We start from the raw sequence: 55,797 nt of genomic DNA on the forward strand, positions 1-55,797 counted from the left end.
GCGGCAGTGCGGCCCGATTTCGACGTCACCGCTCAGTACGGCGTTGGGTGCGACGTAGGCTGTCGGGTGCACGCGGGGGCGCACACCGCGGTGTTCGATCTCCATCTGGTCACCGTAACCCGGCGCGTGCCACCGTGCGCCGGTCATCCCTTTCGTCTCAGCGGCTGAGGATCAATGCGTCGCCCTGTCCGCCGCCCCCGCAGAGTGCAACGGCGGCACGGCCTGATCCACGCCGGTTGAGCTCGTGGGCCGCGTGCACGACGAGCCGGGCGCCCGAAGCGCCGATCGGGTGCCCGAGAGCGATGGCGCCGCCGTGGATGTTGACCCGATCGTGGTCGAGCCCGAGGTCGGCCATCGACTGGAGCGCGACTGCTGCGAATGCTTCGTTGATCTCGATGAAGTCGAGGTCGGATGCGGAGAACTCGGTCTTCGACAGCGCTGCGGCGATCGCGTGCGAGGGCTGCGAGTGCAGGGAGTTGTCCGGACCGGCCACCGAAGCGTTCGCACCGAGGACAGCGAGCCAGGAGAGTCCGCGGCGCTCGGCGTTCTCCCTGCTCGTCAGGACGACCGCCGCTGCTCCGTCGCTGAGCGGCGACGAGTTACCCGCAGTGAGCGTGCCGTCGTCCGCGAAACTGGGCCGCAGTCTGCCGAGTGTGTCCGCCGACGAGTCCGGCCGGACGCCCTCGTCGATGTCGATCACGATCGGATCACCCTTGCGCTGGGGGATGACCACCGGCGCCAGCTCCGCGTCGAACACGCCTGTGGCGGCAGCGGCGCCCGCCCGGCGGTGCGATGCGGCCGCGAACTCGTCCTGCGCCTCGCGCGTCAGCCCGAGTTTGGCGGTGTAACGCTCGGTGGATGCGCCCATCGAGTCGCCGTCGAACGCGTCGGTGAGCCCGTCGTGCGCGGCAGAGTCCAATGCCGTGATCGACCCGTACGACCAGCCGAGACGTGATCCGGGAAGGACGTGCGGGGCGTTGGTCATCGACTCCTGGCCCCCGGCGACGACGACTTCGGCTTCACCGGATCGGATGAGCCGGGCCGCGTCGACGATCGCGGCGAGCCCCGAGAGGCAGACCTTGTTGATGGTCACGGTCGGCACCTGCCAGCCGAGCCCGGCCGCGATCGACGTCTGGCGGGCGGGGTTCTGACCGGCGCCGGCCTGCAGCACCTGGCCGAAGATGAGTGCGTCGATGTCGCCGGCCCCGAGCGCTCCGGGACCCCCCGAGCCGAGACGCTCCAGCGCGGCACGCACCGCGACAGCGCCCAGGTCGACAGCTCGCAGCGATGCGAGGTTGCCTTTGATCTTGCCCTGCGGGGTACGCGCAGCGGACAGGATGACGACGTCGGTATTGGCGGTCATGGCGACTCCTTCGTGCCTGAATACGGCGGCTCGTGGCCGCTCGCTTCCACGATCTCACACCGCGGGACGCCTCGCACGCCAACCTCCTCCACAGGTCAGGTTGTCCACAGATTCCCGGAAGCGGGACCACAGAGATGGCGGCCCTTCTAGCGTGGGGGAATGTTCGACGAGGAGGAAGAAGAGCCGCTTGCAGCCGTCCCACCGCATGACCGACCCCGCGAAAGACTTCGCCGGCTGGGCCCGAGCGTCCTCACCGATGAGGAGATCCTCGCACTGGTGCTCGGCACCGGCCAGCCCGGCCGCAATGTGCTCGCCACGGCACGATCGATCCTGCGCCAGACCGGAGGGTTCAGTGGGCTCGCGGCGATGGATGTCACCCGTCTCGAACGGCTGCCCGGCATCGGCCCGGCCATGGCGGGTCGGCTCACGGCGACTCTGGAGATCTGGCGGCGCGCCGGCACGACCTCGGCGTGGTCTCCGCTCGTCGACGATGAAGCGACGTCGCGGATCGTCCTGCCGGAGCTCGCCCATCGCTCGACGGAACGGTTCGTCGTGGTGGTCGCCGACCGGGCTGTTCGACCGCTCGAGGTCGTCTTCGTGCGCGACGGCGGGGACATTCCCGTGCAGGTCGAGCCGAGCGAGGTACTTCAGGCCGTTCTCACCAGGGGCGGCCGGTCCTTCGCCGTCGCCCACAACCATCCGAGCGGCTCGCTCGAACCGAGTGTTGCAGACATGGCCGTCACGCGCCGCCTCGGTGCCGGTGCAGCCACGATCGGTCTCCGCTTCCTCGGCCACATCCTCGTCGCGGGCTCCGAATGGATGCGCCTCTGACGAGGTGAAGGCCGATGCGGCCGACAGGCGACTAGGGAAGCAGGCGCGTCGGTCCGCGGAAGAGGTAGGTGGTCTCGCGCAGGTTCGACAGGTGGAGCATCAGCATGAGCACGCGGGCGAGGCCCATGCCGAAACCGCCGTGCGGCGGCACTCCGTAGCGGAAGAAGTCGAGGTAGAACTCGAGCTCTTCGGGGTCGAGCCCCTTCTCGCGGGCCTGGGCTTCGAGGATCTCGATGCGGTGCTCGCGCTGAGCACCGGTCGAGATCTCCACACCGTTGAAGATGAGGTCGTAGCTGTTCGTCAGGGTCACATCGTCGGCGTGCCGCATGTGGTAGAACGGCCGGATGCTCGAGGCGTAGTCGGTCAGGAACACGAATTCGTGGTCGAAGACCTCCTTCACGTACGCGGAGATCTGACGTTCGCCCTCCGGGTCCATGTCGTCGTCGTGACGGGGAACCTCGTAGCCGCGCTCGGCGACGATGCGCTTCGCCTCAGCCAGGGGAATGCGAGGGAACGGCGTCGACGGAACAACGACGTCGACATCGAAGAGCTCCTTGATCTGCTCGCCGTGCTTGGCCTTCACAGCGGTGAACCCGGCGACGATGAGATCTTCGTGCAGCTTCATGACGTCTTCGTGGCTGTCGATCCAGCTGATCTCGCTGTCGACGCTCGTGAACTCCGTCGCGTGCCGGCTGGTGAAACTGGGGTCGGCACGGAAGGCGGGGCCGACCTCGAAGATCTTGCCGAAACCGGCCGACTGCGCCATCTGCTTGAAGAACTGCGGGCTCTGCGCGAGGTATGCCTTGGTCTCGAAGTACCCCACTTCGAAGAGCTCTGCGCGCGACTCGCTCGCGCTCGCCATCAGCTTCGGCGTGTGGAGTTCGATGAAGTCGTTGTCGACCCAGTACTCGCGCAGCGCGTGCTCGAAGGTGGTCTGGATGCGGAAGATCAGGTTGTGCTTCGGCTCGCGCAGGTCGAGGAACCGCCAGTCCATGCGCTTGTCGATGCCGCTGTCGGCGGCGATCGGCGTCTCGGGGATCGATGCGGTCTCGACGACGAGCGACGCGAGCTTGATCTCGATCCCGCCCAGCTTGACGCGCTCGTCGTGCTTCAGCTCGCCAGTGGCGACGACGAAGGTGCCCTGCGAGAGGCCGGAGATCGTCGTGGCCGGTTCATCGGCGACGACCGCACCGTCGGCATCGGTCGTTCGTGGATTGACGAGCTGGACGGCGCCGGACTCGTCGCGAAGCACGACGAACTGCACCTTCTTCTGGTCGCGGACCGTATCGACCCAGCCTGCAACGGTGACAGGGCCGTCGGGCAGGGCGGACAAGTTCTTGATCAAAACGCGTGCGGTCACAGCCATCAAGCCTACCGCCCGGCCGTTCCCGGCGAATTCAAGGCAAAGCCCTCCGTAGACTGGGGGCGTGGTAGCAAGCCAGGTTCATCTCGTCCGACACGGAGAGGTGTTCAATCCCGATGGCATCCTGTACGGCAGGATGTCGGGCTTCGGCCTCTCCAAACTCGGTCACCGGATGGCCCAGGCGGCCGCCGATGACCTCGTCGAACGCGACCGGAAGATCTCGGCGATCATGGCATCCCCTCTGCAGCGCACGCGGGAATCGGCGAAACCGATCTCGCTCGCCTTCGGGCTGCCCGTCGACCTCGAAGACCGCGTCATCGAGCCCACGAACCATTTCGAGGGCACCGTGATGAAGCGCGCCCTTCGCAAGCCGCGCAACTGGCCCTACGTCGTGAACCCCCTCAGGCCCAGTTGGGGCGAGCCCTACGTGAGCATCGTGCAGCGCATGCGTGCCGCACTCGACGATGCGTTCCTCTCCGTCGACTCGGGCGATGTCGTGCTGGTCAGCCACCAGCTCCCCATCTGGGTCACCCACCTCGCGCTCGCCGGCGAGCGGTTCCCGCACGACCCGCGTAAGCGACGCTGCTCCCTGTCGAGCATCACCACGATCGAACAGCGCCTCGGTGACGACGGCGAGACGACGCTCATCGAAGCCGGTTACGTCGAACCCGCACGGGTGCTGCAGGCCTCTGCGACGGATGTCGGGGCCGTATGATGCCGACGCCCAAGAACCGCAGGCTCCGAATCCTCGCTCCCGCGGCAGCCCTGGCCGCTGTCGCCCTCCTTCTCACGGGCTGCACCACCGACTCTTTGGCCGCCCAGTACCGTGCCGGCACCGGACAGAACTACATCGCAGGCGACGGCTCGATCACCGAGATCGCCCTCGACCATCGCGGCCCGTCGATCAGCTTCGCGGGTACGACCGAGCACGGTGACGCTGTGTCATCGAAGGATTACGCCGGCAAGGTGCTCGTCGTGAACTTCTGGTACGCCGGCTGCCCGCCGTGCCGGGTCGAAGCCCCCGACCTCGAAGCCCTCTACAAGAAGTACCAGCCTCAAGACGTGGGCTTCCTCGGTGTCAACCTCTACGACTCGGCCGGCACAGCCCTCGGTTTCGCAACAGACCACGGCGTCACCTACCCGTCGGTCCTCGACCGCGACACCGGCTCGGTACTGCTGGCTTTCAGCGGCACCGTTCCCCCCAAAGCCACGCCCACCACGCTGGTGATCGACAAGAAGGGCCGCGTTGCGGCCCGCATCCTCGGCGCGATCCCTGACCGCAGCATCCTCGACAGCCTGATCAGCTCCACGCTCGCCGAGACCGACTGAACGTGAGCGGAATCGGACAGATCGTCTTCAGCGGGCAGCTTCTGCTTGCGCTGCCGATCGCGCTGCTCGCCGGGCTGGTGTCGTTCGCATCCCCGTGCATCCTGCCGCTCGTCCCCGGCTACCTCGCCTACGTCGGCGGCTTCAGCGAGCCCGGGGAGAAGCGCGATCGATCGCGGCTCCTCACCGGCGTCGCACTCTTCGTGCTCGGGTTCGCGATCGTCTTCATCGCCTACGGGGCCGCCTTCGGCGCGCTCGGGGCATGGCTGATCCGCTGGCAGGACATCGTCGTGCGTGTCCTCGGTGTGGTGGTCATCCTGATGGGGCTGGTTTTCGTCGGGCAGTTCTCGTTCCTGCAGAAGACCATCAAGCCCAATTGGCGCCCCGCGACCGGCCTCATCGGAGCGCCCGTGCTGGGGATCGTCTTCGGAATCGGATGGACACCGTGCTTCGGTCCCACCCTCATCGCCATCAACGCGCTCAGCGTCGGCAGCGGGTCGCCCTGGCGCGGCGCGCTCCTCGGTCTCTTCTACTGCATCGGGCTCGGGGTCCCCTTCCTGCTCGTCGCGCTCGGCTACGAGTGGGTCGCGTCCTCGGTCGCATTCCTCAAACGGCACATCCGTGCCATCAACATCATCGGCGGTGCACTTCTCATTGTCATCGGCGTCCTTATGGTCACTGGGCTGTGGAGCCTGATCATGTCCCAATTCTTGGCGGTGATCACAGGTTTTGAGCCGGCCCTCTGACCACATCGACTCGGCGGCGCCACCGCAGGAGACCGACATCAACCAGCCGAAGCTGGGCTTCGTCGGCTGGCTCCGCTGGTTCTGGCGGCAGCTCACGAGCATGCGCACAGCGCTGTTCCTGCTTCTTCTCCTGGCCATCGCGGCCGTCCCCGGCTCTCTGGTGCCCCAGCGCAGTTCCGACCCCAACGGTGTGACCCAGTACTTCCAGGCTCACCCCGACATCGCGCCCTTCCTCGACAAGCTCCAGGCATTCGACGTCTACACGTCGGTGTGGTTCTCCGCCATCTACCTGCTGCTGTTCGCTTCGCTCGTCGGCTGCGTCATCCCGCGAACGAAGCACCACTTCGACGCGCTGCGGGCGAAGCCGCCGCGCACACCCGTGCGACTGGCGCGGATGGCCGGATTCCAGACCCGCACCCTCTCCAGCGAAGAAGCACGGAACGCCGGAGAGCCGATCGCCGCAGCGCGAGAACTCCTCCGCAAAGGCGGTTATCGCGTCGCCCTGTTCGAGGACGCGCGGTCGACCTCCGTCTCGGCCGAGCGCGGATATCTGCGCGAAACCGGCAACCTCGTGTTCCACTCGGCGCTCGTGGGAATCCTGCTCGCGGTCGGCCTCGGCGGCGGCTTCGGCTACAACGGGCAGAAGGTCGTCGTCGAAGGACAGAGTTTCGTCAACAGTCTCCCGTCGTACAACTCGTTCAACCCGGGCCGGTTCTTCAATGACTCATCGCTGCAGCCGTTCTCCATCCGGGTCGACAGCCTCGATGTCGCGTATGAGACGAAGAACGTGAATGCGATGGGCCAGCCGCTCGACTACACGGCGCACGTCACGACCGATGGGCCGGGCTCGGCATCCGCGACCACGACCATCAAGGTCAACGACCCGCTCGAGATCGGTGGGACCCAGGTCTATCTGCTCGGCAACGGGTATGCGCCGACCGTGACGGTGCGGGACCCCGACGGCACGATCGTGTTCCAGGACTCGGTGCCCTTCCTGCCCCAGGACCCGAATCTCACGTCGCTCGGCGTCATCAAGGTCCCGGACGGACTGGCGAAACAGCTCGGGATGATCGGCTTCTTCTATCCGACCAAGGGAGACAGCCAGACCGCTTCGGGTGCGTTCGCATCCACCTTCCCCGGTTTGAAGAACCCGCTACTGACGCTGAATGTGTACCAGGGCGACCTCGGGGTCAACTCGGGCGTCCCTCAGTCCGTGTACAACCTCGACACCGACAAGCTGACTCAGCTGACCGGACCGGGCGCGAAACTCAAGGCGCTCGAACTCGCGCCGGGCCAGACAGTGCAGTTGCCGAACGGACTCGGCAGCGTCAGCTTCGACAACGTCAAGCGTTTCGCATCCCTCGATGTGCACCACGACCCGACCCAGGGATGGGTGCTGCTCTTCGCGATCCTTGTGCTTGCGGGACTGCTGACATCGCTCTTCGTGCCGCGCCGTCGGATCTGGGTAAAAGCCATTCGGGGTGACGACGGAGCGCTCACCCTCGAGTACGCGGCTCTCGCACGCGGCGACGACCCGAACCTCGCTGCGGCCGTGAGCTCACTCGCGACCGGCATATTGCTGCACTCACCAGAACCGAAAACACTTAGGCTTACACCGTGACTGACACCCTGGCTCAGCTCTCCACGCTCTGCATCTACTCCGCGATGGGCATCTACGCGTTGGCCTTCGTGGCGTTCGCTCTCGACCTGGCGCGTCGAGGCGCCCGAGCGACCATTCCAGCCGAGGTTCCGAGCGCCGTCGAGCGACGGGCCGAGGCCGCCGAGGCTGCGCAAGCGGGCGGATCGACCACGACCCTCACCCGCATCAGCACCCGCGTCGAAGACGAAGTCCACCGCGGTGGCGCGACGTCGAAGAGCCTGCGCGTCGCCTTCGCGCTCACGATCCTCGGATTCGCGTTCCACCTCACCGCGGACATCCTTCGGGGTGTGGCGGCCGGTCGCGTGCCGTGGGCGAACATGTGGGAATTCTCGATGACCGGCACCCTCGTCATCGTCGGCGTCTTCCTCCTCGTGAACCTGCGCTTCGACCTGAAATACCTCGGCACCTTCGTGCTCGGCCTCGTGTGCATCCTGCTGATGATCGCGACGGTTCAGTACTACGTTCCGGTGGTCCCGCTCCCGCCGGCACTCCAGTCCTACTGGCTGGTCATCCACATCATGGTGGCCATCCTCGGCACGGCGTTCTTCGCGCTCGGTTTCGCTCTCTCCGGGCTTCAACTGCTTCAGGCACGACGCGAGCGCCAGATCGAAGAGTCGCGCCCGCAGCAGTTCCGTTTCCTCGCGACTATCCCCGGATCCAAGACACTCGAGAACCTCGCGTACCGGGTCAACATCGTCGGCTTCATATTCTGGACGTTCACGCTGATCGCCGGAGCCATCTGGGCCGAGAAGGCCTGGGGTCGCTACTGGGGCTGGGACACCAAAGAGGTGTGGACCTTCATCATCTGGGTGATCTACGCGGGGTACATCCACGCGCGTGCCACCAGGGGATGGCGCGGCTCCCGGTCGGCCTGGCTGGCGATCATCGGCTTCTCGGCCGTGATGTTCAACTTCGGCGTCGTCAATGTCTTCTTCCACGGACTGCACGCCTACTCCGGCCTCTGATGGGTGCGGCGTCGCCGCCGGATGCAGGCCTTCGCCGCACTAGCTGTGTCCCGGCGCACTAAGTACACCTAGTGCGGTGAGGCACACCTAGTGCGACGAGAGTTCGCGAGCGCCGCGGCTACGCGTCTGCGTGCCGGATGACCGTGTCGGTGCCCGGGTAGACCAGCGTCTCGTGTCCGTCATCGAACCGCACGAGGTACGGCGGTGCGCCGTCCGTGCCGTGGACCTCCAGCACCTCGCCTGAGCGATCCGGACTCTCGACGGTCTTGCCGTGGATGACGAGCCTGTCTCCAACCGATGCCTGCATAGTCCATCATCCCCTTCGACGACACCTCTCAGGCTACGCCCGCCGGTCGCCCTGCGACAGGGTGCGGGGCAGGCGCCGCGCCTAGGGGCGCACGCCGCCGCCCGGCTCGGCGACCGCGTCGCGAGGCTGGACCGCCGCATCCGACGGCTTCTCCAGTGAGGGCCGCCCGAAGAAGATCGCTGCCCCGGCTGCCGCGAGCGCGAGCAGGATGAGCACCGGTCCGACGATGGACAGCGCCGGTGCCAGGCCGAGCGCCGTCGCGAGGAATCCGAGCCCGATCGCGACCGTTCCCTGTCCGAGGTAGGCGACGAGGTAGACGACCGAGAGCGTCCCGGCGCGGTGATCGGGCTGTGCGTAGCGGTTGATGAGTCCGAGGCTGCCGAGGAAGAGCATCCCGTAGGCAGCACCGAAGATCACCGACGTCACGACGAAAAGGAGCAGTGAGGAGAGGTTCGCGCTGACCACGAGGAGTCCGATCGCGAACGCGCCGAGGAGTGCTCCTGACGCGACGGCGACGCGCGGCGCCAGATGCCGTGCCGCGATCGACACCCAGCCGCCGACGAAGGCGCTGATGCCGAGCACGAGCCCGGCGATGAGCGCGTTGTCCGTGTGCAGCACATCCTTGATCAACTGTGCGCCGAGTGAGATGAGCACCGCGCCGACGGCGAAGCTGGTGGCCGCTCCGAGAGATGCAGCGGTCACGACGCCCCGCAGTTCTCGGGGCACACGGATCGGCCGCGGTCGCCAGCGGGCGCCCGGAGCCGCGCTCCGATCGTGGCGCGGAAGGAAGTAGACCGCGACGGTCAGAGCCAGCGTCACAAGCAGGAGCACCCAGAAAGTCAGTTCGCGCGGCCACGGCGCGTATTGCACGAGCCCGCCGCCGAGCACCGTGGCGATGGTCAGGCCTACCGCGGTCGCGAGCGTGTTGATCGAGCTTGCCCACGACACACTTCTGCCGTACTCGACGAGCGCCGCGCCCGCCGGGCTGAGAGCGAGGCCGACGCCGATGCCCTGGAAGATCCGTCCGACGAACAGCCAGGCGACATCGGGGGCGATCGCGAAGATCAGCACTCCGAGCGCAATGGACCCCAGCCCGGCGAGCATCGTCGTCCGCCGCCCGACGTAGTCGGAGATGCCACCGAACACCACGAGCACGACGACCAGCACGACCGGGTAGACCGCGAAGATCCCGGTGATCACAGCGGGAGTGAGTCCCCAGACCTGCTCGTAGACCGGGTACACGAGCGCCGGAGCACCGCTCGACCACAGTGCGACGACGACCACGGCGGCGGCCGTCCAGAAACGTGCACGAACCGGGAGCAGTGCTGCCATGTTCCGGCCTTTCTGCGAAGGTGTGGTTCGGATGCGGTGCCAGGGATGCGGTGCGGATGCGCGGGCTACGATGCGGCGCGTGTAACGATGGCCAACGCACGGACAGCAGGCGCCATTCCCACGTCGTTCTCAGAGCGCAGGGTCAGAGCGCTTCGGCCCGCTCGACCAGGTGGAAGCAGCGCGTGAGTCGATCGAGCCACCACTGCGTGCGTTCGGCTCCGGCCGCGAGCGCGACGAGACGCTGTTCGCTGACCACTGGGCGGCCGACAGCGATCATCCCGTCAACAGGAACGAGTGGCTCATCGGTCACGTCGTCGATGAACATCGCAGCCGTTCCGAGTCCGCAGTCGTAGTCGAGCGCCGGAATGGCCGCAGCGAGATAGGCGCCCATCGCGATTCCTACAGAGGTGTCGATCGCGCTCGACACGACGACCGGCAGTTCGACGTCTGCAACGATGCGCAGGGCGGAATGGATTCCTCCGAGCGGCTGCGCCTTCAGGATCAGTACGTCGGCGGCGCGCGCCTTCGCAACCGCCAGAGGGTCAGTGGCCTTGCGCACACTCTCGTCGGCAGCGATCGGCACACCCATGTATTTGGTTCGCCGGCGGATCTCCGCGAGCTCGTCGATGGTGGCGCACGGCTGCTCGACGTATTCGAGGTCGAATTCGGCCAGTGCGTGGATGGCGTGCTCGGCCTCGTCGACGTTCCAGAGCGTGTTGGCGTCCACGCGAATCCTGCCCTCGGGCCCGAGGGTCGCACGAACCGCACGCACGCGTGCGACGTCGTCGGCGAGCGACTGCCCGGGTTCGGCGACTTTGACTTTCGCCGTGCGGCAGCCGGGGTACCGGGCGAGCACGTCGGCGACCTCAGCCGCGGTCACAGCCGGCACAGTTGCGTTGACCGGGATCGCCAGACGCTGCAGCGGCGGGGTGGGCCGCCACCCGAAGTCGATCGCGGCGTGCAGCCAGGCCGCGGACTCGCGATCGTCGTATTCGACGAACGGCGAGAACTCCGTCCACCCTTCCGGGCCCTCGATCAGGACGGCCTCGCGAACGGTGATTCCACGAAAACGCGTTCGCATCGGCAGGGCGACGACGCGAGCGTTCGCCAACAGTTCGGCCAGCTCAGGCAGCATCCTCCCAGTCTTGCACGCAGACCACGTGGCGACGCCAGCGCCAGACCCTAGGCTTGTGGCATGGCACCGGCGGTTTCTGAGATCTTCGACCCGAGCGCATGGAAGCCCGTTCCCGGCTTCGACCGGCTCACGGACATCACCTATCACCACGACCTCTCCGGTCGGGTGGCGCGTATCGCCTTCAACAGGCCGGAGGTGAGGAACGCGTTCCGTCCGCACACAGTCGACGAGCTCTACACGACGCTCGACGACGCGCGCACGAACCCGCGGATCGGCGTGGTCCTCCTCACTGGGAACGGCCCCAGCCCGAAGGACGGCGGCTGGGCGTTCTGCTCGGGTGGTGACCAGCGCATCCGGGGCCGGGATGGCTACAAGTATGCCGACGGAGAGACGGCGTCGGGCATCGATGCCGCCCGCAGCGGCCGGCTCCACATCCTCGAGGTGCAGCGGCTCATCCGGTTCATGCCGAAGGTCGTCATCGCGGTCGTCCCCGGCTGGGCTGCCGGCGGCGGCCACTCGCTCCACGTGGTCTGCGATCTCACCATCGCGAGCGCCGAGCACGGCCGGTTCAAGCAGACGGATGCGGATGTCGGGTCGTTCGACGCCGGCTACGGCAGCGCGTATTTCGCTCGCCAGGTAGGCCAGAAGTCAGCGCGGGAGGTCTTCTTCCTCGCTCGTGAGTACTCGGCCCAGCGCGCCTACGAGATGGGCGCGGTGAACGCGGTGGTCCCTCACGAGCGACTCGAGTCGACTGCGCTCGAGTGGGCGAACGAGATCCTGACCAAGTCGCCGACGGCGATCCGGATGCTGAAGTTCGCCTTCAATGCCGTGGACGATGGGCTGGTCGGCCAGCAGGTGTTCGCCGGGGAGGCGACGCGCCTGGCGTACGGCACCGACGAAGCGGTCGAGGGCCGCGACTCCTTCCTCGAGAAACGGGATCCGGACTGGTCGCCCTTCCCGTGGCAGTACTGAGGTGACCCGGCCTCTCCGCGTCGTCGACTCTGCCCAGGCCGAGGCGGTGCTCGAGGCCGTTCGGGATGTGCTCTCCGGCACCGGACCGGCGGTGCTGCCGCGCGACACCGGAAGCAGCGCGGGCGCCGATGCCGCCAGGAGCCCCGCGATCGTGCCCCAGAACGTCGCACTGGTCGTCGAGACCTCGGGCTCGACCGGAGTTCCGAAGCGGGTCGCGCTGTCGGCGGACGCCCTGCTCGCGAGCGCCGCGGCGTCAGCGAGTGCGCTGGGCGGCCAGGGACAGTGGCTTCTGGCGCTCCCCGCGCATTATGTCGCCGGCGTGCAGGTCCTCGTGCGGTCGGTGGCAGCGGGAACCGACCCGCTGATGCTCCCTCCTGGTCATTTCGATCCGGTCGCTTTCGCCGACCTGGCTGCATCGATGACGGCGGATGCCCGGTTCGTGTCGCTGGTGCCCGTCCAGCTCGCGCGACTTCTGGATGCCGCTGAGGAGAATCCGCACGTGCTCGACGCGCTTCGCGCCTTCGACGGGATCCTCGTCGGCGGCCAGGCGCTCGCGCCGACGCTTCGCCAGCGGGCGGATGCACGTGGCGTCGCGCTCACCGCGACCTACGGTTCGAGCGAGACGGCGGGCGGATGCGTCTACAACGGCATCCCGATCGGCAGCACCGTCGTGCGCAGCGTGCGGGGCCTGCTCGAGATCGCGGGGCCGACGCTCGCCGAAGGCTATCTCGATGACCCGGCCAGAACGGACGACGCCTTCCACGTCGATGCGGGCCACCGCTGGTACCGAACGGGAGACCTCGGCCACCTCGACGAGGGCACAGTCGTCGTGACGGGCCGCGCGGACAACGTGATCATCTCCGGGGGCGAGAAGGTGCTCCTCGACGCAGTCGAGCGCATAGTTCGTGCACAGCCGGGTTTCGAGCACGCGGTCGTGCTCGCCCGGAGCAGTTCCGAGTGGGGGCAGGTGCCGGTCGTCGTCGTCGACTCGCCTTCGACCGTCGACCTGGCCGCCCTCCGCTCTGTCGTGGGGGATGCCCTCGGTCGCGCGGCCGCGCCCGCCGGGATCGTCCGCCTCGTCCGGCTGCCGATGCTCGCAAGCGGAAAGCCCGATCGGGTTGCGATAACACGGCTGCTGGACGTGCCTCCGGTGACATAGCGCGCGTGGATAGAATGCGCTCTGTGATGAGTCAGAACCGCACCAGGAACCAGAAGTCGAAGCCCGCGAAGCGCACCGGAAACCCGGCCTCAGCGGGGCGGAGCCGGCGCCCAGGGGCGGTCAAGCCGGCCACCTCATCCGACTGGATCGCCGGTGCGCGGCTGCGCACCCTTCCTCTCGGGATCTCGGCCGTCATCATCGGCACGGGGGCGGCGACGATCGCTGACGGCGCCGGCATCTATCACCCGGTCCGTGCGGTGCTCTGCCTTCTGGTGGCGGTGTTCCTGCAGATCGGGGTCAACTACGCGAACGATTACTCGGACGGGGTCCGGGGGACGGACCAGTACCGGGTCGGGCCGAGCCGGCTGACCGGCTCCGGGCGGGCGAAGCCGCGCACGGTGCTGCTGGTCGCGTTGTCGTTCTTCGCTCTCGGAGCGTTGGCGGGGCTCGCCCTCGTCTTCCTGACCCAGCACTGGTGGATGCTCGTGGTGGGTGCGGCGGCGATCGCGGCAGCGTGGTTCTACACCGGCGGCAAGCGGCCGTACGGCTACTACGGGCTCGGCGAAGTGTTCGTCTTCGTGTTCTTCGGCCTGGTCGCCACTGCCGGCACCACCTACATGCTCGCCGGGATGGTGAACCAGGAGTCCTGGTACGGCGCGCTCATCGCCGGGCTGATCGCCTGCGCGGTGCTGATGGTCAACAACATCCGCGACATCGGTCCCGACAAGCAGGCGCGCAAGCGCACGCTCGCCGTGCTCATCGGCAACGTGGCGTCCCGCATCGTGTTCTGCGTGTTGCTGCTGGTCCCGTTCGGAATCCTCGCAGTGATGGCGGTCTTCTACCCGATCGCGTGGCTCGGGTTCTTCGCCCTGCTGCTCGCGATCCCCGCCTGCATCATCGTGCTGACCGCCAAGACGGCGCGCGAACTCATCCTCGCCCTGCAGCTGACGAGCTTCACCGGGCTGGCGGTCGCGATCGCGCTCGGCGCGGCCTACGCCTTCTGATCGGAGCCGGGTTCGGCGCGGTCGGCGGTGTCGGCCACCGAGTCGATCGCGGAATCCTCCGCCTCGTCGTCGACTGAGACCGGCGCCTTCTCACGGTGCCGCACCTCGTAGAGGTCGCGCGAGACCGCGTCACGCGGGCGCCGCAGAAGGATGTAGGAGAGGCACAGCCCGATCAGCGCCGCGGCGACCACGGAGATCCAGGCCTCCACGCCGAGGAGGAGCAGGATCGCGAGGGGGACGATGAATACGAGGAGCCGGAGCACCGTATACGTGACCCAGGAGGGAATGCCTTTCACGCTCCCAGCTTAGAGACACACTCTGAGAGTTACGATTGATCCATGGTTCGCCTCTGGATCGTCCTCGGCGTCGTTGCCGCGGTCTTTTACATCTACTCCGTGGTGGACTGCGCGCTGTTCGACCGAGCGCGAGTGCGTGGCCTTCCCAAGCCGATCTGGCTTCTCATCATCATCCTGTTCCCGATCATCGGGGGCGTCCTCTGGTTCCTGATCGGCCGCGGCCGTCGCAAGAGCCCGGCGGGCCTGCGCACCGTGGCTCCCGACGACGATCCGGAGTTCCTGAAACGACTGGCCGCCGACCGCGACCAGGAGGAGCGCATCCGTCGCCTCGAGCAGGAGCTCTCCGAACTCGACGGGGATGGCGGAGAGAACGACCAAACCGGCCGTCGGGATGCATGATGCCCCGACCGGCAATCCTGCCACCGACTACTCGCTCGCCCTTCTGACAGAATTCGTGCGCCTCGGCGTGCGCGACATCGTTCTGAGCCCCGGCTCGCGGTCGCAGGCGCTCGCCCTCGTGGCCGCGGAGCTCGAGCAGGCCGCATCCGCCCGCCTGCACGTGCGCATCGACGAGCGCGTTTCCGGGTTCCTCGCGCTGGGCCTCGCGGTGGAGAGCGGTCGGCCCGCCGTGGTCATCACAACGAGTGGCACCGCCACCGCCAACCTCCACCCCGCCGTGCTCGAAGCCCACCATTCGACTGTTCCGATGATCGTCATCACCGCCGACCGACCGGCCGAACTGCGAGGCATCCGGTCGAACCAGACCACGATGCAACCGGGTCTGTTCGGTTCGGCCGCGCGGTTCAGCACCGACGTCGATGCGCCGCAGGGCGGTCGTGCAGATGGGGGGAGCGCCCGCGATCTCGCACGGGCGGCGGTGGATGCGGCACTCGGGACCGCGAGCGGCGACCCGGGCCCCGTTCACCTGAACATCGCGTTCCGCGAGCCCCTTTCGGTGGCTGTGCCGCCGAAGGCGGTGGCGGATGCGGTGCCCGGCGAGCCGGGACAGTCGATGACCATCGGACGTTCTCGTCTCGAAGTCTCCGCAGGACCGCGAACCATCGTGATCGCAGGCGCGGGCTCAGGACCTGACGCCGAAGAGCTCGCGCGCGCCGGCGGCTGGCCCCTCCTGGCCGAGGTGTCGAGCGGCGCCCGGTTCGGACCGAACCTGGTCGTCGCCTACCGAGAACTTCTCGCAGACGACGACTTCGGTGGTGTCGTCGAACGGGCGATCGTCTTCGGCCACCCGACGCTCAGTCGCGAAGTCCCCGCGCTGCTCGTACGCGACGGCGTCGAGACGATCGTCGTCGCTCCACGCGGGGCGGAGGCCTACAACCCCGGCCGCCGGGCGACCATCGTGGGCGCGGTCGCCGCTCCACCGGGCGTCGATCCGCGCTCGCCGGAAGCGCGCGCGTGGGTCGGACGCTGGGTCTTCGCGAGCCGTGCGATCCGGGAAGACGCGGAGCGCGCATCCGACCCCGGCATCGCCGCCCCCGACCTCGACAGGGCGATGTCGTCCGATCCGGTCGAACGCGGCGCGTTCGCCCGCGCAGAACTGGCCGCGGTGAGGGCTCCGATCACGCGCCCGATGCTGGCCGAGGCGCTGTGGCGGTTCACCTGGCCGCACGACCGGCTCGTCCTCGGCGCGTCCCGCCTGATCCGTGACGCCGACCGGATCGTGCCGGGCAAGCGCATCCGGGTACATGCGAACCGCGGACTCGCCGGAATCGACGGCACCATCTCGACCGCGATCGGGATCGCGCTGGCGAGCCGGGCATGCGCCGAGACCACGGGAGAGGCATCCGGTGTCACGCGGGTGCTGCTCGGCGATCTCGCTCTGCTCCACGACGCCGGCTCGCTCCTGCTCGGTGACGGCGAACCGCGCCCGCAGGTGCAGCTGATCGTCGGCAACGACGGCGGCGGCACGATCTTCGACGGCCTCGAGGTCGCCGCGACCGCCCCGGCAGCCTCGCTCGACCGGGTCATGTACACGCCGCAGCGGGTCGACATCGCCGCACTCGCCCGCGCCTACGGCTGGCACCACCAATTCGCAAGAACACGAGGCGAGCTCGATCAGGCGCTGTCCGCGCCCCCGGTCGGGCCGAGCATCCTCGAGATCCCGCTCGACCGCTGAGACTCCCAGCCGCGATATCGCCGCACGCGACATCGCCGTACGGACGCCGCGCCGCAGGGGGCGGGCCGGGCCACGGCGTGCGAGCATGGAGTCCTTCGACGACGAGGAGATCCGGCTCATGCGTGAAACCTTCTGGACCGATGACCCGCGCGACCTCCTGAGGGTCCGTGACGGTTTCGTGCTCGCCACGAGTCCGACGAATGCCCGGCCCGGGTTCGATCGCGGAAAGAAGCACGGCGCATATGCGCTGAGCGAAGGGTCCGCCGTGCTCCGCGAACTCCAGGAGAGGCTGTTCGCCGCCGGTACCGTCGGCACGAGGCGGCAGGTGCTCCTGGTGCTTCAGGCGATGGACACGGCGGGAAAAGGCGGGATCGTGACGCACGTCATCCGTGCGGTCGACCCGAACGGCGTTCACTACGTGGCTTTCAAGAAGCCGAACGAGGTCGAACTGGCGCACGACTTCCTCTGGCGCGTCGCCAAGCAGGTGCCCGCGGCAGGCGAGTTGGGGGTCTTCGACCGTTCCCACTACGAGGATGTGCTCATCGCACGGGTCCGAGAGCTGGTGCCGCCGAAGGAGATCGAGCGCAGATATGACGCGATCAACCGCTTCGAGCTCGGTCTCGTCGATTCAGGGACGGTCATCGTGAAGGTGATGCTGCACATCAGCAAAGACGAGCAGAAGAAGCGGCTCACGCGGCGGCTCGACCGCGAGGACAAGCACTGGAAGTACAACCCGGCGGATGTGGACGAACGGCTCCACTGGGACGAATACCAGGATGCGTTCCAGCGCGTGTTCGAGAAGACCTCGACCGACTGGGCGCCGTGGTACGTGATCCCCGCCGACCACAAATGGTATGCGCGCCTCGCCGTGCAGCACCTGCTGATCGAGGCCCTCGACGGTCTCGACCTCGGCTGGCCCGAGGTCGGCTACGACATCGAGGCGGAGAAGGCGCGGCTCGCGGCCTCTTAGCCGAACGCCTCCACGATGGGGCGGAACTTCATCGTCGTCTCCGCCAGCTCGCGTTCGGGGTCGGACTCGGCCACGATGCCGCATCCGGCATACGCGGTGAGGTCGCCGGTCTCGGCCAGTTGAGCGCACCGGAGGGCGATGGCCCACTCGCCGTCGCCATCCGCACCGACCCAGCCGACGGGGCCCGCGTAGCGGCCACGGTCGAACGGTTCGAGACGGCGGATGATCTCCAGGGCGTCGACGGTCGGGGTCCCGGCCACCGCGGCAGTCGGGTGGAGCGCGTCGATGAGGTCGAGCGAGGTCGAGCCGTCGCTGAGCGTTCCGGCGACATCGGTGGCGAGATGCCAGAGGTTCGGAAGCTTGAGGGTGAACGGCAGTGCGCTCGTCTCAAGCGAGCTGCTGTGCGGTTCGAGCGCCGCGAGCACGCTCGTGACGGCGAACTGATGCTCGTCGAGGTCTTTGAGGCTGGCCGCCAGTTCGACGGCGGCCTGGTGATCGGAGGCGCCATCCGGCCCGCGGGAGATAGTCCCGGCGAGGACCCGGGCGCTCACCGTCCCGTGGTCGACGCGAACGAGTGTCTCCGGACTCGACCCGACCAGGCCGTCGACCGCGAACGTCCAGCAGTCCGGATAGCCGAGCGCGAGCTCTACGAGGGCGCGGCGCACATCGGACTCGAGAGGGAGGTGGCCGACGAGATCGCGAGCGAGCACGACTTTGCCCAGATCGTGGGCGCGGATGTGCGTCACGGCATCCGCCACAGCCTCGCGGTACGCGGCGGGCTTGAGCGAGCCCGGCAGGAGTGAGAGACGGTATTCGGCGCCGAACGCGGTCGGGCGCGGCGTCGTGGTCTCGGCATCGGAGCCCGTCGGACGGATACGGGTGATCCAGGAGCGGCCGCCGCGGCGGCCGATGACGACCTCCGGCACGATGAGAACGCTGGTGAGGGCGCTGTCGTCGGCGAAGGCGAAGGTGCCGAATGCGACGAGTCCCGTTCCCGGCTTGCCGATCGGATCGGCGACGGTCGCAGCCGCGACCACCTCGCGCCAGGCGATTGCCGCTTTGCGCATACGATCGGGCCCGGTGAACTCGAGACGGAGTGCCGTGCCGATTCCGGCGAGGCCCTCGCCCTTTCTCATCCACAGCAGTGGACGGCGGGCGTCGAGGAACGGCAGCAACTGGAGGACGTCGTCGAGGGGGGTGGTCTCGACCGTGAGTTCGACGACGCGTGGTTCGTGCGCCGTAGTCGAAAGGGGAGTCACTGCTCAAGCCTACGCCCGCGGAACTGAGCGTCCGATGCGCGCGGGATGGGGGTTCGAAGTGAAAGGTAAGCTAGCACAGTGAGTAAGGCCGACCTGAGCAAGAAGCCCGAGCAGGTCGCTGCGATGTTCGACGAGGTGTCGACGCACTACGACAGGACGAACACGATCCTGTCCGCCGGCAACGCGGCGCTGTGGAGATATGCGACCACGCGTGCGGTCGATCCGAGACCCGGTGAGCTCATCCTCGATGTCGCCGCCGGCACGGGCACGTCCAGCGCATCGTTGTCCCGCACCGGCGCGCGGGTCATCGCGGCCGATTTCTCCGCGGGCATGATCGAGGTAGGCCGTGAGCGCCAGGCCGGAAACCCTTTCATCGAATTCGTGCAGGCGGATGCGACGGCCCTTCCGTTCGCAGACGACGAATTCGACGCGGTCACCATCTCCTTCGGCCTCCGCAACATCGTCAACCCCAAGGCGGCGCTCGCCGAGTTCCGGCGCGTGACGAAGCCCGGCGGTCGCGTCGTCATCTGCGAGTTCTCGCGTCCTCCAGCGGCTCTCGTGCGCAAAGGCTATTTCGCGTACCTGCGGTACGGTATGCCTGTGCTCGTACGTGTGGCGAGCTCGAACCCCGTGGCATACGAATACCTGATGGACTCGATTGCGGAATGGCCCAGCCAGCCGGTGCTGAGCGAATGGATGCGCGAGGCCGGCCTCGAACGCGTCGCCTATCGCAATCTCACGGCGGGGATCGTCGCATTGCATCGCGGTTTCGTGCCGCTCACCGAGGGGGAGTAGTGGCTTCAAGCGTTCCGGTCGTCAGGCGGGGCACCTCGCTCTCGGGTCAGGTCGGCCTGAGCGACCGCATCTTCGCGTCCAGCGAAGACAAGCATTTCGCCGCCGCGGTCGACGCAGGCCTCGCCCGCGTCGAAGAAGGACTGCACGCCGAGATGCGTTTTGCGGACAACCTCGCGGATGTGACGGCCCGCTACCTGCTCGAGGCGGGGGGCAAGCGCGTGCGGCCGATGCTCACCCTGCTCACGGCTCAGCTCGGCAACGGCAACACCCCCGAAGTGCTGACCGCCGCCGAGGCGATCGAGATCACGCACCTTGCCTCGCTGTACCACGACGACGTGATGGACGAGGCGCAGATGCGCCGTGGCGTTCCGAGCGCCCAGACCGTCTGGGGCAATTCGGTGGCCGTGCTCACCGGTGACCTGCTCTTCGCGCGGGCCAGCAAGATGGTCGCATCCCTCGGCGAACGGGCGATCAACCTGCAGGCCGACACCTTCGAACGGCTCTGCCTCGGCCAGCTGCACGAGACCATCGGCCCACGCGACGGCGAAGACCCGGTCGAGCACTACCTCCAGGTACTCTCCGACAAGACCGGCTCGCTGATCGCCGCCGCCGCTCAGATGGGCGTGGCGTTCTCCGGTGCGCCGTCCGAATACGAACAGCCTGTCGTGGTCTTCGGGGAGAAGGTCGGTGTGGCGTTCCAGCTCATCGACGACGTCATCGACCTGGCGGGAGCGGAAGCGGAGACGGGCAAGACCCCCGGCACTGATCTGCGTGCGGGTGTCGCCACCCTGCCGCTGCTGCGCCTCCGCGAGCGGGCCTTGACCGACGAGGATGCGCGCGAACTGCTCGGGCGACTGGAGCGCGACGTCATCGGCACCGCCGACGACGGCCCGGCGACAGCGGCCGCCATCGCCGCGATCGCCGCCCTCCGTGAGCACGACGTCACCCGTCAGACCCTCGACGAAGCACACCGGTGGGCGCGGGAGGCCGTCGAAGCGATCGACCCTCTGCCCGACGGCCCGGTCAAGAAGGCGCTCACGCGTTTCGCTGACACCATCGTCGAACGATCCAGCTAGAAAGAGCGATCAGGCATGACCAAATTGAGACTGGCCATCGTCGGGGCGGGGCCCGCCGGCATCTACGCCGCGGACATCCTGCTGAAAGCCGAGCGCGGCTTCGACGTCTCCATCGACCTCTTCGAGCAGCTTCCGGCGCCCTACGGACTGGTCCGATACGGCGTCGCGCCCGACCATCCGCGCATCAAGGGCATCATCACCGCGCTGCGCGAGGTCGTGGATCGTGGTGACATCCGCCTCTTCGGCAATGTGCATTTCGGCACAGACATCACCCTCGACGACCTGAAGAAGCACTACAACGCGGTGATCTTCGCGACGGGCGCCATCCGTGATTCCGACCTGGACATCCCGGGCGTCGATCTCGAGGGCTCGTACGGCGCCGCCGAGTTCGTGAGCTGGTTCGACGGTCACCCGGATGTGCCGCGCACGTGGCCGCTCGAGGCCGAGTCTGTCGCCGTGATCGGCAACGGCAACGTGGCCCTCGACGTCTCCCGCATGCTCGCCAAGCACGCCGACGACCTGCTGCCGACGGAGATCCCGGCGAACGTCTACGAGATCCTGAAGTCGTCGCCGGTGACGGACGTGCACGTGTTCGGTCGCCGCGGTCCGGCGCAGGTGAAGTTCACTCCGCTCGAACTGCGGGAGCTGGGTGAGCTGAACGACGTCGACATGATCGTCTACGAAGAGGACTTCGACTACGACGACGCGTCGAAGGCGGCGATCGCCAGCAACAAGCAGGTCATGGTCATCGACCGCGTGCTGCAGCAGTGGCGCCAGCGAGAGGTCGGCTCGGCGTCGCGCAGGCTGCACCTGCACTTCTACGCGAAGCCACTGGAGATCGTCGACGACGGCACCGGCCACGTGTCCGCGATCCGTTACGAGCGGACGGCTCCGGATGGGGAGGGCGGCGTCCGCGGGACCGGCGAGATCCGCGAGGTCCCGATCCGCGCCCTCTATCGGGCCGTCGGCTACTTCGGGTCCCCACTCGACGGCATCCCGTATGACGAGAAGCACGGCGTGATCCCGAACCGCGAGGGACAGGTGCTCCACAAGACCGACAACACGCGCATGTACGGCGTCTACGCGACCGGCTGGATCAAGCGTGGGCCGGTCGGCCTCATCGGGCACACCAAGTCGGATGCGATGGAGACGATCAAGCACGTCATCAACGACCAGGGCAACTGGTGGACGCCGGTCGACCCGTCGGAGGAGTCGATCGTGCGGCTGCTGCACGAACGCGGCGTGGAGTACACGAACCTCGAGGGCTGGCACAATCTGGATTCGCATGAACTCGCGCTCGGCGAGGCCGAGGGGCGCGTGCGGATCAAGGTGGTCCCGCGTGACGAGATGATCCAGATCTCCAACCGTTCGTAGACTCCTCCACAGAGGGCCGGTTTCTGGTTTTGTCCACAGATTCAGTCGCGAAAGCCTGCCATTCCTAATACATGCCTAGCGTTATAACAACGCATCCGGCACGCTAGAGGAGTGACTTTGACTGAACCACAGACCTGGACCATGATCGGGGTCGTCCTTGCGACCCTCGTTTCCGCCCTCGTTGCCATCATGCATCTGCTGACCCGAACGATGACCACTCAATTCGAGAGCTTCCGGCGCGAGATCGCAACCGAGCTCGGCGGCCTCCGCACGGAATTCGTTGCAGAACTCAAGAGTCTCCGAACGGAGGCGAAGATAAGGTTCGAGACGATCGAACTCCGTTTCGATGAAGTGGGCCGCCGTTTCGATCGGGTGGAGACCCGGCTCGATCGGGTTGAGACCAGGCTGGACGGAGTTGAAGCAGGAGTGGCGACGATAGACAAGCGGGTCGGCGACCTCGATCGCGACGTTCAGGCGCTCACGAGCAGGCAGTTCGGCAGCACTCTGCCGGAGGCCTGATCAGCCGATCGCTCTGGACCCTTTCGTCGCTAGGGTGTGAACGTGGCCAAGGTGAGCGGGTGGCAGCCGGATGTGCTCGGCGAGCACTTCGAGCAGCTCACGATCCCGCTCGAACCAGACGGCGAAGGTGAGGTCGTCGCCACGCTCGTCCGGTACCGCCCGGGTCCGCGCCTGCACCTGGCGAAGCCGCCCGCAGACGGCGCCGATGTGCTCTACGTCCACGGCTGGTCGGACTACTTCTTCCAGACCCAGCTCGCCGAGTTCTGGCATCGGTCGGGGGCGCGGTTCTTTGCGCTCGATCTGCGCAAATACGGCCGGAGCCTTCGCCCGCACCAGACGCCGGGCGACGTGGACGATCTCGCGACCTATGACGAAGAGATCGGGGCGGCTCTCGACATCATGAACGATGGCGAAGGCGCCCGGCGGCGACCGCTCATCCTCATGGGGCATTCCACGGGCGGGCTCACGCTCAGCCTCTGGGCAGACCGCCACCCGGGACGCGCGGCAGCGCTCGTGCTGAACAGTCCCTGGCTCGAATTCCAGGCGCGTGGCGCCGGGCGTGCAGCACTCGCACCGCTCGTCGGCATGCAGGCGCGGTTCGAGCCGCACGTTCCATTGCCGAACGTGGACTTCGGGTTCTACACCCGATCGGTGTCGTCGACGATGGACGGTGAGTGGACGTACAACCTGGACTGGCGACCACTTCGCGGGTTCGCCGTGCATCCGCGCTGGCTGAACGCCGTACTCGCGGGGCACGCCCGCGTCGCCGCGGGGCTCTCGATCGATGCGCCCGCCCTGACGCTCCTGTCGGCGCGCTCGACGATCCTTCCACGGTGGACTCCCGACATGATGCGGAGCGACATCGTGCTCGTCGTCGAAGACATCGCCGTGCGGGCGGTCCGGCTCGGCTCGACCGTCACGGTCGCACGGATCGACGGTGCGCTGCACGACGTGATCCTGTCGGCGCCGGATGCGCGTGCCGACGCTTACGTGCAGATCACTCGCTGGCTGCGCGGCTACCTTCACACGCGCTGACGCGGCGTAACGGCTAGCGGAAGTTGACGAACTGCAGCGCGACGTCGAGGTCGGCGCCCTTCAGCAGCGCCATCGTCGCCTGGAGGTCGTCGCGGCTCTTCGACGACACCCGAAGTTCGTCGCCCTGGATCTGCGACTTGACGCTCTTGGGCGCCTCGTCGCGGATGAGCTTCGAGATCTTCTTCGCCGCATCCTGCTCGATGCCGTTCTTGAGGTCGGCTTCGATCCGGAATTCCTTGCCGGAAGCGAACGGCTCACCGGTGTCGAGGCTGCGAAGCGAGATGCCGCGCTTGATGAGCTTGGACTCGAAGACCTCGAGAACCGCCTTCACCCGCTCTTCGGTGTTGGCCTTCATCAGGACCTTCTCGCCGCTCCACTCGATGGAGGCGCCGACATTCTTGAAGTCGTAACGCTGCTCGACCTCCTTCCGCGCCTGGTTGAGCGCGTTGTCGGCCTCCATCTTGTCGACCTTGCTGACCACGTCAAAGGATGAATCTGCCATGCGACCAGTTTATGGGCGCGACTCAGGAAGCGGGGTCGGGTCGCGACGAACTCGACCGGACGACCAGTTCGAACGGCAGCGCCATGTTCACCGGCTCCGGCTGTGCCTCCTCCGGCTGCAGCACGCCCATGAGCATCTCGACAGCCATCTCGCCCTGCCCGGTCGGGAACTGCGCCACCGTGGTCAGGCCGAAGAACTCTGCGAGCTCGTGATCGTCGATTCCCACTACCGAGACATCATGCGGAACGCTCAACCCCAGGTCGCGGGCAGCGAGGATCGCGCCGATCGCCATCTCGTCCGACGCCGCGAAGATCGCGGTAGGCCGATCGCGGGGAGCCCCGAGGAGCTGCTTGGCGGCCTGGTAGCCGCCGCCGATCGTGAAGTCCGCCGGCTGGTACAACTCGGGGCGCAACGGCACGCCTGCGCCCGTGAGTGCCTGTTCGTATCCGATCCGCCGGTTGGTGGGAATGTGGAAGTCGAGATCGAACTCCTTGTGGCCGCCGACGTGCGCGATCCGGGTGTGCCCGAGCGCGAGCAGATGCTCCGTCGCCAGGCGGGCGACGGCGACATCGTCGATCGTGAGAGTGCGGACGCCCGCGAGGGGTCCGCCGACGCCGACGATCGGTTTGCCGAGCGCGAGAAGCCGGCTGACCTCGTCTTCGGTGAGTTCGAGCGAGATCGCGATCACCGCATCCACCCGCTTGCGCAGCAGGAAATGCTCGAACACGCTGCGGCGCTCATCGCCTCCGCCGCTCAGGTTGTACAGCGTGAGGTCGTAGCCGTGCCGCAGGAGCGCACGCTCTGCGCCCTCGATGACCGACGAGAAGAACCAGCGGTTGAGGTACGGCACGACCGCGCCGACGTTCTTGGTGCGTCCGGAGGCGAGGCTCGATGCATTCGACGAGACCACGTAGCCGAGGTCGAGCGCGGCCTGCGACACCTTCAGCCGGGTGCCGGGCGACACATGACCGTTGCCGCTGAGGGCGCGCGAGACCGTCGCCGTCGACACGCCCGCCAGACGGGCGACTTCATCGATTCCGACCACGGACACCTCGCAATCGTTCGCTCCGCCTCGGTAAATCCTAGCGATCGTCCGCGTAGACGGATCGCACTGTCGGACACCGACCCTTTCCGTTCTCGGGCCGAGCGGGTAGGCTCCCCAGACGATCGAATCGGAGGCGGGATGGACGCAGTGAGCGGAGCTCCGGCGAGGTGGGAACGGAGATGACCGGCTGGGCGTACGCGGCCGGACTGGTCATCCTGCTCGGCGGGCTCGTCGTCGCGATCATGCAGTTGGTCAGGATGAGGAGGGTCCCGCCAGGACCCGGCGAACACGAGGCGCAACCGCCCGCCGAGGCGCCCGAGGAGCCGATTTCACCAGACGAGCCTCGATGAGTATCCTTATGTAGCGCCTTCGGTCAGATGAATACATGTGGTCGGGTGCGCCCTGGCGAGTTACCCAAGCGGCCAAAGGGATCTGACTGTAAATCAGCCGTCTTAGACTTCGGGGGTTCGAATCCCTCACTCGCCACTCTGTGACACAAGGGCTCCGTGCTGAAGGCGGGGCCCTTGTTCCGTTTCCGGTGCGCGCCGTGTGTCAGGCTGGCTCTATGGCCGCTGAATCGCACCTCCTCGATGTCGCCCTCCCGATCGCCCTTCGCGCCGCCGAGCTCGTGAAGCTCCGGCGCAGCGAAGGGGTCGAGATCGCCGCCTCCAAGTCGTCGGCGGAAGACATCGTGACACTCGCCGACCGGGAGTCCGAGACGCTCATCCGGGATGCACTGGCCGAGGCGCGTCCCGACGACGGCTTCTTCGGTGAGGAGTCGGGTGCCGAGAAGGGCACGAGCGGGATCACCTGGGTCGTCGATCCGATCGACGGCACTGTCAACTACGCCTACGACATTCCGGCCTACGCCGTGAGTATCGCCGCGGTCGAGGGCGACCCGGATCCTGCGACCTGGCGTGCCCTCGCCGGGGTCGTCGCGAATCCTGCGATCGGCGAGGTCTTCACCGGTGCGGCCGGTGGTGGGTCCTTCCTCAACGGCACGGCGCTGCGGGTGCGAACCGGGGTCGAGCTGCCGCTGGCCCTCATCGGAACCGGATTCTCGTACTCGGCCGAGCTGCGCGTGAAACAGGCCGGCGTGGTTCAGGGACTCATCGACCAGGTGCGCGACATCCGACGCATCGGTTCGGCCGCACTCGACCTGTGCTCGCTCGCCGCAGGGCGGCTCGACGGCTACTACGAGCGGATGCTCAACCCGTGGGACCACGCGGCCGGCGCCCTGATCGCAAGGGAAGCCGGCGCGCGGGTCGGCGGACTCGATGGTGCGCTGGAGAGCAAGGATCTGCTGATCGCTGCTGAGCCCGCGCTCTACGTGCGACTGGAGGCGGCGCTCGCCGCCCTCGGCGTCGCGGACTGACTGCTCAGCCCGTCGGAGGGGCTACGGATACCGACAGCGCGGCCCGCGAGAACTCAGGCCAGCCAGACCGTCGTGTCGGTCGGCAGTGTGCGCCCGGCGAGAGGTTCGCTGGCGAGCACGATCTCGCCCGCAGGCAGCTCCACCGGGGACGCCCCGAGGTTTGCGATCACAGTCAGGCCGCCGTTGCGGAACGCGACGACGTCCGGTCCGAACCCGTCGAGCCACTCGATCGCACCGAAGCCGAGGTTGCGCTCACGCCGCACGGCGAGTGCTCTCGTGTACAGCGAGAGGGTCGACGTCGGGTCGCCCAATTGAACATCCCGGGCGAACCCGGCCCACGAGGCCGGCTGCGGCAGCCAGCTGGCAGCCGTCGGGCCGAAGCCGTATGACGGCGCGGACGCTTCCCACGGGATGGGAACGCGGCAGCCGTCGCGGCCGTAGCGCTCGCCGTTGGTACGGAACCACGTCGGGTCCTGACGGGCGGCGTCAGGGAGGTCGATGACCTCGGGAAGTCCGAGCTCCTCGCCCTGGAACAGGTAGCTCGAGCCGGGAAGCGGAAGCATCAGCGCGGTCGCAGCGCGGGCGCGGCGCAGACCGAGAGCCGCGTCGGGCTTACCGGGAGTCTTCGGCCCGATTCCGTGTCCCTGCAGGTTCTCGCCAGTCAGCGCGAGCCGGGTCGCGTGACGGACGACGTCGTGGTTCGAGAGCACCCAGGTGCTCGGAGCGCCGACACCGGCGAAGGCCGAGATCGAGTGGTCGATGACGCTGCGCAGTGCGGCGGCCGACCACGGGGTCTCCAGGTATTCGAAGTTGAACGCCTGCTGCATCTCGTCGGAGCGGACCCAGCGGGCCAGCTTCTCGAGCGGTTCGACCCACGCCTCGGCGCAGAGCACGCGGTCGTCGGAGTACTCCTCGAGGACTTCGTGCCATTCGCGGTAGATGTCGTGCACGCCGTCCTGCGCCCAGTACGGCGCTGTCGGCGGCTCGGAGCTGATGTCGGGTTCGAGGGTGGCCCCGCCGCCGCCCATGCTTCCGCCCTCGGCGGGAGGCGTGTAGTCGGGGAGACCTGCGGCCTTGATCATGCCGTGCGCGACGTCGACGCGGAAGCCGTCGACTCCGCGGTCCAGCCAGAACCGCAGGATGCCGCGGAACTGTTCGCGAACCCACGGGTTCTGCCAGTTCAGGTCGGGCTGCGACGTGTCGAACAGGTGCAGGTACCACTGGCCGGGCGTGCCGTCGGGTTCGGTGATGCGGGTCCAGGCGGAACCGCCGAACACCGACTCCCAGTTGTTGGGCGGAAGCTCGCCGTTCTCGCCACGGCCGTCGCGGAACATGTAGACCTCGCGCTCCGCGCTGCCGGGCGCGGCAGCGAGGGCCGCCTGGAACCAGGCGTGGTCGCTGGAGGAGTGGTTGGGAACGATGTCGACGATCACGCGCAGCCCGAGGGCGTGGGATGCGGCGAGCATCGCATCGAAGTCGGCGAGCGTTCCGAAGATCGGGTCGACGTCGCAGTAGTCGGAGACGTCGTAGCCGGCGTCGCGCTGCGGGGAGGTCTGGAACGGGGACAGCCAGACGGCGTCGACGCCGAGGTCGCGCAGCGCGGGCAGTCGACGGGTGATGCCGGCGAGGTCGCCGAGGCCGTCGCCGTCGGAGTCCGCGAACGAGCGCGGGTACACCTGGTAGATGACGGCGGTGCGCCACCATTCGCGGCCCAGCGTGGGCTTGGCGGGCATCGCGGCCTCGAGATGCGTCGTAGTGGGCTCAGTGGCGGGCTCGGAGATTGTGGGCTCGGAAATAACGATGGTCGAGTTCAAAGGGGTCCTCAGTCGTTCGGTGGGCGCAACGCTGGGCTCGAGTCGGATCGTTGACGTCGATGCTATCGCCGTGAGCTGCCCGGAAGCTGGGTACCGAATGTAACAATCGTGCAAACGCTTCCACGGATGACCATACACGACGACGCCCAACCGCCGCCAAATCCGCGGAAACAGGCCGCAATCCCAGACAAATACCGGGTATTTCGCCTAATTGCATTCCTGCATCCATCTTGCTATAACTGGAAGCGCTTGCATCAAAGCGTCTGGGAGAAGGGTCTCTCGCCACTGTGTCGGGGCGACTCTCTCCGGAACATCACAGAAGAAAGGCACACCAATGAAGGTGACCAAACGGTCCTGGGTAGGGATCGCCGCCCTGGCCGCCACCGCGGTCGCGGCTACCGCACTCGCCGGATGCTCGTCGAACACCTCCGGAGAAGACCTCTCCAAGGGCTCGCAGACGCTGACCCTCTGGGTCGACACGCAGCGCGCGCCCGCACTCAAGGAGGTCGCGGCGCAGTTCAAGAAGGACACCGGCGTGACGGTGAAGCTCGTCGTCAAGGACTTCGCGAACGTCGACAAGGACTTCATCAGCCAGGTCCCGACCGGCAAGGGCCCGGACATGATCGTCTCGCCCCACGACAAGCTCGGCGCCTACGTGCAGAACGGCGTCGTCGCACCGCTCCAGCTCGGCGACAAGGAGAAGGACTTCGCCAAGGTCGCGGTCCAGGCCGTCACCTACGACGGAAACGTCTACGGCCTCCCGTACTCGATCGAGAACGTGGCGCTCATCCGCAACACCGAGCTCGCCCCGACCGCAGCGAAGACCTTCGACGACGTGCTCGCCGAGGGCAAGGCCGCCGTCACCGCAGGCAAGGCGAAGTACCCGTTCCTGCTCGGGCTCGACCCCAAGCAGGGCGACCCGTACCACATGTACCCGCTCCAGACCTCGTTCGGCTCCTCGGTCTTCGCTCAGAAGGCCGACGGCAGCTACGACGCGAGCAAGCTCACCCTCGGCGACGAGTCGGGCGTGAAGTTCGCGACCGCTGTGAAGCAGTGGGGCAAGGACGGCGTTCTGAACCCGAACATCACCGGTGACATCGCGCTCGACGCGTTCACCAAGGGTCAGTCGGCGTACTACCTCACGGGTCCGTGGAACGTGCCCGCCATCAAGAAGGCGGGCATCAAGTACTCGATTGACGCTCTGCCGTCCGCAGGCGGCCAGGACGCGAAGCCGTTCCTCGGCGTGAACGCGTTCTTCATCAGCTCGAAGAGCAAGAACAAGGTCGCTGCGACCAAGTTCCTCGTCGACTACCTCGGCACCGACGCGGTCCAGGAGCAGCTGTACAAGGTCGGCGGCCGTCCGCCGGCGCTCACCAGCGCCTACGACGCCGTCGCGAAGACCGACGCCGACATCAAGTCGTTCGGTGACATCGGTCTGAACGGCGTTCCGATGCCGGCCATCCCCGAGATGGCATCCGTCTGGGCCGACTGGGGCTCCGCAGAGCTCCAGCTCATCAAGGGCGACGGCGACCCCGCCACCGTGTGGAACACGGCCGTCACCAACATCCAGTCGAAGATCAAGGGCTAAGCGCCCACGCTGGGCCGGGGTCGCGCACAGCGCGGCCCCGGCCTCCGCACGCAACACAGGAGCAGCTGCAGCATGACGAACGACGACGATCGCGTCGACACTCTCGACCCAACCGATGAGGTCGCAGTCGACCCGGGGACTCCCACCGAGGGCGCGAGCGCGGCCCCGCGCATCCGCCCACAGAAGCCGGCGCGTCCGGAACGGACGAGCCGCTCCAGCGGCATCGGCGGCCTGATCGCGAAGATCGCCCTGCTCGGGCTCCTCGACGCCTTCGCCGTCTGGACCGTCTTCGTGATGGTCGGACTCCACATGTGGATCCCGGTCGGCGTGACCGTGCTCGTCACGGGCGTCATCAACTGGATCTACCTCGGTCGCGGCAAGCGGCTCCCCGCGAAGTATCTCGCCCCCGGCGTGTCCTTCCTCCTTCTCTTCCAGGTGTTCGTGGTCGTCTTCAGCGGCTACATCGCCTTCACCAACTACAGCGACGGGCACAACAGCACCAAAGAGGATGCTGTCGCCTCGATCTCGAGCGCGGGAGCCAAGCGCGTCCCCGACTCGCCCGCGTACCAGCTCAGCGTGCTGCAGCGCGGCGCACCCCTCTACCTCCTGGTGACCGCACCCGACGGCACGGCCTCGATCGGAACCACCAACCAGCCGCTCAAGGCGGTGAACAACGCCGAGAAGGATTCGACCGGCCGCGCCACCGGCCTTCCCGGCTACCGCAGCCTCAACCTCTCCGAAGTCCTCGACCAGCAGGATGCGATCACCTCGCTCAAGGTGCCGGTCTCCAGCAACCCGAACGACGGGTTCCTGCGCACCGACGACGCCAGCACGGCCTACGTCTTCAAATCGGACCTCACCTACGACGCCACAGCGGACACCTTCACAGACTCCAACGGAGTGGTGTACTCCGACAACGGCAAGGGCGAATTCCAGCAGGTCGACGGCACGAAGACCCTGAGCCCCGGCTGGAAGGTGGACGTCGGCCTCCAGAACTTCGTGAAGGCGTTCACCAACCCGCAGCTGGCCGGACCGCTGTGGAAGGTCATCATCTGGACGTTCGTCTTCGCTTTCCTCTCGGTGGCGACCACGTTCGCGCTCGGCCTGTTTCTCGCGATCGTGCTCAACCATCCGCGGCTCCGTGGCAAGAAGATCTACCGCGTGCTCGTCATCCTGCCGTACGCGTTCCCGGCCTTCCTCTCGGGTCTCGTCTGGGCGGGGCTCCTCAACCCGGAATTCGGGTTCATCAACCAGGTGCTGCTGGGTGGCGCGCAGATCCCGTGGCTCACCGACCCGTGGCTGGCGCGGCTCAGCGTGATCGGGGTCAACCTCTGGCTCGGCTACCCGTACATGTTCCTGGTCTGCACGGGTGCGCTCCAGTCGCTGCCCGAAGAAGTGGATGAGGCGGCCCGCGTCGACGGCGCCAGCCCGTGGCGGATCTTCCGGTCGATCAAGCTGCCCCTGCTGCTGGTCTCGGTCGCTCCGCTGCTGATCGCGTCCTTCGCGTTCAACTTCAACAACTTCAACGTGATCTACATGCTCACGCGAGGCTGGCCGCGGTTCACCGACACCACCCTCGACATCGGGTCCACCGACCTGCTGATCACGATGGTCTACAAGGTGGCCTTCGGACAGGGCGGGGTGCGCGACTACGGACTCGCCAGTGCACTGTCGATCCTCATCTTCATCCTGATCGCGATCATCTCGATCATCGCGTTCCGCAAGACCAAGGTGCTCGAGGAGATCAACTCATGAAAAAGAGGCCGTTCAATCTTCTCCGCTGGTTCGGCGACACCGGCTGGCGCCACCTCGTCGGAATCGCCCTCGTGGTCGTGGCGGTCTTCCCGCTGCTGTACGTGCTGAGCGCCTCCCTCAACCCTGGCGGTTCGCTGGTCGGCTCGAACGCGCTGTTCTCGACGATCGACGCGCAGAACTACGTCGCCCTGTTCACGAACCCCGACCAGCCCTTCGCGCTCTGGTTCCTCAACTCGATGGTCATCGGCCTGGTGACCGGGGTGTGCACGGTGTTCCTCGGCGCCATGGCCGCATACGCGTTCTCGCGGATGCGCTTCCGCGGTCGCCGCATCGGCCTGCTTTCGCTCATGCTCATCCAGATGTTCCCGCAGTTCCTCGCGGTCGTCGCGATCTTCCTGCTGCTGTCGGCGATCTCGGATGTGTTCCCGGCGCTCGGTCTCGGAAGCCAGCTCGGCCTCATCCTCGTCTACCTGGGCGGCGCACTCGGCGTGAACACCTACCTGATGTACGGGTTCTTCAACACGGTGCCGGTCTCGATCGACGAAGCCGCGAAACTCGACGGCGCCAGCCACGCGCAGATCTTCTTCAGCATCATCCTGCGGCTGGTCGCGCCGATCCTCGCCGTCGTGGGGCTGCTCTCGTTCATCGGGTCGACCGGTGAATACGTGATCGCGAGCGTCGTGCTGACCGACCCGTCGAGCCAGACCCTGGCGGTCGGTCTCTACACCTTCGTGTCGCAGCAGTTCTCGAACAACTGGAGCATCTTCGCCGCCGGCGCCGTGCTCGCGGCACTCCCTGTGGTCGCGCTGTTCCTCGCGTTGCAGAAATACATTGTTGGCGGTTTGACGGCAGGTTCGGTTAAGTAGGCACATGCTGCCTCATCACGACGGTTCGCCACTGTACGTTTCCAGCCAGGAGCCTGCGCTGGGCGACGCCGTCGCGGTGCGCCTGCGTGTGCCGCACGCGTGGGGAGCGGTCGACGCCGTCCGCACGCGGTCGAACCCCGATCACGAACCGCGGTTCACGGATGCCGTGGTCGTCGCGAGCGCGGACGGCTGGGACTGGTGGGAGGCGCCCATCCACGTCGAGAACCCGGTGCACGGTTACCGCTTCCTGATCTCACGGTCCGACGGCCGCAAGGTCTGGGTGAACGCGACCGGGCTGCACGAGATCGAGACCCTCGACTCGGAGGACTTCAAACTGGTGACGTTCCCCGCGCCTCCGGCGTGGGTGAAGGACACCGTGCTCTACCAGGTGTTCCCCGACCGGTTCGCGCGGTCTGCGGCGGCGGACGAGCGTCCGGCACCGGACTGGGCGATCCCCGCGGACTGGTCCGACCCGGTCGACGATGTGCCGCCCGGGCGGTCGCAGCAGTTCTACGGAGGCGACCTCGACGGGGTGCGTGAGCACCTCGACCATCTCGAACGTCTCGGCGCGACGATGGTCTACCTGACCCCCGTGTTCCCCGGCCGCTCGAACCACCGCTACGACGCATCCAGCTTCTCGCAGGTCGATCAGCTGCTCGGGGGAGACGAGGCGCTCATCCGGCTGGTGGAGGCGGCGCACGAACGGGGGATGCGCGTCATCGGCGACCTCACCTCCAACCATTGCGGCGACGGTCACGAATGGTTCACGGCCGCACACGGCAATCCGGATGCGCCGGAGAGCGAGTTCTTCTACTGGCTGAACGACGAGCACACGGAGTACGTCTCCTGGCTCGGGGTGCCCAGCCTGCCCAAGTTCAACTGGAGTTCGGCGGAGCTGCGCCGGCGGTTCATCGAGGGGCCGGACTCGGTGGTCGGCCACTGGCTGGCCGCGCCGTACGGCCTCGACGGGTGGCGCATCGACGTCGCCAACATGACCGGCCGCTACCTCGACCACGACCTCAACGAGGAGGTCCGGCGCACGATCCGTCAGACCATGCTCGAGGTCAACCCCGACACGATTCTGCTCGGCGAGTCGACGAACGACGCCTCGAGCGACTTTCAGGGCGACGCGTGGCACGGCGCCATGACCTACACGAACTTCACGCGGCCGATCTGGGGCTGGCTTTCGGAGCCTGCCAGCGAGTCCTCGTACTTCGGCCTCCCGTTCGGGACCATTCCCCTCTATGACGGCGAACAGTTCTTCGCCGCGCACCGGCAGTTCGCGGCCGGATTCCCCTGGCGCACGCGTCTCGGGACCATGAACGCGCTCGACACGCACGACACCCCGCGGTTCCTGACGAATGCGAAGGCCGGGGTGGTCCCTGTGGCGTTCGGGATGTCGGTGACGCTTCCGGGCATCCCTGTCGTGTTCGCCGGGGACGAGTTCGGCCTCACCGGCGTGGACGGCGAAGCGTCGCGCACGCCGTTGCCGTGGGGGGAGGAGCACGGGGCTTCCGCTGATTCGATCGCGTTGTACTCATCGCTCATCGGGTTGCGTCGCACGCATTCCGCGCTGAACGGCGGGGGGATGCGCTGGCTTCACGTCAGCCCGGACGTGCTCGTGTACGTGCGGGAGGATGCGGACGAGTCGATCCTCGTCGTCGCCGCGAGAGAAGCGTTCGACCTGACGCTTCCGGCCGGGCTGGTCAGCCGGCCGGGCGAGGACCCGACGCCGCTGGTCGGCGAGGGGAGCCTGCAGGACGCGGAGTCGGGCATCCGCCTCACCGGTGCCGGGCCCTCGTTCACCGCGTGGCGCCTGGCCGGAATCTCCCTGCCTGCCTTCGCCTGAGCCGGGCGCGGAATACGTCACAGCGGAGCGCGTTAGCGTGAGGGTCGGCCCATTCACGAAGGAGACCCATGACCGCATCGCGTAGAACCCTCGGCACCTCTGACCTCGAGGTCTCCCCCTTGTCCCTCGGCGGAAACGTGTTCGGCTGGACGGCCGACCGCGACGCGTCGTTCTCCGTCCTCGACGGGTACGCTGCGGCAGGCGGCAACTTCGTCGACACGGCCGACGGCTACTCCGCGTGGGTGCCCGGGAACACCGGCGGCGACTCCGAACGGATCATCGGCGAGTGGTTCGAAGCGCGGGGGAAGCGGGATGACGTGGTCATCGCGACCAAGGTGAGCCAGCATCCGGAATTCACGGGCCTGGCAGCCGACAACATCGTCAAGGCGGCGGATGCGTCGCTCGAGCGCCTGAAGACGGACCGCATCGATCTCTACTACGCGCACTTCGACGACGAGAGCGTTCCGCTCGACGAGACGGTGGGCGCCCTCTCCGGCCTCGTCGACGCCGGCAAGGCGCGATACATCGGCATCTCGAACTACACCCCCGAGCGCATCGCCGAATGGTTCCGCATCACCAACGAGAACGGCTTGCACCGCGCGGTCGCGCTGCAGCCGCACTACAACCTCGTCGAGCGCGGCTTCGAGGATACGTATCGCGACCTCGCTGCGCGCGAAGGTCTGGGCGTGGTGCCGTACTTCGCACTCGCCAAGGGCTTCCTGACCGGCAAGTACCGTGACGGCGTGACGATCGACAGCCCGCGCGCCGGGGGAGCGGCACAGTACCTCCACGACCGCGGGCGGTCTGTGCTCGCCGTCCTCGACGAGATCGCGAACGCGCGTGGCGCATCCGTCGCATCCGTCGCGCTCGCGTGGCTCGCTGCGCAGCCGACGGTGGTCGCTCCCATCGCGAGCGCCCGCAACACGCAGCAGCTGGCCGATCTTGTCGCCAGCGTCGAGCTGCACCTGAACGAAGACGAGCTGCGCCTGCTCTCCGACGCGTCGTCTGTCGCCGCGGAGGTCTGAGCCTGGGGCGCCGGGCGTCGACTTGCGGCAGATCGGCCCTTCACAGGGTCTGAGACGGCGGTTTGCCGCAAGTCGACGTGGGGCGTCATGTGTTTAGAGCACTGTCCGCGGGATGGTATTCTCGTACGGTTGCCAAAACGGCCGACGGTTCGCTGTCGTGCTCAGGCTTCGCCCCCTTAGCTCATTGGTAGAGCACTTCCTTGGTAAGGAAGAGGTAGTGGGTCCGATTCCCACAGGGGGCTCCGTCCTCCAGCGTCAACGCGGAGGTCGCGGCGGGGTAGCTCAGGTGGTTAGAGCACACGGCTCATAATCGTGGTGTCGCGGGTTCAAGTCCCGCCCCCGCTACAAGCCCCGGAATCTCGCCATTCCGGGGCTTTCTTCATTCCTTCGATTCGGCCCCGTTTTGCCGATTTGCCCACATTTTGCCCACACTTTAAATGGTGGCGGTGTCAATTCAGCGACGTCTGTGCGGCCCTCTACTCCTTGGCCAGCTTGCCGCGGAGATACGAGCACCGGATCGAGCAGCTGAACGAGTTCCCGTACGGTCCCTGGGACGGTCGACGACAACTAGATGTCAGAATCGCAACATGAGTGAAACTGCCACTGGCGCACCGCATCCCCGCGTTTTGGTTTTCGGCCTCACGGCGGAGGAAATCGAGGTTGTTCGGCCTCTCGCTGGCAGCCTTCGAGTCACGTCGGATATCCGCGATGTTCACGCTGAGGAACACGACGTTCTGATCCTCGCTGGCGCAGAGTTTCACAATTACCAGTGGGGGTTCCCGCGCCGAATCGTCTTCGCGCCGAAGCCACAGTCGATGTCCGAACGGCCTTCGAATGCGGCATCCTTCGGCGCATGGGGCGCTCCAAGTTCCCCTTCGAACACGGCGGCCAGAACCCAATTCACGCCTGCGCGCGATTTTGACGTAACGGAGTTCGCTCGTCAGGCGGGTCTTGAGTCGCTGGCCCGCAGGAGCTGCATTCCAGGTGAAGGCGAAACCTACAGGGGAGTGAATCTTCCGGTTGTTCCGAACCGAGTGTCCCATTCGCTAGTTCAGGAGCGCCTCGACCGTCCCCTCATCCTCGCGTCGGTATTTGAGGCTGAGGCTGGGGATGACCCTGATTCTGCAATCTGGTTGCCGTACTCTGCGCTCAGTTATCTCCAGGACTGGGCCATTTTTGCGTTCGCCTATTGGCGGCGCGATGCTCCCGAGACGTTCCCAACCACAGCCGACTGGCATCGGTCGGGTGAGTGGGCGTCGCCGATGGAGCTCGAAGCGCGGCACGTGCTCAATGCTTTCGATCAGGCGGAAGCTGAGCGCAGACGAGCTGCTGACGATGCACGCCACCAGCTGCTGGAAGAACTTGAAAGTGCCGAGGCTGACGGCGGTTCGTGGCGCGGCATTCTCTCTCAAACTGGCGATCCGCTTGTGGCCTCGGTGAAGGAGACGTTGGAACTCTTGGGCTTTTCCGTCATCGATTCCGACGGCCTACCCGAACACAAGGGGAAGAAGCGCGAAGACTTGCGCGTTTCCGACGGCGAATGGATCGCACTCGTCGAGGTCAAGGGGTACGCCGCGGCTGCGAAATCCAACGACCTGCTGCAACTGGCGAGCGCCAGCGTTGCTTACGCCTCGTCAGCGGGCCGCGCTCCCGACGCCTTGTGGTATGTGACAAATGTCTATCGCGAGCGTGATCCGGCCCAGCGTGAGATTCCGCTGGTTGGCCGTGAGGACGACCTTGACTCCTTTGGCGACGATCATCACGGTTGCCTCGTCGACACGCGGGAACTATTCGCCTTGCGCCAGCGCGTTGCAACGCAGCGTACGTCTCCGGAAGATGCACGCAATGAGCTGAGAAGTGCGCTTGGACGCTTTATCGCTAGTCGGGGCAAAGGCTAGTTCTTAGCGCTCGAACCGGTCCACGCTCGGTCGATGATCGCTGAAGCCGCGTGGTCGAGGCTATCCGCCACGGCGTCGAGATCGTCATCGAAAAGGTCGCTGTAGGTGTCGAGCGTCATCGCCGCCGAGGCGTGCCCGAGCATCCGCTGGACAGCCTTCACGTTTGCCCCCGCGCTGACGGCGAGCGACGCTGCGGTGTGGCGAAGATCGTGGATTGTCATCGGTGACAGGTTCGCTTGATGAAGTGCTCTGTCCCACCAGGAGTTGACTGTCATGGTCGGAGTCTTCTGATAGTTGCCGTGTCCGTCATCGAAGACGATGTCGTCGCGACCCTTTCCCTCGCAGGAAGTCGCGAGCCGCTCTGACAGGAATTCGGGGAAGGGAACGCTACGGCGTTCGTGGGTCTTGGGCGTGCCGACCACGATCGCGCCGTTCACGTAGACGGCGTTCTCCGAGATGGAAAGCCGGCGCCGGCTCCTATCGATGTCTCGGACCCGAAGTGCAGTTGCTTCGCCCCAGCGCAGGCCCGTGTATGCCAGCGTCGCGACGACGACCGCGTGGTCGCCGCAGGCAGCCACGAGCGCAGCTACCTGTTCGTTCGTCAAGTAGACGTGCTTTCGAGGGACTCGTCGGGGGAGCTTGACGCCGCGCGCAGGATTCGAGGGGATGAGATGGTCTCGGACTGCGTTATCGAGGATCCCGGCGAGAATGTCGTGGCAGCGTCGGACGATTGTGGGCGACTTGGGCTTCTTTCCCTCAGCGCCGTCACTAAGCTGAGTGACCCACGCTTGTACGTCACTGTGGCGGATGATGCCAATCTTCGTCGAGCCCCATCGAGGCTCAACGTGAAGGCGCCAGGCGGACTCGTACACATACTCAGATGACGGCTTGAGATGCGACCGTGACGCGAGCCATGCCACCCCGAGCCGGTCGACGGTGGCACGGGCGGCGGTTGGATCGATGTACTGTCCTGTCGCCTTCGTGGTCACGACCGACGCTAGAAAAAGTTCGGCTTCCCGTTTGGTTCGGAACCCACGCTTGTCCGTCTGTGAGTGGTCTGGCTTGCGGTAGCGGACCCGATACCGCTTTCCGCCCGCCGACTCGTAGGAAGTGATGCTTCCCATGTTCGTTACACCTGGACGACAGCCCGCTCGAGTTCAACGTCTGCAAACCCACTTGTCGCCAATAGGTTCGAGACTCGTGCCGCCTCGCGCGCAACGGCTTCGACCCGCTGCTCGATCTCGGCGTTGGCGCTGACGAGATCGGGATCGCCCGAAGCCGCTTGCACGGCGAGAACAATCCTTAACCGCTCGATCTCGCGTCGCAGGGTTCCAAGCTCGCGGAGTGAATTCAGGATGTCCACATCGACGCGTTCTGCTGCAAGAGTCGGGCGGTACGAGCTTGCCGGAGTCGCGGAGAGCCAGCAGTCGAACTCTGCCGCCGTCATGTCCTCGAAATCGTCGCTGAGGTTAGGCAGGTCGAGTGCGGAGCTCGGCCTGCCTATGGGGGCAAGAAGCATCGATGGGGGAACTCCGAGCGCCTTGGCGATGTTGAGCAGCTGACTCACGCTGATGTCGGCCTTCCTGCCGGACTCGATGTTTTCGAGGACAGCCGGGGTGACGTTCCCTCCCTGGATAGCTTCGGCTAGCTCGCGAGTGGTGCGATAACCGCGCTCTCTTCTGGCCAGCTTGATGCGCGAGCCGAGGGTTGTCTCCGATCGAAAATCCGTCATATTGACAGATTAGCCCCCATTTGCTTGTCAAACCAGCGAATTGCGGCTATTGTCAGTTCAACAAATCAATAACTCTCTAGTTGTCGAAACGGAGGAGATTGAGATGACAGGGGAATTCATTCAGCCGTCCGATGTGGCTGAACTCACGGGCCTTTCGCTGGCGGCGCTGGCCCAGCTTCGCTACCGCGGCAAGGGGCCCCGGTTCTTCAAGCCAACACCGCACAAAGTTCTCTACAAGCGGGCGGAGGTGATCGCATGGCTGGAAGCGAGCGCGCAGACGAGCACCGAAGCATTCGCGTGACTGACGCGATCCCGCCTAGGCCGGCACCAATCGTTGATCGGTTGGGTGACTATCTCGTGCCGATCGATCCGATGGATGCACTCCAATGCGAGAGCTGTCAGTAGAACACTTGGTTCACCCCGGCGCGCCATGCATCGCAGCCCCCTGTTCGGGGGTAGCGTGCGGCACCAATGAAGCGGCTGTATCCCACCCCGTTTACTTCGGCGCCGGGCTCGCGAATCGAGTCAGGGCGGCTGTGACGCATCGTGGCTGAGACTCCCGAAGTTCAGGGTCGAAGTCGCTTCTCTCTCGAACCCAGGCACGCCGGATAGGTCCCTAGCCGCCGGTGTTGCTCTCCTTCCTCTGCCGATCGCGCGTTCTTACGGGTCTGTGACCCGAACTCGAATCCTTCGTATTAGCCACACCAGAGCAAGGAAGGTTGTGATCACGTGGCTGGGGGAAATCAGGTCGACCTGGTGGTCGACAAGCGGGTCGACGAGTTGCTTCGCAACGTCGACGCGATGCGCCCGTTCGTCCGATATCGGATGCGCGGGCGGCCGAACGACGTCGACGTAGTCCTGCAATCTGTCCGCGAGACAGTCTGGCACCGATGTGACGCATTCGACCCAGAGAGGGGAACGCCGAATGCTTTCGTGTTCGGTATCACCAGGAACGTTGTCCGACGCGAGCTGTGCAAGCACTCCCAAGAGCTCGACGCATTGCCCGAGGATCTCGAGTCGTGCAACACTCCGGATCCGCTTGCTTCCTTGGTTCGCAGGTTCGACGCACATCGTTGGATGAGTTTGGTTGCCGACTTCGTAGGCGCATCCGACTGGGCCGTGATGACCGAGATGGCGCTCAGCGACGGAGACGCCGACCGGGTGGCGGCCGGCCATCAGCTCACAACGCGTGGGCTGCGGACGATTCGAGACCGTGTCAGTCTGACCGCCCACGCTGTTCGCGCGGCGCTCGCGGCGGTCGACGCGAACCTCCCGTTGACCGGCTCGGTGATCCTTCACTGCGTTCCGGAGCGCGGCGGACTGCGTGAGGTTGCGGAGATGATCGGCGACGACGCGGAGACCATTGCTGCGACGTTGAACATCCACTCCGGCTCGGCCCGGGCGCGGATCGCGACCGCCAAACGGCTGCTCGGCATCGCGCGCACCGTAATACAGCAGGAGATGGCCGCATGATCGGTGCGGGTGTCACCGCTCACGCGGTCACCCATCCGAAGACGACCAGGAACCTGCTGATCGTCGCGGCGGTCGTCCTTCTGGTCGTCCCGGTTTCCCTTGTCGCGATGCCGATCTCCATCGTGCTGGCGATGGGCGCCGGCATGTACGGCGGTGCCGGGGGAGCGTGCGGCGGCTCCGCGCCCACGGTCCCCGCGGGTCGGACCATCGATGGATACGGGCCCGACCAACTGCGGATCGCCGCAACCGTCATCACCGTCGGGCAGCAGCTGAGTGTCTCACCGCGCGGGCAGGCCATCGCCCTGATGGTGGGGATTGGTGAATCCGGTCTGCGCAATCTCGATCACGGTGACGCCGTCGACAACACCACGGTCGGGGTCTTCCAGCAGGGGACCAGCTACGGCACCCGGGCGCAGCGGATGGATCCGCCGACCGCGGCACGCGCCTTCTACGCGCGGATGCTCGGAGTGCCGAAGTGGCAGAGCTCACCGCCCACCCTCGTGGCTCACGCCGTCCAGATCAACAGGGATCCGAACCATTACACGCGGTTTTGGGCTCCCGCAGAGCATGTGCTCGCCGCGCTCACCCACTCAAACCCGGGCTCGTGCATAATTCCGGCCAACGCTCGTGCAGCAGCAACGGCCCTCGTGGCTGCGATTCAGCTCGGCAAGTTGAACTTTCTCGATCCACGGTACGAGCAGCAAGTACTCAACATGGCGGACGGCACCGCGACCCCCAACTGCACGATCGACGCGCATGTGCTGCAGCTGATCGTGGTCGCGGTGCAGAGCTTCACCCAAGTTGGCGTCAGCGATCTCAACCGGCGCTGCACCGGCACCACTCCCGGAGCCGGTAAGGCGTCCGCGCACTGGAGAGGGAAAGCCGTCGATTTCTACGCCTTGGACCGCCGATCGCTCACCGGCGCCGACAGCCTTTCTGTGCAACTCGTTCATGTCCTTGATCCGTTCGCCCCGCACGGTTCCGCCATTGGTCAAAGCGACTGCCGCGCCCAAGCCGGCGTTCAACTGGGAACTCTGACGAACTTCACCAGCGACTTCCCTGACAGCTGCGATCACCAACATGTCCAGGTTCCCTAACTCGGAGATCTGCGAAATGCGCGCCAAAGCTGCGACGAATCGGGAACGTGCAGGTGAAAGCGGATACGAAACCGAGGTGAACGACATGGTCAAGAAGCTGATCGCACTAGCGACATTGGCCTCATCCCTTGCCCTCGTCGGTTGCGCCGCCGCCACACCGGAACGCCGCGACACGTTCACGACCATCGCACCGGTCATCCCGACGCCGACGTCCGCCGCCGACGTGAGGCCGGCCGCATCGGGAATCGTCGACACCGTCTGGGTTGAGGTCTACCCCGAGAACACATTCAAGTCGAAGCGCGGCTGCCAGTGCACCCTGCCCGACTCGACCCAAGAACTCTTTCCCGCTGGCACCCCTGTGCTCCTCGTGAAGATCACGATGACCGGCGAGTGGAAGCCGTCGCAGGGGAACACCAACAGCCAGGACGTCACCGGCACCACACTTGACGGAACCAAGTTCGACGGGCGACCGGAACGTGCGGTTCTCGACACCGCCGATGGGCCTGGGGCCGCTAAAGCGGCAGGACTGCCCTGGCTGCCGAGCGGCCTGTTCCATGGTGAGGCCGTGTGGACAATTCCCAACAAGCAGCCACAAGCATTTGTCGCGGCCTGGTACCTGCCGCCCGGTGTCGACCGGCTTCTCCTCACGGTCAATGTGCCCGCCGAAGGCCAACCCAACCACCTCGTGGTCCCGCTTCCGACAACCGCGATCAGAGCGACGAACACCGACGGAGAGTGACGCCATGGACCTCATCACCAACCTGCTCGGACTCTTAGCGCTCGTCTGCGCCACCCTGTCCGGCATTGCCGGGATCGGCGTCCTCACCGCGCGACGACTCAACAGCGCCCCTGACATCGAACCGACATCGAAGGACCCCATCGCTGAGAGGAAGAACGAATTATGAATGCATTGAACGAGGCCGTCACGATCGCACACGCTCGCGCGATCAACGTCCTAACTGTCACCAGCCCCACCCCGGACTTCTCCGGACCCGGCGTCTCCGCCCTTCAGACGATTTCGAATGTGGTGTTCGCGATTGTGCTCACCCTCGCCGTGATCGGCGGCTTGATCGCGGCCGGCTTCATTGTCGTCGGCCACATCTCCAGTAACGGGCGGGTCCAGAAGATGGGCATCGTCGGGCTGATCAGCTGCATCGCGGGTGTCGCTGTTGCCGGCGGCATTGCGGGGCTGATCAACTGGGGCCAGTCGCTGAACGTGGCGTGACGGACCATGATCGCAATCGCCGCTGTTGACCCGTGGTCGCCGAACTACGGATGCTTTGTCGGCGATTTCGGTTGCCAAGCCCTACAAACGGTCGCCGGGTTCATGGCGTCCACGATCCGCAATCTCGGCGACTTCATCGCCACCATGGTCTCCGGAGCTTTCAACAACACCATCGACCAGAGCAGTTGGAACGTTGCGCACTCTCAGTTCCTGTTCTGGGTCGCCGTCACTGCGCCGATCATCCTGATCATCGCTCTGGTGCAAATCGGCATCGCGATGATCCTCCAGGACTGGGCGAGAATCGGACGCACCGCCGCGGGGGCGGCGTTGGCGATCCCGTTCAGCGCGGTCTGTGTTTGGGCGATGCAACAGTTCTCGACCGTTACCGACGGCCTCACCCGCAACCTCACGAGCTCCGTGCAGGGCGGCGACCTAAGCGACGGGCTTCTCCGGGTGGTCGGCATCTTCGACGCACCGAAACAGGCCTCCAACGCGGTCATGCACAATGCCGAATTCACCCAAGGCGGCGTGGTCTACTCCATGGTCAGCCAAGGCGCACGGAGTCAGGGCGCTGTCGGCGAATACGTCATGGCCCTACTCGTTGTCGGGCTGATGATGATCGCCTCGCTGTTCCTGTTCGTGGCCATGGCCATCCGCGAGTTCGGGCTTCTCGCCCTCGCCGCGATGGCACCGGTCGGGCTGATGATGATCGGCCAACCCAAGCTCACCGCCTGGGCACAACGCTGGATGAACCTCGCCACCGGTCTCCTTATCGCCAAACCACTCGCCGCCGGCGTCGTCCTCCTAGCCGTCGAACTCACGAAGTCCAGCCTCAGCATCGGCGTACTCCTTGTGGCCGCCTGCGCGGTGATCGCGGCGTCCTTCTCGCCGCTCTGGGCGACCAAACTCGTGTCCTTCGCGGGAGCCGAAGTCGGCACCGCCCTGCACCATCGGTTCTCGGTCCGCGACCAAGTCTCGAGAGCCAGCACTGCTACCGCTCCCGTGCGGACTGCCGCACGCGTCATCAAGGTTGGGAGATAGACCATGACAACCTTCATCGCCGACCAATTGCTCTCCGACGAAGGCGCACCCCGCGTCCGATTCGCAGCACGCGAGCGACGCGGCCTCATCCTCGGCCTCACGTTCCCCCAGCTTCTCGTGGTCGGCGCCGCAATCGCGATCCTCCTCGCCACACTGTTCATCAACCCCAACGCCTTCTGGGTGGCGCTGCCGATCGTCGCACTCGTGTGCTTCCTCGCCGTCGCCACCTACCGACGCGAACCCGTCCTGGTCATCGCCGGGCAAGCCCTCCGGTACGGGTACCGCAGCGTTACCGGACAAACGGTCTTCCGTCGTGACGTGTGGATGCGGGTTAGCGTCGCTTCGCTCGAGGTCGGACAGGCGCACCTTCAAGCGATCAGGCCGGTCGTGACCTCCCGGTTCCTGCTGCCTGGCGCGCTCGGGGACGTGCAGATCATCCAAGTCCCCGGAGCCGGTGCGTTCATCTACAACGCGCGTGGACGCCTCGCGTCTGTCACCGTCCGAGTCGGCTCCAAAGCGTGGGCGCTCCGCGACAAGGGGACCCAGGAGGCCGCTTACGACGGATTCGTCGAATGGCTGAGCTCTCTCGAGAACCTCCCCGGCGTCCGGGAAACAACCATCCGAATCCGGGTCGACCGCGCCTCCTCCAACGAACTCCACGACTATCTGGTCGCCCGGGAAGACGAGAATCAACCGCAGGTTAGCGCGGAACTCCGGAAGGAGTACTGGATGCTGACTGAGGCGGCGTCGAAACGGTCGATGGGGTTCACCAACTTCATCACCCTGACTTTCGACACTGCAGCACTGAACTCCGCGATCCGCGACGCCGGTAAAGGCCTCACCGGGCTGGGCGCTGTTCTCAAGGAACGTGTCGCTGGTATGGAAGCATCGATGGAGCACGCGCGCTTGGCTCCTGACGGGTGGTTAACCTCGGACGAACTCGACGACCTCCTGGCACTCTCCTCGGACCCCGTGTCCGCCTCGGTACGCCGCGAACAGGATGCCGGCCCGTTCGAGGCGCAGCCCGCGCCGCCGGTGATGGGAATCGACGAGGGCTGGGACTCGATGCGCGTCGACGATTCCTGGCATCAGACCTTCTGGGTCGCCGAGTGGCCGCGCACTGATGTGCGAACCGGTTTCCTAGAGCCGCTGCTCTACGCGGGCGACGCCACCCGGGTGATCACCTTGCAGGTGCGGCCGGTCGCGACGCACAAGGCGTTGGCGCAGCTCGGTCGTGCTCAGTCTGATATGGAGACGGCCGCGACCATCCGATTCAAGCTGCAATCCCGGATCCCGCTCACGCACATCCGCGAGGAAGAGGACCTCGCCATCCGCGAGCACGACCTCGTTGACGGTTTCGGCGACGTCCAATACCGCGGCTTCATCACCATCTCTGCCGAATCCAAGGACGCCCTCGCCAAAGCCCGCACCGACATCGAACAGGCATCCCACCCGGCACGGTTGCTCCTGGCCTCGATGTCCGGACAACAGGCCGCCGGATTCGTGACCAGCGCACTCCCGGTGCCGATCGAGGGGGGATGACATGAAGAACGTCGCCGTCATCGGGTGGATCCCCGCGAGCGAAAAGCTCGGCGCAAACGGGAGGCACCATCGGCCGAATGCGTCGGGAAAGAACGCAAGCTGGAAGGTGCAGCCACCGGAGCTACCGGCCTCGAAGATGCCGGCCTGGGGCTGGAACGCGCCGCACAACCTGCGCGGACCGCTCCGCGCCACCCCACCCGCCCACCGGTGTTCGTCCCGGGTGCTCGGCGGCGCTTATCCGTTCCTGGCCGAGACCGGCGACATCCTGACCGGCGCGTACATCGGCGAGAACCTGCTGTCCCGTGCCCCGTTCTGCTTCGACCCCTGGGACGCCTACTCGGCCGAAGCCGTCCGCTCGCATTCGGTCGCGATCCTCGGCGTCAAAGGCACCGGCAAGTCAATGCTCGCGAAATCGTGGTCATCCCGACTGGCGCGGCTCGGCCGCAAGATCGCGATCCCACACGATCCGAACGGGGAATGGGTCCGCGTTGCCGACTACGTCGGCGGCACCTCCATCAGCGTCGGTCCAGGCAAAGCAGCCCGGATCAACCTCCTCGACGAAGGCCCCCGCGACCCCTCATACAGCGACCAGGATTGGAACCAGAACGTCCTCCAATATCGGCGCGCGACCGTGAAGACGATCATCCGCCGGCTCCGCGAGGGCGGAAACCTCGAGCCGGTCGAGCACACCGCCCTCGACGTCGCCCTCGACGGACTCCGCGGCCAGACCACGGTGACCATCACCCACGTCTACAACAGGCTTGTCGACCCCGACGCGAGCAGCCCGGTTGAAGTCGTCGACGCCGGGCACCGGCTCGCACACACGTTGCGGCGGATGGTCTCCGGCGACCTTACTGGCTTTTTCGACGGCCCTTCCACCGTCCGATTCGACGCCGACGCACCGATGATGGTGGTCGACACATCTGCCCTCAAAGGAGCATCGCCCGAAGCGCAAGCGTTGGCACGGTTGGCGACCGCGAACTGGATCCGCCGATCCAGCCTCGGCGCGAACCGGCAAGCGCGGGTGATCATCCACGAAGAGGCGGCCGTTGAACTGCTCAACGACGTCTCCGGAGGGGACGGCCTCGCTGAACGTGTCGAAGACGAGAAAGTCGCCCGCCATCTCGGCACAAGCAACTGGTACCTACTACACCGCGTCGCCGACCTCGACGCCCTCGGCGACCGCAACAGCGCTCTCCACTCCCGAGCCCTCGGGCTGCTCGCAGACTGCGAAACCCGCATCTCCTACGCCCAACACAGCGGCGAAATCGCTCGGTCCCGGGAAATCCTTGGCTGGAACGACACCCAAGCCACCCTCGTCCGGAAACTCCACAAAGGCGAAGGACTCTGGCAGATCGGCCAAGACCGCGTCGCCAAGGTCCGTAACATCTGCACCGATTACGAGCTTGGGATCTTCCGCACTGACGCCTTCGGAGGCGAACGACCATGAGGAACCAAGGGTCCTCCTGGTCCCGCCTTGCCCTCTACCTCCTGTTCGCCGTGGTCGTTGCTGGTGCACTGACCACACTGGTGGGAGCAGCAACAATTCACGTCGTCTGCGGCTCCGGAGGTCAGCCATCCAGTGTCTTCGCCGGCCTTCAACTGGCCGCCAGTGGCAACCCGGACGGCTTCACAACCGTCATTGGATGCGCAACACCCATCGCGCTGGTTCGCGTCCTCGACGGGCTCGCCCTCCTCCTGATCGTTGCGATGACGGCGATGGCAACTGCGTGGTGGCTTCGCTTCCGGCAGTCGGACCGGCACTTTATCCACGAGCTCCGCGGACGAGAAGGACTTGCCAAGCCGGGCGAGATCCGCAAGCACACGTCGGCACGAACTGCGGCCCGCCGGGCAAGGACGCTTCGTCCGTCCTTGGTTGCCCCGACCGCGTCCGCAGTCGGTTGGAAGGTTGGTCAAGCGCACCGGCAGGACGTCTACGTGTCCATCGAGGACTCCATTGTGGTCGAAGGTGCCCCACGGTCCGGCAAGGGCTACCGGTTCATCATCAACGCCATCCTCGACTGGTGCGGCCCGCTGATCACCACCTCCACGAGGAACGACAACCTCTCGGCCACGATGCGCGAGCGAGCCAGGGTCGGAGAGGTCACCGTGTTCGACCCCCAAGAGCTCTCCGGCGTCCGCTCCTCGCTACGGATCTCACCGGTCACGGGATGCGAGGACCCGCTCGTCGCAGACCAGCGCGGCCAAGCGATCGTCGCCGGCACCGCTCTCGGCGCATCCAAAACGAATCAAGAGTGGGCCCACGTCGCCTCCTCCGTTCTCTCCCGGCTCCTCCACGCGGCAGCAGTTTCCGGACGCGGGGCCGATGCTCTCGCACGCTGGGGCTCGAACCCCCGGCTCGCCCTCGAAGCCGTCAGCGTCCTCAGCAATCAGGGCACACCCGGCTGGGCGGAAGATCTGGATGCGATCATCAACGGCGACGAAAAGCTGCTTGCATCGAGCTGGTTCGGCGTCTCCGGCGCCATCCGCCCACTCGCCATCCCCGCCATCCGCAAAGCCATGACACCCGGACCCGGCGAACAATTCGACCCCGACCAATTCCTCACCGGATCCAACAGCCTCTACCTGGTCGGCACCGGAGCCGGCGCCGGATCGGTCGGAGGATTCCTCGGGGCCGTCCTCGACGACATCGTCGAGACCGCCCGCCGCAAAGCTCTTGCCTCACCCGGTTCCCGCCTCGACCTGCCGCTGGCGTTGATCCTGGACGAGATCGCCAACATGTTCTCCTGGCCCGCGCTCCCGAGGATTATGGCCGACGGTGGTGGCATCGGCATCTCCACCATCGTCGTCCTGCAGGCGCTGTCGCAGGCCGAAACCGCCTGGTCCCGCGCCGAGGCCGACACCATCTGGTCGGCAGCGACCGCGAAACTCGTCCTCGGCGGAGCCTCTGACGTCGACCACCTCCGCGACCTCGAATCCCTCCTCGGCAACCGGCGGATACGTAACACCGGCCATTCCTACAACGAGACGGGATCCTCCACCAACATCCACGACGAAAGGGTCCCCGTCATGTCTCTCGACGAGATCCGCCGCTTGCCCGAAACCGTCGGACTCCTCGCCTACCGAACCCGCAGAGGCATCCTCCTCGACCTTCGAGGTTGGACCGACCGCCACGACGCCAGACGGGTCAAATCAGGCAAGAAGGCGACCGAGACCGATCAGCAGCTCGTCTTTGCCGAACAGTACAAAGACGCCTTGGATCGCCGTCGAGCAGCGGGGCAGCGGAACTGATGTCGAACCGTCGCCGCCCCGCCTGGGACAACAACTACCGAAGCCGCTACCTACATTCACCGATGTGGTTCGCCCGCCGCGACCGCTGGTTCATCGAAGAACGACGCCGCGCCGGACAGGTCCGCTGCACCCTCTGCCTCGGCGTCGGCACCGCCCGCACCCTCGAACTCCACCACCTCGACTACCGCGGCGTCACCCAAACCCCCCGCGGATGGGCGGCCCACGAACGCCACCAAGACCTCACCGCGCTCCACCCGCGCTGCCACGAATACGTCCACCAGCTCATCGACCGCGACCGTGCCCTGTCCGGCCTCGTCTCCCGACGCACCGCATCCGCCCAGGCCATCGGGCGGCTCCGCGCGCGGGTCGGCCGATACATCGAAACCGTGGATCCCGAGTGACCGGCGACGAGACCCCGATCGAGGACCTCCTCGATTCGCTACCAGAGAACTGGGACGCCCAACTCCCACGCCGAAGCCCAGGCATGCTCGGCATCTCCGTCATCAACTGGCGGGAACTCACCACCGATGAAGCACCAGACGTCTGGACCGACCTGGGGGAGTGGGTCAGCTGGTTCACCCGCCGATACAACTTGCCTGCCCGGAAGATCCCACCCTGCTGGTACAAGCACGGGGCCCTCGTCGAAGAACTCTCTGCCCTCCACACCGCCTGGCTCGTCTCCTTCGACGGCCTCGACGCGGGCTACGGGCCCATCGGTTGGCACGAACGCCTCGCCGTCGCCTTGCCTCGCCTGGCCGGCTGGTACAACGGCGAATGCCACAACGGACACACCGAGCTCATTCAGAGCGGCGACACTCCCTCGTCGACCGATTGGCCCAACTGGATTTCACAATCACACGCAAAATGAGCCGTTTGCGCGCCGCCAGCGCGCATCTGCACGACAAAAAACGGAACGTGCAGGCAAGAGCGACCTGACAAGACGGCCGCACTACCTGAAAGGCAAGAACCATGAGCACACGAGTACCAATCAGCATCGAAGGCAACCTCGTCGCTGACCCCGCCTACGGCGAATCCGAAAACGGCACCAAGTTCGCCAAGTTCACCGTCGCCGTCACCGACCGCAAACTCGAAGACGGCAAATGGGTCGACGGAGACACCCAGTACCACCGCACCACCGTCTTCGGTCGCACCGCCGAGAACGTCCGCGAAAGCCTCGCCAAGGGCGACACCGTCCTCGTCAACGGCAACCTCGAGTTCCGCCACTGGACCGACCAAGCCACCGGCGAACCCCGCGCCGCCACCGAAGTCGTCGCAGACAGCATCGGACCATCCCTCCGATATACGACCGCAGAGATCGCCCGACGCGCCCCAAAAGCTGATGGCCCGGCGTCTGCGACCGGGCCTGTACAAGTCCTCGGCTCCTCGGCCATTTCCGTTTCAATGGACTAGCTTTTGATGTCGACTGTATCGACCCCACCTCGCAAATTCGGCGGAGTGGGGTCGGTCTTTGAGCGATGAGGGCATTCAGGCCGCATACGCACACCCATGCGCAATCCACCTTCTGGGTCGATCTGATCATGTGGCGGAATGTCGTTGTGTTGTGAAATCGTCCGGCACCTTGCCCTAGTCTCCAAACTATGACGAAGACCGGCGTGGGTGTGGGTGATGTCGCGAGGGCTTTTCGACACGGTCGCGAGGCCGCGGCGCAACACATGAGAAGGGCTGACGAGGTCGGCTTTTCTTGGCACGAAGAAACGGTTACGGATCTGCTTCTTACCCGCGTCGGTCGAACGGTATTCACGCGCACATTTTCCAAGAGAGAAGAAGGCAAGAACGGCGCCGACTGGGTTTGGTGGTGGGTGGACGAATCCGGAACGTGCTTCGGGATGCTTTCGCAAGCAAAGCGGTTGAAGAAGAAGCCAAGCTCACGTTGGTGGATCGACTTCGGCTACGACAAGGGCGAACAGAGGAGGAAGCTCATGCGTACTGCGGATGGGCTCGACGTGCCTCCCATGTACATTCTGTACTTCGGAACCCCGGAGTATCGGCTACCTATGACATGCGGTCTTCGGCCCCACCCCAGGCGATGTCGAAAGTGTGAGCGCAAGACCGTGTCGATTCTGCCTGCACTGATGACAGAACCGGGGGGAATCGGCGAGGATGCCGCCGTGGCGTTCGATTTGTCAGTACCACTCGAGGACATCCCCGACCCTCGGGTAAGTCTCGGGCAACTCTACGACCTCAACATTCCACAGATGATTCCGGAATTGCGGGCTTTTTTTACGCAGCCACAAAGTGGCGCTGCGCGAGTCGCCAAGTTGTTGACTGCGCCGCTTTCGCAGGTGCGAGGCGGACAGTTTTCGCTGGATACAGCGATCCCCGCGCGGCTGACCGATGATCACGCATTCCCGGATGTTCCGGGGGACAGCGGTCACCTCGGGGTGCCATATCTGCGGCACATTCTCCGAGGTCTGCGGACCAAGCCCCCGCACTACGTGGAACAACTCCTCGCAGATCCTATGGAGGAGATCGACGTCCCAGCGATGGAATCGCTCGACGGAATCACGGTTGTACGGGTATAGGCGCCTTGCCCGTATTGGTCACGCGGCGACCGGCGTTTCCAGTCAACTCCGGATATCTCCAACAATTGGGACATCTGGGGCTTGTCCATTGCAAGTCGAAGAGTTCGTCAAAAGATCGTCGGATTCAAGGAAAAGCCACGGCGGGAGCAGTTCGAGCGCAGTTGCTGTCCGGCTCCCGCCTATTTCACGTCCGCGTGCTCTCCATATTCACGAAGCCGCTTCTCCAGTTCGTCCTTAAGCTCGGTCAACTCCACGAGCAGGAGTGCTCGTTTCTCATTCACGCCTTCAAGACCGGACTTGATTTCCTTGCGCAGCTGATCAATATTGTCTCGAAGCACACCGAGTGCCAAGCCAGCGGCTGTGTCGAAGCCTTCGCTGAAAACCTCCTCGTCGTGTTTGGAGAGGACATCGTCCCTCACAGCCCTAAAGAAGTTGCCAATTTCGCTCATGTTTGAGTTCCGTCAGGTTCAGTCGGTGTTTCGCCAGGCAGCCTGATATGGCTATGCCGCGAGATTAGCAGGCGGCCAGCTGCTGCCGCAGCGCTGATCAGGGACCAGCTGGACAAGCGTTTGGGCTTCCATCGTCATCGGCAACCTCGAGTTCCACCATTGGAGAGCGAGCCATCTGCGAGCCATGAGCCGATACTGGGGTCGTCGCCGACGGCGTCGGCCGGTCACTCCGTTACGCGACCGCGGTAGTCGCACGCCGCCCAAAAGCTGATGGCCCGGATGTGGCCGCTACCAGACCAACATAGCTCTGGAAACGCGGTCAGCCATGGATTCTTCCGTACTGCCATGACTGAGCGGCGAAAGGGGGAGGGCGACCAGCGCACTCGCCCTCGATCGTGTTCGCGTTAGTCGATCATCAGAGTCTGGTGCCTATTTCGGGAGAATCACACGACCAACGTGATCACGCACCAGGGCAAGCCACTGTCGCGGCGTTCGGGCCACTCGACGTCGACTTGCGATTAGTGCGTCGGCCATCGGGTGGCCAATAGCCAGTGCCAACCGCGCATCGCCCTCGCCTGGGTATTTTTCCCATCTACATCCCGGTTGAGTCTGTTCCTCGTTCAGGTGCTCCAGAAAGTGATGCCGAAAGTGGAAGCATCGCGGCGTCGGTACACCGGTCCCCCCTGGTGCAGCCGTAAGGCTCACAAACTGATCGAGCAGAAGAGCGCTGACGGTCGCGGACATCGTGGCGACATTCTGCCCAGCCCGGTCGAGGTCGATGCCAGATCGCCTGATGTACTCCGGGTCGTTGAGCAAACCCTCTTTATCCAGCTGAACCATGGAGGGATTCAACTGGCGGATGCAGACCATGCAGGGTCTGCCCGGGGTAAGAGTGTGTGCGCGAGCGGTCGCTCGACTCAGCCCTGCGATCTCGTCGGACTCGATGTTGATTCCGCCGTCGATCACTGGGATCAGATCCGAGTAGGCGAGCTCGTTGAGGACCGCGCGCGGCCAGGGACGGTCGACGCACGAGAAGATGATGTCGTAATCGAGCGCGTGCGCTAGTCCAGCGGGGCTACAGATCGACACGTCGTGTGTCCAGATGTCAGGACGGGCAGCGGTGGCTTGAGATGTAAGAAGGCGTCGAGCGACTTCGACTTTGGAGCGGCCGAGGAGAGCGTCGGCACGCGTTGCCCCGATCATACGGTCGAGGTTGCGCTCCTCCACGGCGTCGAAGTCCATGACGCCCACCGTCTCGATCCCTGAAGCGACCAGTCGTTGAGCAACGTCTAGGCCGACACTTCCCGCGCCGACAACGAGAACTCGGGTTCGGGCAATGTTGGCCTGGGTCTCGGATCCCCACGCGCTTATGGTACGTCGTTGTGCTTGCGTCTCTACTGGCGCCGGCCGCAACTCGGGATTGAATGTGGTCTTAATGGTGTCCCCGACTACTCTTACTGATTCACAGTCAGCAGTTTCGGTGCGTGACAGCCAGGCGCGCGCCGACCAGGCACCAGTCTCGCCGGCAAGGGTCATTCCGATCATTGGCATCCTCGTCGCGGTTGTTGCGATACCCGCATAACCAGATTCGGTCTCGCTATCCACCAAGCTCAGCTTCTGCCACACACGTCCGGCTGGGTGGCTGTGGAGCATGACAAGCCCTTCGCCCCTGGCCGCTGCGTCTTGCACCACGCGAAAGATGTAGTCGCTCGTGAAGGAGGCGTTTTGATGAACGTGACGTTCACCAGGCTCGGGCAGGTAGAGCCGCCGGATCAGCGCGGACGACCTCTTGGCGCCGCTCGAAATCGAGTACGAAGCAAGGCACACGTCCTCCTGCCGGTCTTCGCGGATTAGGTGGGTGCGGAGTTCGTCGTCGATCGTCTTTGGCATGGCGACGCTGTAGGTGCTCGCCGCGATGATCACGATGCCTCCGCAAGAACGGCGCGAACGTGGGCCAACCATGCGCGCCCCGGCTGGGTTACCTGCTCCCATCTTTCGATCTGTCGGGAGTGTCGAGTCCACCCGGCAAGGGTTTCTGACTGGTCGGGATGGACGTTCGGCACTCGAATATCACTCGGGAAGTGAACCCAGTGGGGCGGGACCGCGGGCCACGCGGCCAATTCGGAAGTTGAGACACCGCTCTCAGTAGTAGAGCCCAGATGCGCGCCCCCAACGGCGCGCACCGGGAACACCACCGTATCCTCTACGATGCGCGCCGAGGCGCCCCATTCGCCGAGATCGGCGATGAATCCGTCGACGCCGTCACTCACGCTACGGGGCCGTCCTGCTTGATGGACTCGAACTCGTCGCCTTCGTCGACTTTCACCACGTGCGTGTCCTTGAATCGCTTGAGCGTCCCGTCCTTCTTGATCTGGGCCAGGTCATATTCCGCTGCATCGAGTCCCGCGAGACGGAGGAGGGCGCTGGCTTCCCAGTCGTCGTCATGCACGACGTACGGCTTGGAGTCGATCTTGATGTTGATCGCGGGGTGTTTCTTCTCGGCGGCAGTCGCCGCCTCCTGGACTGTCATTTTCATGACCTCTCTGCGGCCGACCTCTTCGGCCCACACAACTAGTATACACCCCATCACCCTTGGGGTGATCTTATGATGTAGACTAGGCGTGTCGATCTGCTCAACTCCACCGGCCGACCGGTAGGGTGAGGTAATCAGTGGAGGGGTGAAGAACGGTACGCGATGAGGCTAGAGTTCAACGACGAGGCCCTAGAGCGCCTCGCGTACGAGCCGGATTCGGTCGCAGCCCATTGGTCAGACAAAACCCTCCGCGCGTACCGGCGGACTATCTACGTCATCCGTCACGCAAGGTACGTAGAGGACCTGACAAACCTGACGTCACTGGCGTTTCGCGTCCTAACTGGACACCGCGCCGGATGTGTGTCGGTGCGAATAGTCGACCCGGTCCGCCTGGTCTTGCGCGTCAGCGCCGGCTCCGAGCCGGTGGCCGAGATCATCGAAGTAACAGAGAAGGAATAGGGAGTTGACGCAAATGGACAGGACGCTGCTCGAGGCGGTACCACCCGGCGAGATCCTTGCTGACGAGTTGCAAGCGCGCGAGTGGTCCCAGGCCGAGTTCGCGGAGATCCTTGGCAGACCGACTCAGTTTGTTTCTGAAATCGTGTCTGGAAAGAAGGAGATCACGCGCGAGTCGGCTGCCCAAATCGGCGCGGCTCTTGGAACTTCGCCCGAGCTCTGGCTAGATATGCAGAACGCGTACCTGCTGCACAAGCAGGCCCAGAGCGCGGCAACCCAGCGTCAGCTCGAAGAGGTGCGCCGGCGCGCCCGACTCAACAGTTTGGCTCCGATTAGCGTTCTGCGGAGACGAGGTTTGATCGCCGGGGACACTCTGGATGATTTGGAGGCAAGCCTGCGGGACCTGCTCGAGGTTCAGAGTCTTGATGAGGAGCCGGTCTTTCTCGCAGCGGCGCGGCGATCAAACGACGACGTGCCGTTGACCCCCACCCAACTTGCGTGGCTAGCTGCTGCGCGCAAGCGCGCGCGTCGAATGCAAGTTGACCAGTACAACAAGAAGCTCGCGCAGTTGCTTGCACAAGAAGTAGCGAGCATCGTTCGGGAGCCGAGAGCCTTTAGCGATCTACCGAGCGTCTTCGCGGAGGCAGGAGTGCGACTGGTCTACGTCGAGGCTCTTCCAAGCAGCAAGATGAATGGCGCAACCTTTCTTCTCGACGAGGATATGAGCAAACCGGTGATCGCACTATCTGGCCGCGGCAAGCGACTTGATGTCGTTCTCTTCACTCTCCTTCATGAACTGGCCCACCTTATCCGGGGCGACGTTCGGCCGGGTGAGATGGTAATCGACGAGGAAGCACACACACTAGGCGACGAAGACGCCGCAAACGACATTGCTTCGCGTTGGGCGATACCTGGTGGACTGCCTTCTCCCGATGGTCCCGTTCGATCACAATGGATCGCAGAACATGCGCGGAACGCGAAGGTGCATCCGATAGTCGTTGTCGGCCAGCTTCAGAATCGAGGCGACCTAGATTGGCGGACCCAGCTCGCCAAGGGCGCGCCCACCGTTACCGCCGAACTCAATGAGTGGAACGAGGTCTCGATCACAAGCAACTA

Annotated in this window: 56 protein-coding genes, 3 tRNA genes and 1 pseudogene (2 of these 60 running past the window's edge); 43 read left to right on the forward strand and 17 right to left on the reverse strand. The window is 65.6% G+C overall.

Going from position 1 to position 55,797, the window contains the following annotated elements; genetic code table 11:
* Positions 1-147, reverse strand: partial view of a gamma carbonic anhydrase family protein gene (locus AAYO93_RS01890; RefSeq protein ID WP_345763334.1) — the beginning only. It extends 519 nt beyond the left edge of the window; 147 of the gene's 666 nt are visible here — the first part of the coding sequence; the start codon lies at positions 145-147; the stop codon falls past the left edge of the window.
* A gap of 10 nt (positions 148-157) precedes the next feature.
* Complete coding sequence (locus tag AAYO93_RS01895) at positions 158-1,363, reverse strand: acetyl-CoA C-acetyltransferase (protein ID WP_345763335.1); 1,206 nt, start codon at positions 1,361-1,363, stop codon at positions 158-160.
* Between the two features lie 159 nt (positions 1,364-1,522).
* On the opposite strand from AAYO93_RS01895, the gene AAYO93_RS01900 reads away from it, so the two are divergent.
* On the forward strand, positions 1,523-2,194 hold the full coding sequence (locus AAYO93_RS01900; protein WP_345763336.1) for a JAB domain-containing protein: 672 nt from the start codon (positions 1,523-1,525) through the stop codon (positions 2,192-2,194).
* Between the two features lie 31 nt (positions 2,195-2,225).
* On the opposite strand, the gene aspS is transcribed toward AAYO93_RS01900, so the two are convergent.
* On the reverse strand, positions 2,226-3,560 hold the full coding sequence (aspS, locus tag AAYO93_RS01905) for an aspartate--tRNA(Asn) ligase (RefSeq protein ID WP_345763337.1): 1,335 nt from the start codon (positions 3,558-3,560) through the stop codon (positions 2,226-2,228).
* 61 nt (positions 3,561-3,621) lie between these two features.
* On the opposite strand from aspS, the gene AAYO93_RS01910 reads away from it, so the two are divergent.
* Genes AAYO93_RS01910 through ccsB form a run of 5 tightly spaced genes read left to right on the forward strand, consistent with a single transcriptional unit; the run spans position 3,622 to position 8,254 of the window.
* Positions 3,622-4,272 (forward strand): histidine phosphatase family protein, encoded by a 651-nt coding sequence (locus tag AAYO93_RS01910; RefSeq protein WP_345763338.1) that lies wholly within the window; start codon positions 3,622-3,624, stop codon positions 4,270-4,272.
* The gene (locus tag AAYO93_RS01915) at positions 4,269-4,886 is read left to right on the forward strand and encodes a TlpA family protein disulfide reductase (RefSeq protein WP_345763339.1); all 618 of its coding nucleotides are present in this window, start codon (positions 4,269-4,271) and stop codon (positions 4,884-4,886) included. The genes AAYO93_RS01910 and AAYO93_RS01915 overlap by 4 nt, the downstream gene beginning before the upstream one ends.
* A 2-nt stretch (positions 4,887-4,888) precedes the next feature.
* A complete protein-coding gene (locus AAYO93_RS01920; RefSeq protein WP_345763340.1) occupies positions 4,889-5,629 on the forward strand; it encodes a cytochrome c biogenesis CcdA family protein in 741 nt (246 codons plus the stop codon).
* A complete protein-coding gene (gene resB / locus AAYO93_RS01925; RefSeq protein ID WP_345763341.1) occupies positions 5,613-7,250 on the forward strand; it encodes a cytochrome c biogenesis protein ResB in 1,638 nt (545 codons plus the stop codon). Before AAYO93_RS01920 ends, resB begins: the two co-directional genes overlap by 17 nt.
* Positions 7,247-8,254, forward strand: coding sequence for a c-type cytochrome biogenesis protein CcsB (gene ccsB / locus AAYO93_RS01930; RefSeq protein ID WP_345763342.1), 1,008 nt, complete (start codon positions 7,247-7,249; stop codon positions 8,252-8,254). The genes resB and ccsB overlap by 4 nt, the downstream gene beginning before the upstream one ends.
* Positions 8,255-8,372: 118 nt before the next feature.
* Here the strand turns inward: ccsB and AAYO93_RS01935 are convergent, their stop codons facing one another.
* The 3 genes from AAYO93_RS01935 to AAYO93_RS01945 all read right to left on the reverse strand — a co-directional run bounded on the left by AAYO93_RS01935 (position 8,373) and on the right by AAYO93_RS01945 (position 11,028).
* On the reverse strand, positions 8,373-8,561 hold the full coding sequence (locus AAYO93_RS01935) for a DUF1918 domain-containing protein (protein ID WP_345763343.1): 189 nt from the start codon (positions 8,559-8,561) through the stop codon (positions 8,373-8,375).
* A gap of 81 nt (positions 8,562-8,642) precedes the next feature.
* Complete coding sequence (locus AAYO93_RS01940; RefSeq protein ID WP_345763344.1) at positions 8,643-9,893, reverse strand: MFS transporter; 1,251 nt, start codon at positions 9,891-9,893, stop codon at positions 8,643-8,645.
* A 142-nt stretch (positions 9,894-10,035) separates the two neighbouring features.
* On the reverse strand, positions 10,036-11,028 hold the full coding sequence (locus AAYO93_RS01945) for an o-succinylbenzoate synthase (protein ID WP_345763345.1): 993 nt from the start codon (positions 11,026-11,028) through the stop codon (positions 10,036-10,038).
* A gap of 60 nt (positions 11,029-11,088) precedes the next feature.
* Between AAYO93_RS01945 and AAYO93_RS01950 the strand changes: the two genes are divergently transcribed.
* The 3 genes from AAYO93_RS01950 to AAYO93_RS01960 are packed head-to-tail and all read left to right on the forward strand — an operon-like array spanning position 11,089 to position 14,163.
* On the forward strand, positions 11,089-12,000 hold the full coding sequence (locus tag AAYO93_RS01950; protein WP_345763346.1) for a 1,4-dihydroxy-2-naphthoyl-CoA synthase: 912 nt from the start codon (positions 11,089-11,091) through the stop codon (positions 11,998-12,000).
* 1 nt (position 12,001) lies between these two features.
* On the forward strand, positions 12,002-13,159 hold the full coding sequence (locus AAYO93_RS01955) for an AMP-binding protein (RefSeq protein WP_345763347.1): 1,158 nt from the start codon (positions 12,002-12,004) through the stop codon (positions 13,157-13,159).
* A gap of 26 nt (positions 13,160-13,185) precedes the next feature.
* Entirely contained in the window at positions 13,186-14,163 is a 978-nt protein-coding gene (locus AAYO93_RS01960; RefSeq protein ID WP_345764941.1) for a 1,4-dihydroxy-2-naphthoate polyprenyltransferase, read from the forward strand.
* Here AAYO93_RS01960 and AAYO93_RS01965 read toward each other — a convergent pair.
* Positions 14,151-14,459 carry a DUF4229 domain-containing protein gene (locus tag AAYO93_RS01965; RefSeq protein ID WP_345763348.1) on the reverse strand — a complete coding sequence of 103 codons (309 nt, stop codon included), beginning with the start codon at positions 14,457-14,459 and terminating at the stop codon, positions 14,151-14,153. The genes AAYO93_RS01960 and AAYO93_RS01965 overlap by 13 nt on opposite strands.
* 42 nt (positions 14,460-14,501) lie before the next feature.
* Here AAYO93_RS01965 and AAYO93_RS01970 point away from each other — a divergent pair, with 42 nt between their 5' ends.
* From AAYO93_RS01970 to AAYO93_RS01980, 3 genes are all read left to right on the forward strand, one after another.
* On the forward strand, positions 14,502-14,858 hold the full coding sequence (locus AAYO93_RS01970; RefSeq protein WP_345763349.1) for a PLDc N-terminal domain-containing protein: 357 nt from the start codon (positions 14,502-14,504) through the stop codon (positions 14,856-14,858).
* Positions 14,818-16,593 (forward strand): 2-succinyl-5-enolpyruvyl-6-hydroxy-3-cyclohexene-1-carboxylic-acid synthase, encoded by a 1,776-nt coding sequence (gene menD, locus AAYO93_RS01975; protein ID WP_345763350.1) that lies wholly within the window; start codon positions 14,818-14,820, stop codon positions 16,591-16,593. The genes AAYO93_RS01970 and menD overlap by 41 nt, the downstream gene beginning before the upstream one ends.
* A 118-nt stretch (positions 16,594-16,711) precedes the next feature.
* Positions 16,712-17,563, forward strand: a complete 852-nt coding sequence (locus AAYO93_RS01980; protein WP_345764942.1) for a PPK2 family polyphosphate kinase — start codon at positions 16,712-16,714, stop codon at positions 17,561-17,563.
* Here AAYO93_RS01980 and AAYO93_RS01985 read toward each other — a convergent pair.
* Entirely contained in the window at positions 17,560-18,822 is a 1,263-nt protein-coding gene (locus AAYO93_RS01985) for an isochorismate synthase (protein WP_345763351.1), read from the reverse strand. The two genes, AAYO93_RS01980 and AAYO93_RS01985, sit on opposite strands and share 4 nt — an antisense overlap.
* A gap of 78 nt (positions 18,823-18,900) precedes the next feature.
* On the opposite strand from AAYO93_RS01985, the gene AAYO93_RS01990 reads away from it, so the two are divergent.
* From AAYO93_RS01990 to AAYO93_RS02010, 5 genes are all read left to right on the forward strand, one after another.
* Complete coding sequence (locus AAYO93_RS01990) at positions 18,901-19,617, forward strand: class I SAM-dependent methyltransferase (protein ID WP_345763352.1); 717 nt, start codon at positions 18,901-18,903, stop codon at positions 19,615-19,617.
* Entirely contained in the window at positions 19,617-20,693 is a 1,077-nt protein-coding gene (locus tag AAYO93_RS01995; RefSeq protein WP_345763353.1) for a polyprenyl synthetase family protein, read from the forward strand. Before AAYO93_RS01990 ends, AAYO93_RS01995 begins: the two co-directional genes overlap by 1 nt.
* 15 nt (positions 20,694-20,708) lie before the next feature.
* Entirely contained in the window at positions 20,709-22,067 is a 1,359-nt protein-coding gene (locus tag AAYO93_RS02000) for an FAD-dependent oxidoreductase (RefSeq protein WP_345763354.1), read from the forward strand.
* Positions 22,068-22,184: 117 nt separating this feature from the next.
* On the forward strand, positions 22,185-22,586 hold the full coding sequence (locus AAYO93_RS02005; RefSeq protein ID WP_345763355.1) for a hypothetical protein: 402 nt from the start codon (positions 22,185-22,187) through the stop codon (positions 22,584-22,586).
* 42 nt (positions 22,587-22,628) lie between these two features.
* Positions 22,629-23,621 carry an alpha/beta hydrolase gene (locus AAYO93_RS02010; protein WP_434056663.1) on the forward strand — a complete coding sequence of 331 codons (993 nt, stop codon included), beginning with the start codon at positions 22,629-22,631 and terminating at the stop codon, positions 23,619-23,621.
* 13 nt (positions 23,622-23,634) lie between these two features.
* Here AAYO93_RS02010 and AAYO93_RS02015 read toward each other — a convergent pair whose 3' ends face one another.
* Together AAYO93_RS02015 and AAYO93_RS02020 are read right to left on the reverse strand one after the other, a co-directional pair.
* Entirely contained in the window at positions 23,635-24,123 is a 489-nt protein-coding gene (locus AAYO93_RS02015; protein ID WP_345763356.1) for a YajQ family cyclic di-GMP-binding protein, read from the reverse strand.
* A gap of 22 nt (positions 24,124-24,145) precedes the next feature.
* The gene (locus AAYO93_RS02020; RefSeq protein WP_345764944.1) at positions 24,146-25,168 is read right to left on the reverse strand and encodes a LacI family DNA-binding transcriptional regulator; all 1,023 of its coding nucleotides are present in this window, start codon (positions 25,166-25,168) and stop codon (positions 24,146-24,148) included.
* 179 nt (positions 25,169-25,347) lie between these two features.
* Here AAYO93_RS02020 and AAYO93_RS02025 point away from each other — a divergent pair, with 179 nt between their 5' ends.
* The 3 genes from AAYO93_RS02025 to AAYO93_RS02035 all read left to right on the forward strand — a co-directional run bounded on the left by AAYO93_RS02025 (position 25,348) and on the right by AAYO93_RS02035 (position 26,543).
* Positions 25,348-25,518, forward strand: a complete 171-nt coding sequence (locus AAYO93_RS02025) for a hypothetical protein (protein ID WP_345763357.1) — start codon at positions 25,348-25,350, stop codon at positions 25,516-25,518.
* 54 nt (positions 25,519-25,572) lie between these two features.
* Positions 25,573-25,654, forward strand: a tRNA-Tyr gene (locus AAYO93_RS02030).
* A 79-nt stretch (positions 25,655-25,733) separates the two neighbouring features.
* Positions 25,734-26,543: an inositol monophosphatase family protein gene (locus AAYO93_RS02035; protein ID WP_345763358.1), complete on the forward strand. Its 810-nt coding sequence runs from the start codon at positions 25,734-25,736 to the stop codon at positions 26,541-26,543.
* Positions 26,544-26,596: 53 nt separating this feature from the next.
* On the opposite strand, the gene AAYO93_RS02040 is transcribed toward AAYO93_RS02035, so the two are convergent.
* Positions 26,597-28,276: a glycoside hydrolase family 13 protein gene (locus AAYO93_RS02040; protein ID WP_345763359.1), complete on the reverse strand. Its 1,680-nt coding sequence runs from the start codon at positions 28,274-28,276 to the stop codon at positions 26,597-26,599.
* 415 nt (positions 28,277-28,691) lie between these two features.
* Here AAYO93_RS02040 and AAYO93_RS02045 point away from each other — a divergent pair, with 415 nt between their 5' ends.
* The 8 genes from AAYO93_RS02045 to AAYO93_RS02080 all read left to right on the forward strand — a co-directional run bounded on the left by AAYO93_RS02045 (position 28,692) and on the right by AAYO93_RS02080 (position 37,338).
* Positions 28,692-29,945: a sugar ABC transporter substrate-binding protein gene (locus AAYO93_RS02045; RefSeq protein WP_345763360.1), complete on the forward strand. Its 1,254-nt coding sequence runs from the start codon at positions 28,692-28,694 to the stop codon at positions 29,943-29,945.
* Positions 29,946-30,017: 72 nt separating this feature from the next.
* Positions 30,018-31,700: an ABC transporter permease subunit gene (locus tag AAYO93_RS02050; protein ID WP_345763361.1), complete on the forward strand. Its 1,683-nt coding sequence runs from the start codon at positions 30,018-30,020 to the stop codon at positions 31,698-31,700.
* A complete protein-coding gene (locus tag AAYO93_RS02055; protein WP_345763362.1) occupies positions 31,697-32,566 on the forward strand; it encodes a sugar ABC transporter permease in 870 nt (289 codons plus the stop codon). The genes AAYO93_RS02050 and AAYO93_RS02055 overlap by 4 nt, the downstream gene beginning before the upstream one ends.
* Before the next feature lie 4 nt (positions 32,567-32,570).
* Positions 32,571-34,415 (forward strand): glycoside hydrolase family 13 protein, encoded by a 1,845-nt coding sequence (locus AAYO93_RS02060; protein ID WP_345763363.1) that lies wholly within the window; start codon positions 32,571-32,573, stop codon positions 34,413-34,415.
* Between the two features lie 68 nt (positions 34,416-34,483).
* Positions 34,484-35,440, forward strand: a complete 957-nt coding sequence (locus tag AAYO93_RS02065; protein ID WP_345763364.1) for an aldo/keto reductase — start codon at positions 34,484-34,486, stop codon at positions 35,438-35,440.
* Between the two features lie 170 nt (positions 35,441-35,610).
* Positions 35,611-35,682 (forward strand) — tRNA-Thr (locus AAYO93_RS02070).
* Between the two features lie 29 nt (positions 35,683-35,711).
* Positions 35,712-35,785: transfer RNA gene (locus AAYO93_RS02075), tRNA-Met, on the forward strand.
* A 242-nt stretch (positions 35,786-36,027) separates the two neighbouring features.
* On the forward strand, positions 36,028-37,338 hold the full coding sequence (locus AAYO93_RS02080) for a hypothetical protein (RefSeq protein WP_345763365.1): 1,311 nt from the start codon (positions 36,028-36,030) through the stop codon (positions 37,336-37,338).
* On the opposite strand, the gene AAYO93_RS02085 is transcribed toward AAYO93_RS02080, so the two are convergent.
* From AAYO93_RS02085 to AAYO93_RS02095, 3 genes and pseudogenes are all read right to left on the reverse strand, one after another.
* On the reverse strand, positions 37,335-37,943 hold the full coding sequence (locus tag AAYO93_RS02085) for a site-specific integrase (RefSeq protein ID WP_345764945.1): 609 nt from the start codon (positions 37,941-37,943) through the stop codon (positions 37,335-37,337). The genes AAYO93_RS02080 and AAYO93_RS02085 overlap by 4 nt on opposite strands.
* 225 nt (positions 37,944-38,168) lie before the next feature.
* Positions 38,169-38,462: pseudogene (locus AAYO93_RS02090) on the reverse strand (Arm DNA-binding domain-containing protein); the annotation flags it as partial.
* Positions 38,463-38,467: 5 nt separating this feature from the next.
* Complete coding sequence (locus AAYO93_RS02095) at positions 38,468-39,070, reverse strand: helix-turn-helix domain-containing protein (protein WP_345763366.1); 603 nt, start codon at positions 39,068-39,070, stop codon at positions 38,468-38,470.
* Between the two features lie 103 nt (positions 39,071-39,173).
* Here AAYO93_RS02095 and AAYO93_RS02100 point away from each other — a divergent pair, with 103 nt between their 5' ends.
* The 14 genes from AAYO93_RS02100 to AAYO93_RS02165 all read left to right on the forward strand — a co-directional run bounded on the left by AAYO93_RS02100 (position 39,174) and on the right by AAYO93_RS02165 (position 51,243).
* Positions 39,174-39,371, forward strand: coding sequence for a helix-turn-helix transcriptional regulator (locus tag AAYO93_RS02100; protein ID WP_345763367.1), 198 nt, complete (start codon positions 39,174-39,176; stop codon positions 39,369-39,371).
* Between the two features lie 500 nt (positions 39,372-39,871).
* Positions 39,872-40,543, forward strand: coding sequence for a sigma factor (locus AAYO93_RS02105; protein ID WP_345763368.1), 672 nt, complete (start codon positions 39,872-39,874; stop codon positions 40,541-40,543).
* Positions 40,544-40,650: 107 nt separating this feature from the next.
* Positions 40,651-41,640, forward strand: coding sequence for a hypothetical protein (locus AAYO93_RS02110; RefSeq protein ID WP_345763369.1), 990 nt, complete (start codon positions 40,651-40,653; stop codon positions 41,638-41,640).
* Between the two features lie 76 nt (positions 41,641-41,716).
* Positions 41,717-42,379, forward strand: a complete 663-nt coding sequence (locus AAYO93_RS02115) for a hypothetical protein (RefSeq protein WP_345763370.1) — start codon at positions 41,717-41,719, stop codon at positions 42,377-42,379.
* A gap of 4 nt (positions 42,380-42,383) precedes the next feature.
* Positions 42,384-42,545 (forward strand): hypothetical protein, encoded by a 162-nt coding sequence (locus AAYO93_RS02120; RefSeq protein ID WP_345763371.1) that lies wholly within the window; start codon positions 42,384-42,386, stop codon positions 42,543-42,545.
* Positions 42,542-42,865, forward strand: coding sequence for a hypothetical protein (locus tag AAYO93_RS02125; RefSeq protein WP_345763372.1), 324 nt, complete (start codon positions 42,542-42,544; stop codon positions 42,863-42,865). Before AAYO93_RS02120 ends, AAYO93_RS02125 begins: the two co-directional genes overlap by 4 nt.
* 102 nt (positions 42,866-42,967) lie before the next feature.
* Complete coding sequence (locus AAYO93_RS02130) at positions 42,968-43,906, forward strand: hypothetical protein (protein ID WP_345763373.1); 939 nt, start codon at positions 42,968-42,970, stop codon at positions 43,904-43,906.
* Between the two features lie 3 nt (positions 43,907-43,909).
* Positions 43,910-45,448, forward strand: a complete 1,539-nt coding sequence (locus tag AAYO93_RS02135; protein ID WP_345763374.1) for an SCO6880 family protein — start codon at positions 43,910-43,912, stop codon at positions 45,446-45,448.
* A 1-nt stretch (position 45,449) separates the two neighbouring features.
* Positions 45,450-46,898 carry an ATP-binding protein gene (locus AAYO93_RS02140; RefSeq protein WP_345763375.1) on the forward strand — a complete coding sequence of 483 codons (1,449 nt, stop codon included), beginning with the start codon at positions 45,450-45,452 and terminating at the stop codon, positions 46,896-46,898.
* Positions 46,895-48,700: a type IV secretory system conjugative DNA transfer family protein gene (locus tag AAYO93_RS02145; protein ID WP_345763376.1), complete on the forward strand. Its 1,806-nt coding sequence runs from the start codon at positions 46,895-46,897 to the stop codon at positions 48,698-48,700. Before AAYO93_RS02140 ends, AAYO93_RS02145 begins: the two co-directional genes overlap by 4 nt.
* A complete protein-coding gene (locus AAYO93_RS02150; RefSeq protein ID WP_345763377.1) occupies positions 48,700-49,101 on the forward strand; it encodes a hypothetical protein in 402 nt (133 codons plus the stop codon). Before AAYO93_RS02145 ends, AAYO93_RS02150 begins: the two co-directional genes overlap by 1 nt.
* Entirely contained in the window at positions 49,098-49,568 is a 471-nt protein-coding gene (locus AAYO93_RS02155; RefSeq protein WP_345763378.1) for a hypothetical protein, read from the forward strand. Before AAYO93_RS02150 ends, AAYO93_RS02155 begins: the two co-directional genes overlap by 4 nt.
* Before the next feature lie 101 nt (positions 49,569-49,669).
* Positions 49,670-50,110, forward strand: a complete 441-nt coding sequence (locus AAYO93_RS02160; protein WP_345763379.1) for a single-stranded DNA-binding protein — start codon at positions 49,670-49,672, stop codon at positions 50,108-50,110.
* 188 nt (positions 50,111-50,298) lie between these two features.
* Positions 50,299-51,243: a hypothetical protein gene (locus AAYO93_RS02165; RefSeq protein WP_345763380.1), complete on the forward strand. Its 945-nt coding sequence runs from the start codon at positions 50,299-50,301 to the stop codon at positions 51,241-51,243.
* Positions 51,244-51,422: 179 nt separating this feature from the next.
* On the opposite strand, the gene AAYO93_RS02170 is transcribed toward AAYO93_RS02165, so the two are convergent.
* The 3 genes from AAYO93_RS02170 to AAYO93_RS02180 form a co-directional block, all read right to left on the reverse strand.
* Entirely contained in the window at positions 51,423-51,692 is a 270-nt protein-coding gene (locus AAYO93_RS02170) for a hypothetical protein (RefSeq protein WP_345763381.1), read from the reverse strand.
* Positions 51,693-52,121: 429 nt separating this feature from the next.
* Positions 52,122-53,615: a HesA/MoeB/ThiF family protein gene (locus AAYO93_RS02175; protein ID WP_345763382.1), complete on the reverse strand. Its 1,494-nt coding sequence runs from the start codon at positions 53,613-53,615 to the stop codon at positions 52,122-52,124.
* Positions 53,616-53,958: 343 nt separating this feature from the next.
* Complete coding sequence (locus AAYO93_RS02180) at positions 53,959-54,222, reverse strand: hypothetical protein (RefSeq protein ID WP_345763383.1); 264 nt, start codon at positions 54,220-54,222, stop codon at positions 53,959-53,961.
* Between the two features lie 475 nt (positions 54,223-54,697).
* On the opposite strand from AAYO93_RS02180, the gene AAYO93_RS02185 reads away from it, so the two are divergent.
* Positions 54,698-55,797, forward strand: partial view of a HigA family addiction module antitoxin gene (locus AAYO93_RS02185; RefSeq protein WP_345763384.1) — the 5' portion only. It continues 1 nt past the right edge of the window; 1,100 of the gene's 1,101 nt are visible here — the first part of the coding sequence; its start codon is at positions 54,698-54,700; only part of the stop codon is in view: it crosses the right edge, with 2 bases visible at positions 55,796-55,797.

This window comes from Diaminobutyricibacter sp. McL0608 (assembly GCF_039613825.1).
Taxonomy (GTDB): domain Bacteria; phylum Actinomycetota; class Actinomycetes; order Actinomycetales; family Microbacteriaceae; genus Diaminobutyricibacter.

Bases quoted from the DNA above. Each gene is read 5' to 3' on its own strand.
- AAYO93_RS01895 (WP_345763335.1), bottom strand. From the start codon at position 1,363: ATGACCGCCAATACCGACGTCGTCATCCTGTCCGCTGCGCGTACCCCG.
- AAYO93_RS01900 (WP_345763336.1), top strand. From the start codon at position 1,523: ATGTTCGACGAGGAGGAAGAAGAGCCGCTTGCAGCCGTCCCACCGCAT.
- aspS (WP_345763337.1), bottom strand. From the start codon at position 3,560: ATGGCTGTGACCGCACGCGTTTTGATCAAGAACTTGTCCGCCCTGCCC.
- AAYO93_RS01915 (WP_345763339.1), top strand. From the start codon at position 4,269: ATGATGCCGACGCCCAAGAACCGCAGGCTCCGAATCCTCGCTCCCGCG.
- AAYO93_RS01935 (WP_345763343.1), bottom strand. From the start codon at position 8,561: ATGCAGGCATCGGTTGGAGACAGGCTCGTCATCCACGGCAAGACCGTC.
- AAYO93_RS01940 (WP_345763344.1), bottom strand. From the start codon at position 9,893: ATGGCAGCACTGCTCCCGGTTCGTGCACGTTTCTGGACGGCCGCCGCC.
- AAYO93_RS01945 (WP_345763345.1), bottom strand. From the start codon at position 11,028: ATGCTGCCTGAGCTGGCCGAACTGTTGGCGAACGCTCGCGTCGTCGCC.
- AAYO93_RS01950 (WP_345763346.1), top strand. From the start codon at position 11,089: ATGGCACCGGCGGTTTCTGAGATCTTCGACCCGAGCGCATGGAAGCCC.
- AAYO93_RS01960 (WP_345764941.1), top strand. From the start codon at position 13,186: ATGAGTCAGAACCGCACCAGGAACCAGAAGTCGAAGCCCGCGAAGCGC.
- AAYO93_RS01970 (WP_345763349.1), top strand. From the start codon at position 14,502: ATGGTTCGCCTCTGGATCGTCCTCGGCGTCGTTGCCGCGGTCTTTTAC.
- menD (WP_345763350.1), top strand. From the start codon at position 14,818: ATGGCGGAGAGAACGACCAAACCGGCCGTCGGGATGCATGATGCCCCG.
- AAYO93_RS01980 (WP_345764942.1), top strand. From the start codon at position 16,712: ATGCGTGAAACCTTCTGGACCGATGACCCGCGCGACCTCCTGAGGGTC.
- AAYO93_RS02000 (WP_345763354.1), top strand. From the start codon at position 20,709: ATGACCAAATTGAGACTGGCCATCGTCGGGGCGGGGCCCGCCGGCATC.
- AAYO93_RS02015 (WP_345763356.1), bottom strand. From the start codon at position 24,123: ATGGCAGATTCATCCTTTGACGTGGTCAGCAAGGTCGACAAGATGGAG.
- AAYO93_RS02025 (WP_345763357.1), top strand. From the start codon at position 25,348: ATGACCGGCTGGGCGTACGCGGCCGGACTGGTCATCCTGCTCGGCGGG.
- AAYO93_RS02035 (WP_345763358.1), top strand. From the start codon at position 25,734: ATGGCCGCTGAATCGCACCTCCTCGATGTCGCCCTCCCGATCGCCCTT.
- AAYO93_RS02040 (WP_345763359.1), bottom strand. From the start codon at position 28,276: ATGCCCGCCAAGCCCACGCTGGGCCGCGAATGGTGGCGCACCGCCGTC.
- AAYO93_RS02045 (WP_345763360.1), top strand. From the start codon at position 28,692: ATGAAGGTGACCAAACGGTCCTGGGTAGGGATCGCCGCCCTGGCCGCC.
- AAYO93_RS02050 (WP_345763361.1), top strand. From the start codon at position 30,018: ATGACGAACGACGACGATCGCGTCGACACTCTCGACCCAACCGATGAG.
- AAYO93_RS02055 (WP_345763362.1), top strand. From the start codon at position 31,697: ATGAAAAAGAGGCCGTTCAATCTTCTCCGCTGGTTCGGCGACACCGGC.
- AAYO93_RS02060 (WP_345763363.1), top strand. From the start codon at position 32,571: ATGCTGCCTCATCACGACGGTTCGCCACTGTACGTTTCCAGCCAGGAG.
- AAYO93_RS02065 (WP_345763364.1), top strand. From the start codon at position 34,484: ATGACCGCATCGCGTAGAACCCTCGGCACCTCTGACCTCGAGGTCTCC.
- AAYO93_RS02080 (WP_345763365.1), top strand. From the start codon at position 36,028: ATGAGTGAAACTGCCACTGGCGCACCGCATCCCCGCGTTTTGGTTTTC.
- AAYO93_RS02095 (WP_345763366.1), bottom strand. From the start codon at position 39,070: ATGACGGATTTTCGATCGGAGACAACCCTCGGCTCGCGCATCAAGCTG.
- AAYO93_RS02100 (WP_345763367.1), top strand. From the start codon at position 39,174: ATGACAGGGGAATTCATTCAGCCGTCCGATGTGGCTGAACTCACGGGC.
- AAYO93_RS02105 (WP_345763368.1), top strand. From the start codon at position 39,872: ATGCGCCCGTTCGTCCGATATCGGATGCGCGGGCGGCCGAACGACGTC.
- AAYO93_RS02110 (WP_345763369.1), top strand. From the start codon at position 40,651: ATGCCGATCTCCATCGTGCTGGCGATGGGCGCCGGCATGTACGGCGGT.
- AAYO93_RS02120 (WP_345763371.1), top strand. From the start codon at position 42,384: ATGGACCTCATCACCAACCTGCTCGGACTCTTAGCGCTCGTCTGCGCC.
- AAYO93_RS02125 (WP_345763372.1), top strand. From the start codon at position 42,542: ATGAATGCATTGAACGAGGCCGTCACGATCGCACACGCTCGCGCGATC.
- AAYO93_RS02130 (WP_345763373.1), top strand. From the start codon at position 42,968: ATGGCGTCCACGATCCGCAATCTCGGCGACTTCATCGCCACCATGGTC.
- AAYO93_RS02135 (WP_345763374.1), top strand. From the start codon at position 43,910: ATGACAACCTTCATCGCCGACCAATTGCTCTCCGACGAAGGCGCACCC.
- AAYO93_RS02140 (WP_345763375.1), top strand. From the start codon at position 45,450: ATGAAGAACGTCGCCGTCATCGGGTGGATCCCCGCGAGCGAAAAGCTC.
- AAYO93_RS02145 (WP_345763376.1), top strand. From the start codon at position 46,895: ATGAGGAACCAAGGGTCCTCCTGGTCCCGCCTTGCCCTCTACCTCCTG.
- AAYO93_RS02150 (WP_345763377.1), top strand. From the start codon at position 48,700: ATGTCGAACCGTCGCCGCCCCGCCTGGGACAACAACTACCGAAGCCGC.
- AAYO93_RS02160 (WP_345763379.1), top strand. From the start codon at position 49,670: ATGAGCACACGAGTACCAATCAGCATCGAAGGCAACCTCGTCGCTGAC.
- AAYO93_RS02165 (WP_345763380.1), top strand. From the start codon at position 50,299: ATGACGAAGACCGGCGTGGGTGTGGGTGATGTCGCGAGGGCTTTTCGA.
- AAYO93_RS02170 (WP_345763381.1), bottom strand. From the start codon at position 51,692: ATGAGCGAAATTGGCAACTTCTTTAGGGCTGTGAGGGACGATGTCCTC.
- AAYO93_RS02180 (WP_345763383.1), bottom strand. From the start codon at position 54,222: ATGACAGTCCAGGAGGCGGCGACTGCCGCCGAGAAGAAACACCCCGCG.